Annotated in this window: 61 protein-coding genes (1 of these 61 cut by a window edge); 32 read left to right on the top strand and 29 right to left on the bottom strand. The window is 64.8% G+C overall.

From position 1 onward, the window contains the following. Together dacB and BMY90_RS00300 are read left to right on the top strand one after the other, a co-directional pair. A protein-coding gene (dacB, locus tag BMY90_RS00305) for a D-alanyl-D-alanine carboxypeptidase/D-alanyl-D-alanine endopeptidase (RefSeq protein WP_092700316.1) crosses the window boundary here: on the top strand, positions 1-25 show its 3' portion. It extends 1541 nt beyond the left edge of the window; the window shows 25 of its 1566 coding nt (coding positions 1542-1566); its start codon lies beyond the left edge, outside the window; it ends in the stop codon at positions 23-25. Positions 26-107: 82 nt separating this feature from the next. Continuing rightward, positions 108-1475 (top strand): hypothetical protein, encoded by a 1368-nt coding sequence (locus BMY90_RS00300; protein WP_175481460.1) that lies wholly within the window; start codon positions 108-110, stop codon positions 1473-1475. A 27-nt stretch (positions 1476-1502) separates the two neighbouring features. Here BMY90_RS00300 and BMY90_RS00295 read toward each other — a convergent pair whose 3' ends face one another. Then, positions 1503-1976 carry a glutathione peroxidase gene (locus BMY90_RS00295; RefSeq protein WP_092701019.1) on the bottom strand — a complete coding sequence of 158 codons (474 nt, stop codon included), beginning with the start codon at positions 1974-1976 and terminating at the stop codon, positions 1503-1505. Positions 1977-2081: 105 nt separating this feature from the next. Between BMY90_RS00295 and BMY90_RS00290 the strand changes: the two genes are divergently transcribed. The 3 genes from BMY90_RS00290 to BMY90_RS00280 all read left to right on the top strand — a co-directional run bounded on the left by BMY90_RS00290 (position 2082) and on the right by BMY90_RS00280 (position 4658). Next, a complete protein-coding gene (locus BMY90_RS00290; RefSeq protein WP_092700314.1) occupies positions 2082-3110 on the top strand; it encodes a methionine ABC transporter ATP-binding protein in 1029 nt (342 codons plus the stop codon). Continuing rightward, positions 3107-3793 (top strand): methionine ABC transporter permease, encoded by a 687-nt coding sequence (locus BMY90_RS00285; RefSeq protein WP_092700311.1) that lies wholly within the window; start codon positions 3107-3109, stop codon positions 3791-3793. The genes BMY90_RS00290 and BMY90_RS00285 overlap by 4 nt, the downstream gene beginning before the upstream one ends. Positions 3794-3857: 64 nt before the next feature. After that, positions 3858-4658, top strand: a complete 801-nt coding sequence (locus BMY90_RS00280; protein WP_092700308.1) for a MetQ/NlpA family ABC transporter substrate-binding protein — start codon at positions 3858-3860, stop codon at positions 4656-4658. A gap of 157 nt (positions 4659-4815) precedes the next feature. On the opposite strand, the gene pncB is transcribed toward BMY90_RS00280, so the two are convergent. Beyond that, on the bottom strand, positions 4816-6000 hold the full coding sequence (pncB, locus tag BMY90_RS00275; RefSeq protein ID WP_092700305.1) for a nicotinate phosphoribosyltransferase: 1185 nt from the start codon (positions 5998-6000) through the stop codon (positions 4816-4818). Between the two features lie 370 nt (positions 6001-6370). Here pncB and BMY90_RS00270 point away from each other — a divergent pair, with 370 nt between their 5' ends. Further along, the gene (locus BMY90_RS00270) at positions 6371-7183 is read left to right on the top strand and encodes a c-type cytochrome (RefSeq protein ID WP_092700302.1); all 813 of its coding nucleotides are present in this window, start codon (positions 6371-6373) and stop codon (positions 7181-7183) included. A 2-nt stretch (positions 7184-7185) separates the two neighbouring features. Here BMY90_RS00270 and BMY90_RS00265 read toward each other — a convergent pair whose 3' ends face one another. From BMY90_RS00265 to BMY90_RS00250, 4 genes are all read right to left on the bottom strand, one after another. After that, the gene (locus BMY90_RS00265; RefSeq protein ID WP_245734765.1) at positions 7186-8208 is read right to left on the bottom strand and encodes an aminopeptidase; all 1023 of its coding nucleotides are present in this window, start codon (positions 8206-8208) and stop codon (positions 7186-7188) included. Positions 8209-8350: 142 nt separating this feature from the next. Further along, positions 8351-8767 carry a hypothetical protein gene (locus BMY90_RS00260; RefSeq protein WP_139201656.1) on the bottom strand — a complete coding sequence of 139 codons (417 nt, stop codon included), beginning with the start codon at positions 8765-8767 and terminating at the stop codon, positions 8351-8353. Positions 8768-8912: 145 nt separating this feature from the next. Beyond that, on the bottom strand, positions 8913-9734 hold the full coding sequence (locus tag BMY90_RS00255) for a histone H1-like repetitive region-containing protein (protein WP_092700294.1): 822 nt from the start codon (positions 9732-9734) through the stop codon (positions 8913-8915). Positions 9735-9812: 78 nt separating this feature from the next. Then, complete coding sequence (locus BMY90_RS00250) at positions 9813-10421, bottom strand: rhomboid family intramembrane serine protease (protein ID WP_008209634.1); 609 nt, start codon at positions 10419-10421, stop codon at positions 9813-9815. Between the two features lie 110 nt (positions 10422-10531). Between BMY90_RS00250 and BMY90_RS00245 the strand changes: the two genes are divergently transcribed. Next, on the top strand, positions 10532-11437 hold the full coding sequence (locus BMY90_RS00245; protein WP_092700291.1) for a PhzF family phenazine biosynthesis protein: 906 nt from the start codon (positions 10532-10534) through the stop codon (positions 11435-11437). Beyond that, a complete protein-coding gene (locus BMY90_RS00240) occupies positions 11434-11904 on the top strand; it encodes a YaiI/YqxD family protein (protein WP_092700288.1) in 471 nt (156 codons plus the stop codon). The genes BMY90_RS00245 and BMY90_RS00240 overlap by 4 nt, the downstream gene beginning before the upstream one ends. 177 nt (positions 11905-12081) lie before the next feature. Here the strand turns inward: BMY90_RS00240 and BMY90_RS00235 are convergent, their stop codons facing one another. Then, positions 12082-13332 carry a BaiN/RdsA family NAD(P)/FAD-dependent oxidoreductase gene (locus BMY90_RS00235; protein WP_008209639.1) on the bottom strand — a complete coding sequence of 417 codons (1251 nt, stop codon included), beginning with the start codon at positions 13330-13332 and terminating at the stop codon, positions 12082-12084. A gap of 108 nt (positions 13333-13440) precedes the next feature. Between BMY90_RS00235 and BMY90_RS00230 the strand changes: the two genes are divergently transcribed. Beyond that, entirely contained in the window at positions 13441-13923 is a 483-nt protein-coding gene (locus tag BMY90_RS00230) for a YajQ family cyclic di-GMP-binding protein (RefSeq protein WP_008209641.1), read from the top strand. Between the two features lie 12 nt (positions 13924-13935). Here the strand turns inward: BMY90_RS00230 and BMY90_RS00225 are convergent, their stop codons facing one another. Next, positions 13936-14628, bottom strand: a complete 693-nt coding sequence (locus BMY90_RS00225) for a DUF1345 domain-containing protein (protein WP_092700285.1) — start codon at positions 14626-14628, stop codon at positions 13936-13938. Between the two features lie 43 nt (positions 14629-14671). Beyond that, positions 14672-14947 (bottom strand): GNAT family N-acetyltransferase, encoded by a 276-nt coding sequence (locus BMY90_RS00220; RefSeq protein WP_008209646.1) that lies wholly within the window; start codon positions 14945-14947, stop codon positions 14672-14674. A gap of 142 nt (positions 14948-15089) precedes the next feature. Between BMY90_RS00220 and BMY90_RS00215 the strand changes: the two genes are divergently transcribed. Continuing rightward, positions 15090-15518 (top strand): OsmC family protein, encoded by a 429-nt coding sequence (locus BMY90_RS00215; RefSeq protein WP_008209648.1) that lies wholly within the window; start codon positions 15090-15092, stop codon positions 15516-15518. A gap of 21 nt (positions 15519-15539) precedes the next feature. On the opposite strand, the gene BMY90_RS00210 is transcribed toward BMY90_RS00215, so the two are convergent. Then, positions 15540-16637 carry a 3-deoxy-7-phosphoheptulonate synthase gene (locus tag BMY90_RS00210; RefSeq protein WP_092700282.1) on the bottom strand — a complete coding sequence of 366 codons (1098 nt, stop codon included), beginning with the start codon at positions 16635-16637 and terminating at the stop codon, positions 15540-15542. A gap of 453 nt (positions 16638-17090) precedes the next feature. Between BMY90_RS00210 and BMY90_RS00205 the strand changes: the two genes are divergently transcribed. The 3 genes from BMY90_RS00205 to BMY90_RS00195 all read left to right on the top strand — a co-directional run bounded on the left by BMY90_RS00205 (position 17091) and on the right by BMY90_RS00195 (position 20327). Then, on the top strand, positions 17091-18965 hold the full coding sequence (locus tag BMY90_RS00205) for a 3'-5' exonuclease (RefSeq protein ID WP_092701016.1): 1875 nt from the start codon (positions 17091-17093) through the stop codon (positions 18963-18965). 92 nt (positions 18966-19057) lie between these two features. Beyond that, positions 19058-19780, top strand: a complete 723-nt coding sequence (locus BMY90_RS00200; RefSeq protein ID WP_175481459.1) for an SH3 domain-containing protein — start codon at positions 19058-19060, stop codon at positions 19778-19780. Between the two features lie 118 nt (positions 19781-19898). Next, complete coding sequence (locus tag BMY90_RS00195) at positions 19899-20327, top strand: FKBP-type peptidyl-prolyl cis-trans isomerase (RefSeq protein ID WP_092700276.1); 429 nt, start codon at positions 19899-19901, stop codon at positions 20325-20327. 34 nt (positions 20328-20361) lie between these two features. On the opposite strand, the gene BMY90_RS00190 is transcribed toward BMY90_RS00195, so the two are convergent. Continuing rightward, positions 20362-21924 (bottom strand): protein adenylyltransferase SelO, encoded by a 1563-nt coding sequence (locus BMY90_RS00190; protein WP_092700273.1) that lies wholly within the window; start codon positions 21922-21924, stop codon positions 20362-20364. Between the two features lie 91 nt (positions 21925-22015). Here BMY90_RS00190 and BMY90_RS00185 point away from each other — a divergent pair, with 91 nt between their 5' ends. Both BMY90_RS00185 and BMY90_RS00180 read left to right on the top strand, forming a co-directional pair. Beyond that, positions 22016-22603 (top strand): DUF1415 domain-containing protein, encoded by a 588-nt coding sequence (locus BMY90_RS00185; RefSeq protein WP_092700270.1) that lies wholly within the window; start codon positions 22016-22018, stop codon positions 22601-22603. Between the two features lie 53 nt (positions 22604-22656). Further along, complete coding sequence (locus BMY90_RS00180) at positions 22657-22986, top strand: YkgJ family cysteine cluster protein (protein WP_008209663.1); 330 nt, start codon at positions 22657-22659, stop codon at positions 22984-22986. 350 nt (positions 22987-23336) lie between these two features. On the opposite strand, the gene BMY90_RS00175 is transcribed toward BMY90_RS00180, so the two are convergent. From BMY90_RS00175 to BMY90_RS00155, 5 genes are read right to left on the bottom strand one after another with little or no spacing between them, the layout of a single operon-like run. Continuing rightward, positions 23337-24053 carry a pseudouridine synthase gene (locus tag BMY90_RS00175; RefSeq protein WP_092700267.1) on the bottom strand — a complete coding sequence of 239 codons (717 nt, stop codon included), beginning with the start codon at positions 24051-24053 and terminating at the stop codon, positions 23337-23339. After that, on the bottom strand, positions 24050-25117 hold the full coding sequence (locus BMY90_RS00170) for a class I SAM-dependent methyltransferase (protein ID WP_092700264.1): 1068 nt from the start codon (positions 25115-25117) through the stop codon (positions 24050-24052). Before BMY90_RS00170 ends, BMY90_RS00175 begins: the two co-directional genes overlap by 4 nt. A 55-nt stretch (positions 25118-25172) precedes the next feature. Further along, positions 25173-25553, bottom strand: coding sequence for a YajD family HNH nuclease (locus tag BMY90_RS00165; protein WP_008209670.1), 381 nt, complete (start codon positions 25551-25553; stop codon positions 25173-25175). Between the two features lie 30 nt (positions 25554-25583). Further along, complete coding sequence (locus tag BMY90_RS00160) at positions 25584-27602, bottom strand: OPT family oligopeptide transporter (RefSeq protein ID WP_092700261.1); 2019 nt, start codon at positions 27600-27602, stop codon at positions 25584-25586. Positions 27603-27630: 28 nt separating this feature from the next. Beyond that, entirely contained in the window at positions 27631-28473 is an 843-nt protein-coding gene (locus BMY90_RS00155) for a pseudouridine synthase (protein WP_245734809.1), read from the bottom strand. Between the two features lie 254 nt (positions 28474-28727). Between BMY90_RS00155 and BMY90_RS00150 the strand changes: the two genes are divergently transcribed. From BMY90_RS00150 to BMY90_RS00135, 4 genes are all read left to right on the top strand, one after another. After that, the gene (locus tag BMY90_RS00150) at positions 28728-30098 is read left to right on the top strand and encodes an NfeD family protein (RefSeq protein ID WP_092700256.1); all 1371 of its coding nucleotides are present in this window, start codon (positions 28728-28730) and stop codon (positions 30096-30098) included. A gap of 21 nt (positions 30099-30119) precedes the next feature. Further along, positions 30120-30875: a slipin family protein gene (locus tag BMY90_RS00145; protein ID WP_008217119.1), complete on the top strand. Its 756-nt coding sequence runs from the start codon at positions 30120-30122 to the stop codon at positions 30873-30875. Between the two features lie 242 nt (positions 30876-31117). Further along, positions 31118-31672 (top strand): YaeQ family protein, encoded by a 555-nt coding sequence (locus BMY90_RS00140; RefSeq protein ID WP_008209230.1) that lies wholly within the window; start codon positions 31118-31120, stop codon positions 31670-31672. A 31-nt stretch (positions 31673-31703) separates the two neighbouring features. Then, positions 31704-32150 (top strand): FKBP-type peptidyl-prolyl cis-trans isomerase, encoded by a 447-nt coding sequence (locus tag BMY90_RS00135; RefSeq protein ID WP_008209228.1) that lies wholly within the window; start codon positions 31704-31706, stop codon positions 32148-32150. A gap of 203 nt (positions 32151-32353) precedes the next feature. Here the strand turns inward: BMY90_RS00135 and BMY90_RS00130 are convergent, their stop codons facing one another. The 3 genes from BMY90_RS00130 to BMY90_RS17155 all read right to left on the bottom strand — a co-directional run bounded on the left by BMY90_RS00130 (position 32354) and on the right by BMY90_RS17155 (position 34896). Further along, a complete protein-coding gene (locus BMY90_RS00130) occupies positions 32354-33211 on the bottom strand; it encodes a PA4780 family RIO1-like protein kinase (protein ID WP_008209226.1) in 858 nt (285 codons plus the stop codon). A 37-nt stretch (positions 33212-33248) separates the two neighbouring features. Further along, positions 33249-34253 carry an LLM class flavin-dependent oxidoreductase gene (locus tag BMY90_RS00125; protein ID WP_092700253.1) on the bottom strand — a complete coding sequence of 335 codons (1005 nt, stop codon included), beginning with the start codon at positions 34251-34253 and terminating at the stop codon, positions 33249-33251. A gap of 109 nt (positions 34254-34362) precedes the next feature. Next, complete coding sequence (locus tag BMY90_RS17155) at positions 34363-34896, bottom strand: hypothetical protein (RefSeq protein WP_092700250.1); 534 nt, start codon at positions 34894-34896, stop codon at positions 34363-34365. Positions 34897-35096: 200 nt separating this feature from the next. Here BMY90_RS17155 and BMY90_RS00110 point away from each other — a divergent pair, with 200 nt between their 5' ends. After that, positions 35097-36605, top strand: a complete 1509-nt coding sequence (locus tag BMY90_RS00110) for a S10 family peptidase (protein WP_092700247.1) — start codon at positions 35097-35099, stop codon at positions 36603-36605. Between the two features lie 97 nt (positions 36606-36702). Here the strand turns inward: BMY90_RS00110 and BMY90_RS00105 are convergent, their stop codons facing one another. Together BMY90_RS00105 and BMY90_RS00100 are read right to left on the bottom strand one after the other, a co-directional pair. Next, entirely contained in the window at positions 36703-37326 is a 624-nt protein-coding gene (locus BMY90_RS00105; RefSeq protein WP_092700244.1) for a DUF998 domain-containing protein, read from the bottom strand. Beyond that, a complete protein-coding gene (locus BMY90_RS00100) occupies positions 37319-37525 on the bottom strand; it encodes an oxidoreductase-like domain-containing protein (RefSeq protein WP_092700241.1) in 207 nt (68 codons plus the stop codon). The genes BMY90_RS00105 and BMY90_RS00100 overlap by 8 nt, the downstream gene beginning before the upstream one ends. Before the next feature lie 143 nt (positions 37526-37668). Here BMY90_RS00100 and BMY90_RS00095 point away from each other — a divergent pair, with 143 nt between their 5' ends. Further along, on the top strand, positions 37669-38796 hold the full coding sequence (locus tag BMY90_RS00095; RefSeq protein WP_245734763.1) for a glycoside hydrolase family 18 protein: 1128 nt from the start codon (positions 37669-37671) through the stop codon (positions 38794-38796). Positions 38797-38956: 160 nt separating this feature from the next. On the opposite strand, the gene BMY90_RS00090 is transcribed toward BMY90_RS00095, so the two are convergent. Then, a complete protein-coding gene (locus BMY90_RS00090) occupies positions 38957-39748 on the bottom strand; it encodes a class I SAM-dependent methyltransferase (protein ID WP_092700235.1) in 792 nt (263 codons plus the stop codon). 214 nt (positions 39749-39962) lie between these two features. Here BMY90_RS00090 and BMY90_RS00085 point away from each other — a divergent pair, with 214 nt between their 5' ends. Continuing rightward, a complete protein-coding gene (locus BMY90_RS00085; protein ID WP_092700232.1) occupies positions 39963-41774 on the top strand; it encodes a chloride channel protein in 1812 nt (603 codons plus the stop codon). Positions 41775-41937: 163 nt separating this feature from the next. Further along, complete coding sequence (locus BMY90_RS00080; protein WP_008213100.1) at positions 41938-42438, top strand: DUF1269 domain-containing protein; 501 nt, start codon at positions 41938-41940, stop codon at positions 42436-42438. A gap of 40 nt (positions 42439-42478) precedes the next feature. Here the strand turns inward: BMY90_RS00080 and BMY90_RS00075 are convergent, their stop codons facing one another. The 3 genes from BMY90_RS00075 to BMY90_RS00065 all read right to left on the bottom strand — a co-directional run bounded on the left by BMY90_RS00075 (position 42479) and on the right by BMY90_RS00065 (position 45944). Next, complete coding sequence (locus tag BMY90_RS00075) at positions 42479-43306, bottom strand: DUF3014 domain-containing protein (RefSeq protein ID WP_092700229.1); 828 nt, start codon at positions 43304-43306, stop codon at positions 42479-42481. A 311-nt stretch (positions 43307-43617) separates the two neighbouring features. After that, positions 43618-44106: a PepSY domain-containing protein gene (locus BMY90_RS00070; RefSeq protein WP_008213103.1), complete on the bottom strand. Its 489-nt coding sequence runs from the start codon at positions 44104-44106 to the stop codon at positions 43618-43620. Between the two features lie 269 nt (positions 44107-44375). Further along, positions 44376-45944: a carbohydrate-binding protein gene (locus BMY90_RS00065; protein ID WP_092700226.1), complete on the bottom strand. Its 1569-nt coding sequence runs from the start codon at positions 45942-45944 to the stop codon at positions 44376-44378. A gap of 668 nt (positions 45945-46612) precedes the next feature. Here BMY90_RS00065 and BMY90_RS00060 point away from each other — a divergent pair. Together BMY90_RS00060 and BMY90_RS00055 are read left to right on the top strand one after the other, a co-directional pair. Further along, entirely contained in the window at positions 46613-47986 is a 1374-nt protein-coding gene (locus tag BMY90_RS00060) for a sensor domain-containing protein (protein WP_092700223.1), read from the top strand. 244 nt (positions 47987-48230) lie between these two features. Next, positions 48231-48917, top strand: coding sequence for a restriction endonuclease (locus BMY90_RS00055; RefSeq protein WP_175481457.1), 687 nt, complete (start codon positions 48231-48233; stop codon positions 48915-48917). 60 nt (positions 48918-48977) lie between these two features. Here the strand turns inward: BMY90_RS00055 and BMY90_RS00050 are convergent, their stop codons facing one another. Continuing rightward, positions 48978-49664, bottom strand: a complete 687-nt coding sequence (locus tag BMY90_RS00050; RefSeq protein ID WP_008213112.1) for an ion channel — start codon at positions 49662-49664, stop codon at positions 48978-48980. Between the two features lie 182 nt (positions 49665-49846). Between BMY90_RS00050 and BMY90_RS00045 the strand changes: the two genes are divergently transcribed. The 3 genes from BMY90_RS00045 to BMY90_RS00035 all read left to right on the top strand — a co-directional run bounded on the left by BMY90_RS00045 (position 49847) and on the right by BMY90_RS00035 (position 51468). Further along, the gene (locus tag BMY90_RS00045) at positions 49847-50509 is read left to right on the top strand and encodes a glutathione S-transferase family protein (RefSeq protein ID WP_092700218.1); all 663 of its coding nucleotides are present in this window, start codon (positions 49847-49849) and stop codon (positions 50507-50509) included. Positions 50510-50654: 145 nt separating this feature from the next. Further along, positions 50655-51119 carry an SRPBCC family protein gene (locus BMY90_RS00040; protein WP_092701013.1) on the top strand — a complete coding sequence of 155 codons (465 nt, stop codon included), beginning with the start codon at positions 50655-50657 and terminating at the stop codon, positions 51117-51119. Continuing rightward, entirely contained in the window at positions 51103-51468 is a 366-nt protein-coding gene (locus tag BMY90_RS00035) for an ArsR/SmtB family transcription factor (RefSeq protein ID WP_092700215.1), read from the top strand. The genes BMY90_RS00040 and BMY90_RS00035 overlap by 17 nt, the downstream gene beginning before the upstream one ends. 45 nt (positions 51469-51513) lie before the next feature. On the opposite strand, the gene msrA is transcribed toward BMY90_RS00035, so the two are convergent. The 3 genes from msrA to BMY90_RS00020 form a co-directional block, all read right to left on the bottom strand. After that, on the bottom strand, positions 51514-52023 hold the full coding sequence (msrA, locus tag BMY90_RS00030; RefSeq protein WP_092700213.1) for a peptide-methionine (S)-S-oxide reductase MsrA: 510 nt from the start codon (positions 52021-52023) through the stop codon (positions 51514-51516). Continuing rightward, positions 52020-52469 (bottom strand): peptide-methionine (R)-S-oxide reductase MsrB, encoded by a 450-nt coding sequence (gene msrB / locus BMY90_RS00025; RefSeq protein ID WP_092700210.1) that lies wholly within the window; start codon positions 52467-52469, stop codon positions 52020-52022. The genes msrA and msrB overlap by 4 nt, the downstream gene beginning before the upstream one ends. 144 nt (positions 52470-52613) lie before the next feature. Next, positions 52614-53021, bottom strand: coding sequence for a hypothetical protein (locus BMY90_RS00020; protein WP_008213123.1), 408 nt, complete (start codon positions 53019-53021; stop codon positions 52614-52616). Positions 53022-53367: 346 nt separating this feature from the next. On the opposite strand from BMY90_RS00020, the gene BMY90_RS17150 reads away from it, so the two are divergent. From BMY90_RS17150 to BMY90_RS00005, 4 genes are read left to right on the top strand one after another with little or no spacing between them, the layout of a single operon-like run. Next, a complete protein-coding gene (locus BMY90_RS17150) occupies positions 53368-53634 on the top strand; it encodes a hypothetical protein (RefSeq protein ID WP_175481456.1) in 267 nt (88 codons plus the stop codon). Further along, positions 53634-53966, top strand: a complete 333-nt coding sequence (locus BMY90_RS00015) for a hypothetical protein (RefSeq protein WP_092700204.1) — start codon at positions 53634-53636, stop codon at positions 53964-53966. The genes BMY90_RS17150 and BMY90_RS00015 overlap by 1 nt, the downstream gene beginning before the upstream one ends. After that, positions 53966-54793 carry a radical SAM protein gene (locus tag BMY90_RS00010; protein WP_217638539.1) on the top strand — a complete coding sequence of 276 codons (828 nt, stop codon included), beginning with the start codon at positions 53966-53968 and terminating at the stop codon, positions 54791-54793. Before BMY90_RS00015 ends, BMY90_RS00010 begins: the two co-directional genes overlap by 1 nt. Then, entirely contained in the window at positions 54759-55019 is a 261-nt protein-coding gene (locus BMY90_RS00005) for a transposase (RefSeq protein ID WP_425438635.1), read from the top strand. The genes BMY90_RS00010 and BMY90_RS00005 overlap by 35 nt, the downstream gene beginning before the upstream one ends. Positions 55020-55102: the final 83 nt, after the last annotated feature.

Raw genomic sequence — 55102 nt, 5'->3', positions numbered from 1 at the left:
GGCCGGGTTTCGCAACGAGCATTGAGCAGGCGCCTGACGCACTGCGTAAATACATGCGATCCGCGTTCATATAGCGTACGGGCACGTTCCTGACATGCGGATTTCCCATGCCGATTCGAACCGCCCTGGGCTTCGCCCTTTGCCTGTTGACACCCGGCATCCTCGCGAAAGCACCGGACATGTCACTGGACACTCTGTTCCGCACACTGGAGCCGATGACCAATGACCTGGCCCGCTACAACTATCTGAAACAGGCCATGCCCCGTCTTGCCCCGGCCGACCGCCCGATTGCCGTGCAATTGCTGGCGGGTGTCGAGGACGAGCTGGGCATGTACAAGCAAGCCATCCTCGATTTCCCACTGATACCCCGGCTACCCGGCAACCTGTCGATTCCGCAGGCGAGCGATTGGCGAGCCGCCAGGGCCGTCGATGTCGTCGCCGAACTGGCCAGGGACCGTCACATCGTCATGGTCAACGAGGCCCACCACGACGCACATACCCGCGAGCTGACCCTGGCGCTGCTGCCGCGCCTGCGCGCACTCGGCTTCACCCATTTCGCCGCGGAAGCGCTGGGCAATCGCGACCCCGCACTGATGAAGCGCGGCTATCCGGATGGCACCAGCGGATCCGAATATCTCCACGAGCCCCTCTACGGTGAAATCATCCGCACGGCGATCCGGCTCGGCTTCGTCATCGTTCCCTATGACGGCGATAGCACCGACACCGCGGCGCGCGAACGGGAACAGGCACGCAACCTGTACCAGCGCGTGTTTGCCGGCAATCCGGATGCCCGGCTGTTCGTGCATGCCGGCTACGCTCACATCGACAAAGGCAAGGGCCGGCTGGGCAAGGTCAAGCCCATGGCCATGCAATTGCAGGCGCTGACGGGCCTCACCCCGTTGTCGGTCGACCAGGTCAATTTCCGCGATGTGCACTCAGGGAATGAATTCGACCCATATCACCAGCTCGTCGCGTCCTTTCATCCGCAGTTGCCCACGGCCCTGGTCAATCGCGAAACCGGGAAGGCGTGGAGCGTCTCGCCGGGCACCTACGATGTCAGCGTGCTGCTCCCGCCCAGTCTGGCGCTGGCGCCGGGCGGCGACGAAGTGCACACGGCATGGCTCTCCTTCGGCATGAGCGGCATCGCGGTCAAACCGCCCTCCAGTGATCCGATCCGGCCGGCGTGGCTGCAGCTCGATGGCAAGCGACACGCCCATTTCGTGGATGGCAGCCTTTGCGGCAAGACGTTCCCGTGCGTCATCGAGGCCCATTATCCAGGCGAACCGGACAACGCCACTGCTGCCGATCGTTACCTTTTCACCAAGCCATCCATGCGTGAGCCGTTGTACCTGTTCCCGGGCCGCTATCGCCTGCGCGCGTTCGATCGCCACGGAAAAACACTGGCCGAGAACACCATTGCCGTGGCGGAAGCCGGCACGGCACCTGCCACGCCCGTCCTTCCCGGGCTCCAGTAGTAATTCCGCGCTCCCGGTGGCCCCGACTCAGCCAGCCAGGTCGCGGGCAATCTTCTCCGGCGTGTCGGTGGGGGCGTAGCGCTTGCGCACCTGGCCGTCGGGGCCGACCAGGAACTTGGTGAAGTTCCACTTGATCGCCTCGCTGCCGAGAATGCCCTTGCCTTCGCTCTTCAGCCACTTGTAGAGCGGGTGGGTGTTCGCGCCATTCACCTCGATCTTGGCGAACAACGGAAAGCTGACCTCGTAGCTGGTGCTGCAGAAGTTGCGGATTTCGGCCTCGTCGCCCGGCTCCTGGTGGCCGAACTGGTCGCAGGGAAAGCCCAACACCGCCACATCGCGGTCGCGATACTCGCGCCACAGTGCCTCAAGCCCCTTGTACTGCGGGGTGAACCCGCATTTCGAGGCCACGTTGACGATCAGCAGGGTCTTGCCCTGCCATTCGGCCAGCGAGCGTTCCTGGCCATCGATGTCGCGTGCGCTGAAATCGTAGATGCTGGTCATGTCGATGGATTCCACAAAGGGGAAAATGGCGGGATGGACGTATGGAAGTCTACGCCCAAGGCACACATCCCCTAGAATACCCGCCCGCCCCACCGCTGAACCGCCGTGATCCGCTTCCTCGATGTCCACAAATCCTACCGTGTCGACGGCCGGGACGTTCCCGCATTGCAACCGCTTGATCTGGAGATCGCCGACGGCGAAGTGTTCGGCATCATCGGCCATTCCGGCGCGGGCAAATCCACACTGGTGCGCCTGATCAACCTGCTTGAGCGCCCCAGTGGCGGCCGCGTGCTGATCGACGACATCGACATGACCTCGCTGGACGAGCCGGCGTTGCGCGCACAACGGCGGCGCATCGGCATGATCTTCCAGCACTTCAACCTGCTCGGCTCGCAGACCGTGGCGGACAACATCGCCTTTCCGCTGCGCCTGGCCGGCGAGCGCGATGCCAAGGCGATCCGCGCCCGCGTCGACGAACTGCTGGCGCGGGTGGGACTGCAAGCGCATGCCGACAAGTATCCGTCGCAGCTTTCCGGTGGCCAGAAGCAGCGCGTCGGCATTGCCCGCGCGCTGGCCAACCGGCCGTCCATCCTGCTTTGCGACGAGGCCACCAGCGCGCTCGACCCGCAGACCACCGGCGACGTGCTGGCACTCCTGGCCGAGATCAACCGCGAACTGAAGCTGACCATCGTGCTGATTACCCACGAGATGGACGTGGTGCGCCGTGTCTGCGACCGCGTGGCCGTACTGGATGCCGGACACGTCGTGGAAACGGGGGCGGTCGCCGACGTGTTCCTGCATCCGCGCCACCCCACCACGCGCCGCTTCGTGGAGGAGGCGCTGCCGGAAGAAGCCGCCAGTACAAGGCAGACGCCCTACGCCCACGTGCCAGGCCGCATCCTGCGCCTGTCCTTCCGCGGCGAGGCCACCTGGACCCCGACTCTGAGCCGGGTGATGCGCGACACCGGGGTCGACTTCAACATCCTCGCCGGCCGCATCGACCGCATCAAGGAATTGCCATACGGGCAACTCACGCTGGCGCTGGATGGCGCCAACGTGGACGCCGCGCTGGAAGCGCTCCGCACCGCCGGCATCGAGATCGAGGAAGTCGCTTCGCTGGAGAACCCGTCATGACCACCGTCCCGCTGCTGCACACCCTGTTTCCCAACATCGACGATTGGGGCGAACTGGGCCGCGCCTGCATCGATACCCTGCTGATGCTGGGCGGCTCGCTGGCGCTGACCGTGTTGATCGGCCTGCCACTGGGCGTATTGCTCTACCTCACCGGCAAGGGCCAGTTGCGCGCGATGCCGAAACTGTACGGTCTCACCGCGCTGGTGGTGAACGTGCTGCGCTCGGTGCCGTTCATCATCCTGATGATCGTGCTGATGCCGGTCACCTACTTCCTGGTCGGCACCAAGCTGGGGATCCGCGGCGCGATTCCGCCCCTGGTGATCGGTGCGGCCCCGTTCTTCGCCCGGCTGGTGGAAACCGCGCTGCGCGAAGTGCAGGACGGCGTGATCGAGGCGGCCCAGGCGATGGGCGCCAGCACCTGGCAGATCGTGCGCCACGTCCTGCTGCCCGAGGCTCGCGCCGGTATTGCCGCCGGTATCACGGTCACCGCCATCGCCCTGGTCGGCTATACCGCGATGGGTGGCGCGATCGGCTCCGGCGGTCTTGGCGATCTGGCCTATCGATATGGCTACCTGAGCTACGAATCGGACTACATGGTGGTCACGGTGGTGCTGCTGATCGTTCTGGTACAAGGGCTGCAGGTCATTGGCGACCGCGTGGTGGCACGCCTTTCACGCCACTGAAAGTCGTTTTGCATCTGGACGTATGGACGGCTATTCTTTTGCACCGCACAAGAGAATGCCTTCCATGAAACTGCTGATCCTCGCCATCGTCGCCACCCTGGGGCTGCTGTTGCTGGTCGGCTGCTCGTCGAACGACGAGGAAGACAGTCATATATTGACCGTAGCCGCCACCGCCATACCGCACGCGGAGATTCTCAAGCAGGTCAAGCCGATCCTGGCCAAGGAAGGCGTGGATCTGAAGATCAAGGTATTCGCCGACTACGTGCAGCCGAACATGCAGGTGGTCGAGAAGCATATCGACCTCAATTACTTCCAGACCAAGCCCTACCTGGATGCCTTCAACCGCCAGCACGGCACGCACCTGATCACCATCGTCGGCGTGCACATCGAGCCGTTCGGCGCGTACTCGCACCGCTACAAGAACATCAACCAGTTGCCCGACGGCGCTACCGTGGCCATCCCCAACGATCCCAGCAACAACAGCCGCGCCCTGCTTCTGCTGGCAAAGCACGGCCTGATCACGCTGAAGGACCCGTCCGATGCGCTGGCCACGCTCAAGGACATCACCACCAACCCCAGGCACCTGCAGTTCAAGGAGCTGGAAGCGGCGATGCTGCCGCGCACGCTGGACGAGGTCGACCTGGCGCTGATCAACACCAACTACGCGCTGGCCGCCGGCCTCGATCCGCAGAAAGACGCCCTGCTGATCGAGGACAAGGATTCACCCTATGTGAACTACCTGGTCGGCCGCCCCGACAACAAGGACGACCCGCGCGTGCAGAAGCTGGCCAAGGCACTGACCAGCCCGACGATCAAGGCGTTCATCGAGAAGAAGTACCACGGCGCGGTGCTGCCGGCGTTCTGACGCGCAGCCCTCAGAAACACTTCGAACAATCCGCTTTTGTAGGAGCGCACCCTGTGCGCGAATGCCTTTGACTCCGATCAAGCGCCAAAGCATTCGCGCACAAGGTGCGCTCCTACACGGCTTCGGTGAGGTTTTCGGGGCGCCCCGGCAGCTCGCCTCAGCCCTGTTCGGCCGGAATCTCGAACACCTGCCGAAGGTAGGCCACGTAAGCCTTGTCCTCGCACATGTTCTTGCCGGGCGAGTCGCTGAGCTTGGCCACTGGCTGGCCGTTGCAGCGGATCATCTTGATCACGATGTTGAGCGGCTCCGGGCCCACGTCGTTGCTGAGGTTGGTGCCCACGCCAAACGCCAGCAGGCAGCGGCCGCGGAAATGCTCGTACAACTGCATCACCTTGGGGATGTCCAGGCCGTCGCTGAAGACCAGCACCTTGGTACGCGGGTCGACGCGGTTGGCGCGGTAGTGCGCGATCATCCGCTCGCCCCAGTCAAACGGATCGCCCGAATCGTGGCGGGCGCCGTCGAAGAGCTTGCAGAAGTACATGTCGAAGTCGCGCAGGAACGCTTCCAGCCCGTAGACATCCGACAGGGCAATACCGAGATCACCCCGATATTCCATGGCCCAGGTTTCCAGCGCGGATACCTGTGAATCGCGCAGCCGCGGCCCCAGCGCCTGATGCGCCTGCAGGTATTCGTGCGCCAGCGTGCCCAGCGGAACCAGGCCGAGCCGCCGTGCAAACCACACATTGCTGGTGCCGGCCAGTTGCTTGTCGAGACCGTCGCGCAGGGTGGTGAGCACCTCTTCATGCCACACCCGCGAGAAACGCCGGCGGGTACCGTAATCGGCAATGCGGCAGTGCTCGTAATCCGGCGTCTCGTGCAGCAGGGCGATCTTGGCCTGCAAGCGGCGCCGCCCCTCGGCCAGATCCAGCCCCGGCTGCGTGTTGCGGAAGTACACCTCGTTGACGATCGCCAGCAACGGCACCTCGAACAGGATCGTGTGCAGCCACGGCCCGACGATGCGGATCTCGATCTCGCCGTTGCCGGCCTCGGCCGGCTCGATGGTCACGTACTTGGCATTGAGCTGGAACAAGCCCAGAAAATCGACGAAATCGCTCTTGATGAAGCGCATCTCGCGCAGGTAGTCCAGCTCGTCGGTGGTGAAGCGCAGGCTGCACAGCGCGGCCAGTTCGGCGCGGATCTCGTCGATGTACGGCACCAGCTCGATGCCCGGGTTGCGGCACTTGAAACGGTATTCAACGTGGGCAGCAGGGTAATGATGCAGCACCACCTGCATCATCGAGAACTTGTACAGGTCGGTGTCCAGCAACGATTCGATGATCATGGATCGTCCATGTGATGCGGGGATTCGCCAGCCCATGAGCCGGGCCCGGGGAACGGGAATCCCGATTATCCCCGTCACCGGCCGCATGATCCATTCGACGAACCGGCACCCGGGCATAAAAAAACCCCGCGCACCAGGGGAGGGGCACGCGGGGTCTGTCAGGTCGGCGTCCTTGGGGAGGATGGTGCCGGCCCCTCAGCGGCGCGATGTTCTGCCCCGCTTCTTGTCGCCGTCACGGCGATACGATGAATTAGTGTGGTCGCCGGGAGGAAAGTTCAAGGGCTGCGTTTATCCACCAGACAGGCACCGGACTCCCCGGCACCTGCCGGCCCGACCGCTACAATGCCGGGGTTTGTCGCCGGAGAACGCCATGTTGATGCGCTGGATGTGCGCACTCGCGCTATGCCTTGCCCTGCCAGCCCAGGCGGCCCAGTTGAAGATTGACCTGGGCCATGGCGTGACGATACTCACCACGGATCAGTTGCTCCACCGTGCCGATGCCCGCAGTGTGACGATTCCGGGTGACGTGGCCTACCAGCGCACCATGCATTACCGCGCCGTGCCCTTGCGCGCGCTGCTGCCCGGACTGGCCCCGGACGATCACCTCCGGTTCGCGGCATCCGACGGTTTCAGCGCGGAGATTCCCGCCTCCGCGATCCTGAATCGGAAGGGTTCGCAAGCCTGGCTCGCCGTGGAGGCCACCACGGCGCCATGGCCTGCCCTGCCCGGCAACACCCGCAGCGCCGGCCCGTTCTACGTGGTCTGGACTCACCCCCAGGCCGCCCATATCGGCTCGGAACAATGGCCTTACCAACTCGCCTCGATCCGGCGCATGAACGGCGTGGATGCACGCTTTCCGGCCATCGTGCCCGGCGCCTCGGTGCCCAAGGACAGCCCGGTACGACGCGGCTTCGCGGTGTTCAAGCGCACCTGCTTCGCCTGTCACACACTCAACGGTGAAGGCGATGCCACGCTGGGGCCGGATCTCAACCTGCCCTACAACCCCACCGAATATCTGCGTGCCGACCTGTTGCGCGCCTTCATCCGCAACCCGCAATCGCTGCACCGCTGGCCCGGAGCGAAGATGCACGGCTTTCCCACGCAGGCGTCGCTGTCGGATGCCGACCTGGATGCGGTGCTGGACTACCTGCGCTACATGGCGAAGCACAAGGCTGCGCACTGAGATCAGCCGGTCGGGACAGCCGCCACCATCGCCTGCAACGTTTCGTCACGCTGCGCTTTCGACTCATGCGCCAACGCGCGCACACGACCATAGAACGCGGGCCATTTCCGGTCGCTTTGGCGAAACAGCTCGGCGAAAGCCGGCGTCCATTGGTCGTACAGGCCGAACGGCAGCAGCCGCGCATTGTTGATCGGCTTGGCTACCCAGGCGTCGTAGCGATGATCGCCGGGCCAGTGCGCCTCGCGCCATGCGGCGTAGCGCTGGCGGAACGCGGCGATCTCGCGCTGCTTGCCCGCTTCCATGGCCTCGACATCCTCGCCGCTGGCGTAGAGTTTTTTGAGCCTGTCGCGCAGATCCAGCACCAGCCGGGTGAAGCCTTCATCCATCGCCTGCGCCTTGCCATCCGTCGGCGGCAAGCCACGCGACGCGCGCCATTCGCGCAGTCCCTCGCGCTGCACGAAGGTAGCGAAGGATTCATTGAAGGCGGTATCGCCCTTGGCGTAGATCAACTGGTGCGCCAGCTCATGGAAAATGGTGCTGGCCAGTTCGTCGTTGTCCCAGCGCAGCATGCTGGACAGGATCGGATCGGCGAACCAGCCCAGCGTGGAATACGCCGGCACGCCACCCACGTAGACATCATCGCCCCTGGCCCGCTGCCGTGCGGCATCGGCATCCGCGCGCGCCTCGCTGAACCAGCCCCGGTAGGCCACGCAACCGGCAAACGGAAAGCAGTGTGGCACCGCCTGCACGGAAAAGCGCGGCGTGGCGAACACGTTCCACACCACGAACGGGCGGTGCAGATCCACGTAATAGGTGTAACTGCGGTTGTCGGGCAGCCCGAGCGCCTGCGAGGCGAAGCGCCGGGCGCGCTGCGACAATTCCAGCCGGGCCGCCAGCGCCGGTGGCGTGGCCGGGTCGTGCAACACCTTGTCGATCGCCCGGCGATGCAGCAGCAACTCGCCTTCACCATGCGTGACGTGGACGTAGTAGCCAAGGTTGGTGCAGGCCGACAGCAACAGGCTCACCGCGCTGAATGCGATGAGCCTGATCGAAAATGATGGATACGGGGATTTGCCGCGGCGGGTCATGTTGTCATTGTGACGCAGCGGAACACCTCAGGACGACTCTCCGCGCCGCACAACCACGCCCGAACCGCTTGCCGGGCACTCAATGGCCGTCGTGGTGATGGCCGCCGTGTCCGCCATTCCAGTGTCCGCCACCATGACCATGCGAGGGCGCCGGACGACCGTGCCCTCCGTGGTAACCATGCCCGTAGTCGGAACGCCCACGATAACCGCCGCGATAGTAACGATGGCCGCCCCGGTAGTAACGGTGTCCGCTGTACCAGACGCCACCGACGGTGATGCCTGGCGCCCAGCAACAACCGTAGCCGCCGTAATACGGCGAGGCGTAATAGCTGTTGTCATAGGTCACGGACGGGCCGCTGCCGTAATAGGCACCACCCGTATAACCGTTGCCGCGCACATAGCTGTAATCGGGCGACACGTAGCAGCCGGACAGCAGTGCCGTGGCGCAAAGAATGGACAAGCCGGCAATCAGACGTTTCATGGGCAGACGTTTCATGGCGCTCCCTCCAGGAAGGCACGACACCACGCTGGCACCGCACGATTGAACCGATACTGAGCGAACGGCACCGGATGTCGCACTTCTGCACGACACCTGTATGACAACACTTGCCGCGACACGTTCCGTCGCCGCGGATTCCGGTTCAGCTTTTGCCGCGCTTCATGCCTTCGCCGCGCGCATGTGCCAGGCCGATGCCATGCGGCGCATCGCCAGATGCATTCGCATGCGAAGGCAGTTCGTCGTGCACGTCGGATTCGGGATGGTGTGCCTGCGCTTCCGCGCCCGGCCAGTTCGGCCCGTTCTGCACGCGTTCGCGCTTGGCTTCCAGCAAGGCCTGGATCTGCGCCACCGCCTCTTCCTGGGTGATGTGTGTCGGCGCCGCAGGCGGTGCCTTGCGCGTGGAAGCCGCCTTCTTCGCGACGACCTTGCGTACGGCCTTGCCTGCCGTCTTCGGAGCCACGGCCTTCTTGCTGGCGGTTTTCCTGACAGCGGCCTTTTTGGCCACGGACTTCTTCGCCACGGGCTTTTTCACCGGGGTCTTTCTTGCTGGGGCCTTCTTCGCGGCCACTTTCTTCGTACTGCGCTTCCCGACCGGCGATTTTGCCGACGCCGACTTCCGCACTGCGGCCTTCTTTGCGACTGTCTTCTTCGCGACAGTTTTCTTTGCAACAGCCTTCCTGGCTGTCGTCTTCTTCACCGCGGCTTTCCTTGTCGCGGTCTTTTTCGCCGCCACCTTGCGTGCCGGAGTCTTGCGCGTTGCGGCAGCCTTCTTTGCCGCCTTTCGCGGAGAGGACTTGCTGGCTGCCGTCTTGCGTGTCGCGGTGACTTTCTTCTTCGGTGCAACCTTCTTTGCCGAAGCCTTCTTTACGGCCTTTTTCGCGGCCGGTCGTGTCGTTGCGTGCTTGCCTGCGCTGGTCTTGCTGGCCGAGGATTTCTTCGCGGCCGACTTGCGTGTCGTTGCCATGCGTACCTACTCCTGCGGTGATGGGCAGCCCAGTATGGGCATTGCCATGATGACTCGAACGTGAGCGTACGTCCCGTGTCAAAAGTGGGGTTGTGACAATGCCGCCAGAAAATGCGGCAACACCCGCGGATTCATCACGATGGTGAATACCACGCCATAGGCTGCACCCCAGAGATGCGCACTGTGGTTGACGTGATCCTGTCCGCGTCGATCCATGTAGATCGAGTAGGCCGTGTACAACACCGCATAGATGATCGCCGGCATCGGAATCACCAGCACCAGGATCTGCGACCACGGCGCAAACAATATGTAGCCGAACAGCACGGCCGAGACGGCGCCCGAAGCGCCGAGGCTGTAGTAATTCGAGTTGTTGCGGTTCTTCAGATAGGTCGGCAGGATCGATACCAGCAAGCCGCCCAGGTAGAACAACCCGAAACCGAATATGCCCATCGACGCGTTGTAGACCGGTGCCATGGCCCGCCCGAAGAAGAACAGCGTGAGCATGTTGAAAAACAGATGGGTGCCATCGGCATGCACCAGGCCGTAGGTCAGCAGGCGGTAATACTCGCGCTTGCGGGCGACCGCCGGCGGCCACAGGATCAGGTCATCCATCACCTGGCGGTTCTTGAAGGCGATGAACGAAACGATGCACGTGACCGCGAGAATCAGGATCAGCACGAGCGACATAGGACAATTCCGAACATGGACATGAATCCGCCCATCTTCGCGTTCACGCCTGCGCTTGTCGACCGCTAGAATGCGCGCTCCCCCTGCGGCCACTGTCGCCAGCCATCGCCATGACCCCGATTCGTTACCTGCACCTGGACGTCTTCGCCGCCAGCCACGGCGGCGGCAACCACCTTGGCGTGGTCACCGACGCGCGTGGCTGGAACGACGCGCGGATGCAGCGCTTCGCGCGCTGGAACAACCTGGTGGAAACCACCTTCCTGCTGCCGCCTGACGACCCGAAAGCCAGCTACCGCGTGCGCATCTTCACGCCGCACAAGGAAATCCCGTTCGCCGGCCATCCCAGCATCGGCAGCGCGCATGCCGCGCTGGAATGCGGGCTGGCCGCACCGGTCGATGGCCTGCTGTGGCAGGAATGCGGCGCCGGCGTGTTGCCGATCCGCGTGGAAGGCAACGGCGCCGACTGCCGGCTACTGCTGCAATCGCCCGGCGAACGCGTGCTGGAAACCGGTCACGATGCGCACCCGCTGCTGGGTGCCGCGTTGGGCGGCATCGGCAGCGGCATCCTGCCGCCGGCACTGGTCGATGGCGGCCGACGCTGGTGGCTGGCCGAAGTGGAGAGCGAATCGGCACTGCGTGCGTGGCAACCCGACCACAGCGCCATCGGCGCCCTGGCCAAGGCCAGCGACAGCATGGGCTTGTGCGCCTTCGCGCGCGTCCAGGGGACGTCCCGTGTGGATGGCAATCAGCCCGACTACCAGTTGGTGGTACGCGCCTTCCCGGCCGGCGTGGGCATCGTCGAAGACCCGGCCTCCGGCGCGGCCAACGGCCTGATTGCCGCGTACATCGCCCAGGCCGAACCGCACGGCCCGCTGGCCGGCGGTTACACCGTCAGCCAGGGCCGCGAGATCGGGCACGACGCGTGCCTGATCGCACACATGGTGGACGGCGCGGTATGGATCGGCGGCCGCACCCACGTCATCGTCGACGGCCACCTGCACTGGGACGGCCGGTGAACGCGAACGCGCAGATCTGGGTGGATGCCGACGCCTGCCCGGTGGCGATCAAGGACATCCTGTTCCGCGCCGCCGAGCGCGAGCAGATCCCGGTAACCCTGGTCGCCAACCAGTATCTGCGCACGCCGCCCTCACGCTTCATCCGCGCCATGCAGGTACCGGGCGGATTCGACGTGGCCGACAACGAAATCGTGCTGCGCGTCGCCGCAGACGACCTGGTGGTGACCCAGGACATTCCGCTCGCCGCGCTGGTGATCGGGAAAGGCGCGCTGGCGATCGATCCGCGCGGCGAATTGCATACGCCCGAGACCATCGCGCAACGCCTCACCATGCGCAATTTCATGGACGAACTGCGCGGCAGCGGCGTCGACACCCGCGGTCACGCGCCTTTCCATGCCCGCGACAAGCAGGCCTTCGCCAACCAGCTCGATCGCTGGCTCACGCAGCGGCGTCAGGCGCGCCGTTGAGGCTGCCGCCAGACCCGAAAACCTCCGCAAGATATTCACAACCCTGCTCGCCACCTGTAGGAGCGCACCCTGTGCGCGAAAGGCTCCTGGTGGAAGTATCGCGAAAGCCCTTCGCGCACAGGGTGCGCTCCTACAGGTGGAAATGGTCGCATGGCCGCAGGAAGGCCAGACAGACGTTTACGCCACCTGCCCGGCCGCCTGCCCCGACGCCCATGCCCACTGGAAATTGTAGCCGCCCAGCCAGCCGGTGACGTCGACCACCTCGCCGATGAAGTACAGCCCGGGCACGAGTTTCGACTGCATGGTGCTCGACGAAAGGCCATCGGTATCCACGCCGCCCAGGGTGACCTCGGCGGTGCGGTAGCCTTCGGTGCCGCTGGCGACGATGGGCCAGTCGTGCAGTTGTCGGCCGATCTCATGCAGATCGGCTTCGCGGTACTGACGCATCGGACGGCTTTCGAACGCGGGGAGTGGCCATGGATGGCCACTGCTTTGAGGAGCGAGGAACCCGCGCTCGCACAGGCGTTGGGCCAGGCGTTTCGGCAGCACGTCGGCCAGCACGTTCTTCAGTTCGGCGGCGGGCCGGGCAACGCGCTGCTCGTTGAGCCAACCGCCGGCATCAAGATCGGGCAGCAGGTCGACGCGCAAGTCGTCGCCGGGCTGCCAGTACGAGGAAATCTGCAGGATCGCCGGGCCGCTGATGCCGCGGTGGGTGAACAGCATGCCAGCACGGAAGCGGCTTTTGCCGACCCGGCTTTCGACCATGGGAAGTGCCACGCCGGCCAGATCCTCATAACGCTCCTGATGCTTGCCGCTCAAGGTCAGCGGCACCAGGCCGGCGCGGACCGGCAACACCTCGTGGCCGAACTGGCGTGCCAGTTCGTAGCCGAAGCCGCTGGCGCCCATGCTGGGTATCGACAGTCCGCCGCAGGCGACCACCAGTGACTCGGCATGCACTTCGCCACGCGCCGTGCGCACGCTGAAACCCTCGTCATGGCGGCGCACGCGCTCGACCGCGCAACCGGTCTCCACGCGCACGCCCGCAGCGCTGCATTCGTCCAGCAACATGCGCACGATCTGCTTGGAGGAGTCGTCGCAGAACAGCTGGCCCAGTTCCTTCTCGTGGTAGGCGATGCCATGTTTTTCCACCAGCGCGATGAAATCCCAGGGCGTGTAGCGCGCCAGTGCCGATTTGGCGAAATGCGGGTTGGCCGACAGGTAATTGGCCGGCGTCACGCCCATGTTGGTGAAGTTGCAGCGCCCGCCGCCGGACATCAGGATTTTCTTGCCCGCCTTGTTGGCGTGATCGACCACCAGCACGCTGCGTCCACGCTGGCCAGCGGCGATGGCGCACATCAGGCCCGCGGCGCCCGCGCCGACGATCAATACATCCACTTTCAAGGGTTCACCATTTGCACTGTCGATCATCCGTTGGGCCTGGATTGCGCCTCGCCGGAATGACGGTGAGGGATACGCAGCATTATCGCTCAGCGGCATCGCTTACACTGTCAGCCTGTTTTCCCGGGAACCAATGCCATGCCTTCCTTCGACGTGATCTCCGAAGTCGACAAGCACGAACTCACCAATGCCGTGGACCAGGCCAACCGCGAGCTGGCCAGCCGCTTCGATTTCAAGGGCAGCGACGCGAAGTTCGAGCTGGACAAGTTCGAGATCACCCAGAGCGCACCCAGCGAATTCCAGCTGCAGCAGATGCTGGACATCCTGCGCGCCCGGCTGATCTCGCGGAAGATCGACGTTCGCGCGCTGGACGTGGCCGACCCGGAAACCAACCTGGCCGGCGCACGCCAGAAGATCACCGTGAAACAGGGCATCGAGCAGCCGGTCGCGAAGAAACTGGTAGCCGAACTGAAGGCCGCCAAGCTCAAGGTCGAAGCGCAGATCAACGGCGACAAGCTGCGCGTCACCGGCAAGAAGCGCGACGACCTGCAACTGGCCATGGCCCTGTTGCGCAAGTCCGAGGTGGAACTGCCGCTGCAGTTCGACAACTTTCGCGACTGAACCGGCGCAGGCTCAGCCCAGGCCGCCCACCACGCTGACGCTGATCGCCAGGATGAACACGTTGAAGAAAAACGCCACCACGCTGTGCATGAGCGTGAGGCGACGCATGTGCCGACCACTGACGGTCACGTCCGAGGTCTGGAAGCACATGCCGATGACGAACGAGAAATACACGAAATCCCAATAGTCGGGCTTGGGCGTGGAAGGAAATTCCAGACCGCCGGCCCGGCTGTCGTCCTCGCCGTAGAAGCTGTGCGCGTAATGCAGCGCGAACGTGGTGTTCATGAACAGCCATGACAGGATCACGCTGCCCGCCGCCACGCCAATCGCCGCCACGCCGCCCGCCTTGGCCGCATGCAATTCGGTCGCCAGCGCCACCAGCACCACCATCGACACCAGCACGGCGACCGCCAGCGTGGCGTGGCGCCCCGTGTCCTGCAATCGGGCCTGGCGTGCCAGGTGGCCATGGTTGGAGCGCGTGAACATGCGCGCCAGCGCGATCAGATAGAGCAACGCACCGACATCGAAAGCCAGCAGCATTGCCAGGGACGTTCGGGTTCCGCCCAAGGCCAACAACGTACCGACCACCACGAAAATCACGGTGGATGTCATCAACCTTGGTCGCACACGGATGTAGCGCAGCGGGTGCCAGCGGCGATGGGTGGCAGCGTCCTCCACGGGCGTCGACTCGGGTGGTTCGGTCACGGGCTTTCCTGCATTCGGATACGGCAACGGGCAACGGGTGGCTTCAGGCGAGCAGGTCGTCGTACTCCGGATGGCGCTGCACCCAGACGGAGGCGTAGCTGCACGCCGGCACCACCTTCCAGCCCTGCGCCCGCGCCGTTTCCATCGCTGCACGTACCAGCGCCCCGGCCAGCCCGCGCCCGCCGACCGCCTCGGGCACGCCGGTATGGGTAATGGTCATGACCCCGTGTTCCAGCGTGTAGTCCAGCTCGCACAGCGAGCCGTCGACGAGGATCTCGAAACGATGCGCGGAAGCGTCATGGCGGACGTCGGGCGTCATGCTGTTTTTCCTGAGTGGCACATAGCCGCGCAGCATACGCCCAGCCGGCGGAAAACGGGCGTGAAACCGGCATCTCGCGACGTTCGCGCGACTTGCACGCAAACCGGTCCATGCTGGCCTCCCTTGAACATGGGGCTTATCGATGATCACGCGATCCGCCACCGCCGTCTGGCAAGGCAATCTGAAGGGCGGCAAGGGCAACATTTCCACCCAGACCGGGGTGCTGCGCGACGCGCCCTACGGTTTTCGTTCCCGCTTCGAGAGCGGCCCGGGTACCAATCCGGAAGAGCTGCTGGGCGCCGCCCACGCCGGCTGCTACTCGATGGCGCTGGCACTCGGGTTGGAAAGCGCCGGGATCACGGCCGAACGGATCGAGACGCGTGCCGACGTCACACTGGAGCAGGAAACCAACGGTTTCAGCATTACCGCCATCCGCCTGACCTGCCGCGCCCGCATCCCGCGCATCGACATTGCCATGTTCGAGCAGATTGCCGAAGCGACCAAGCAGCACTGTCCGGTCTCCAAGGTATTGAACGCGCGCATCACGCTCGATGCGCGCCTCGACGGTTAGCAGAAGCGATCCGTTTTCGCCTCAACCCGCCGCCTGCAGTCGCACCGGTGCGAATCCATCCACGGCCAGCGCGCGGCGTCGGCGCACGGCTTGCGCCAACCGTTCCAGCACGCGTACGGACTCGTCCCAGCCAAGGCAGCCATCGGTGACGCTCTGGCCGTAAGCCAGCGGCTGGCCCGGCACCAGTTCCTGGCGACCGGCGTTGAGATGGCTTTCCACCATCACCCCGACGATGCGCCGCTCGCCCGCCTCGATCTGTCCGGCGATATCCGCTACCACGCGCGGCTGGTTCTCCGGCTTCTTGCTGCTGTTGGCGTGGCTGGCGTCGATCATCACATGCGGCTCCAGGCCGCTCTTGCCGATCGCGGCGCAGGCCGCATCCACGCTGGCCGCGTCGTAGTTCGGCGTCTTGCCGCCACGCAGGATCACATGGCAATCCTCGTTGCCGCTGGTGGCCGCGATGGCCGTGTGCCCGTCCTTGGTCACGGCCATGAAATGATGCGGTTGCGAGGCTGCCTGCACGGCATCCACCGCGATCTTCACGTTGCCGTCGGTGCCATTCTTGAAGCCCACCGGACAGGACAGCCCCGAGGCCAGCTCGCGATGCACCTGGCTTTCGGTGGTGCGCGCGCCGATGGCACCCCATGCCACCAGGTCGGCGATGTACTGCGGCGTGATCATGTCCAGGAACTCGCAGCCGGCCGGCAGTCCCAGTGCATTGATGTCGCACAGCAGGTTGCGCGCCAGCCGCAGACCCTTGTCGATGCGGCAACTGCCATCCAGCTCCGGATCGTTGATCAGCCCTTTCCAGCCCACCGTGGTGCGCGGCTTTTCGAAGTACACGCGCATCACGATCTCCAGTTCGCCGGCATGACGAACACGCTCGACGGCAAGGCGCGTGGCGTACTCGAATGCGGCGTGCGGATCGTGGATCGAGCATGGCCCGATGACCACGGCCAGGCGATCGTCGCGACCGTGCAGGATGTGGTGCAGCGCCTGGCGCGACTCGCTCACGGTGGCAAGCGCGTTCTCGTCGGGGGCATGCTCGCGCATCACTTGGGCGGGGGTGGGCAATTCCCTGATCTCGCGGATGCGCAGATCGTCGGTGTGGCTGGACACGGTGGACTCCTTGGGTGGTTTCCGGCGGCCAACAAAAAAGCCGCCAGGGTGACTGGCGGCTTTCTGTGGTTGTCTGTGCGATTTTCGGTTTACTGCAATCGCGCTCCACTCTCCGCCGCCGGCATCGGATAGCCATAAAACCAAAAGTAGTAGCGGGTGGAAGAGAGGATCATGTTTCTACAAATAGCACGATGCCGGGCGCGTGCAAAGTCTCGTTTGGCATGACGGCATGCAGGGATGCCCCTCCAGGCCTTACGCCCCTCTCCCGTCGGGAGAGGGGTTGGGGTGAGGGTACGGCTTCGCCGTAGCACCCCGCTCCGCCCGCACCCTCACCCGGCTTCCGCCACCCTCTCCCACAGGGAGTGGGATTCGCTCGCGAGACGATGCCGCATGATTGACAGCGCCACCGGTTCGGCTAACGTCCCGGAAGGGCATCCAGGGAAGCAATCCACGGTGGCAACACTCATTCCGACCCGCAACAGCTGCCTGCCGCGCATGACCGGCGGCGAGAAGCGTGTTTCCGAGCGACTGGAACAGAAGCTCGAGGACGACTACCTGCTGTGGTACGACGTACCGATCGGACTGAAGCAGCGTCGCCCGGACTTCGTGGTGTTCCACCCGCGCCGCGGCCTGCTGGTGCTGGAAGTGAAGGACTGGAAGGCCGAGACGATCCAGCAGGCTGACCGTACCCAGTTCACCCTGGTCACCGACCGCGGGCTGGCCAAGGAAACCAGTCCGCTGTTGCAGGCTCGCGCCTACGCGCTGGAAATCGGCGTGGTACTGGAACGCGACCCGGCCCTGCGCCACCCCGAAGGGCACCGTCATGCCGGCAAGCTGATCATGCCGTGGGCCTACGGCGTGATCCTGGCCAACATCACGCGCAAACAGTTCATCGACGGCGGGCTGGCGGCGGTGATTCCCGACCATCTGGCGATCTGCCGCGACGAGCTCTACGAGACGGCCGACGCCGAGGTATTCCAGGAACAGCTGTGGGCGATGTTCCCGCAGGTGTTTCCGGTGGCCCTGACCCTGCCGCAGATCGACCGCGTGCGCTGGCACCTGTTCCCGGAGCTGCGCGTGGAACCGGGCAGCGGCCAGTTCGGCCTGTTCGCGTCATCCGGCGAGAGCGCGTCGCGTACGCTGGCGATTCCCGACCTGGTCAAGGTGATGGACGCCCAGCAGGAACAACTGGCGCGTTCGCTGGGCGACGAGCACCGCATCATCCACGGCGTCGCCGGCTCGGGCAAGACGATGATCCTCGGCTTCCGCGCCATGCAACTGGCGCGTGCGCTGCACAAGCCGATCCTGGTGCTCTGCTACAACAAGACGCTGGCCGCGCGGCTGGAACAATTGATCGGCGAACGCGGCCTGAGCGAACGGGTGCAGGTGTACAACTTCCACAAGTGGTGCCGGAAAATGCTGGTGGCTTATCACGAGCCGCTGCCACCGGGCCACGGCAAGGCCTTCACCGACGCGTTGCCGCCGGCCGTCATCGCCGGCGTGGACAAGGGCCAGATTCCGCGCTTCCAGTACGGCGCCGTGCTGATCGACGAAGGCCACGATTTCGAGCCGGACTGGTACAAGCTGATCGTGCAGATGATCGACCCGTCCACCAACTCGCTGCTGGTGTTGTACGACGACGCGCAGAACATCTACGGCCAGGCCAGCCGCAAGAAAATCAGCTGGAAGAGCATGGGCGTGCAGGCGCAGGGGCGCACCACCATCCTCAAGCTCAACTACCGCAACACGCTGGAGATTCTTGCCGTGGCGCGTGGCTTCGCCAGCGAGCTGCTTGCCGAGCGCCCCGATGAGGACGACGGCATCCCGCTGATCGCGCCGGAAAGCGCCGGCCGGCGTGGCCCGCTGCCCGAACTGATCCGCACCGACACCGCGGCAGCCCAGCTCGACGCGCTGATCGCCCAATTGCGCGACGAACACGCGCACGGCCGTCCGTACTCCGACATGGCGGTGATCTTTCGCAACCAGTGGGAAGGCGAGAAGCTCCAGGAAGCCCTGCGCCGCGAGGACATCCCCAGCCGGCTCGCCGAGGGCAACGGCAAGAGCTCGCTGTTTGTGGTGGGCGACAGCGTGAAGCTGGTCACCATGCATTCCAGCAAGGGGCTGGAATTTCCGTTCGTCATCATTCCCGGCCTCGGCTCGCTGCCCAAGCCCGGCCAAGGCGAAGCCGATGAGGCGCGCCTGCTCTACGTGGCGATGACCCGCGCCACCGAACGGCTGGTGCTGATCCACCACGACGATTCGGTGTTCAGCAAGCGCATCCGCGATTCGATCAACGAGGTACAGGCACAGCTTGCGCCACCGGGTTGACACACCCGCCCGCCACCGTCATGGCCACGTTCAGCCATGCGGGTACAGGCTCACGCACAGGGCAACATGCCCTTGCCGCAGGAGAAGTTCCGATGAGACGACTTGCCTGGCTCGCCACGCTTCCGCTGCTGGTTCTCCCGCTCACCGTCTTGGCCGCGGATGGCTACACCACCGGCAACGTCAACCTTCGTGCCGGTCCGGATACCAGTTACCCCCGTCTGGATACCCTGCCCGCCGGCGCACCGGTGGATATCCAGGGCTGCACCAGCGGCTGGGAATGGTGCGACGTGGTTTTCCAGGGTGAACGCGGCTGGGTCGCCGGCAACTTCATCCAGTACCAGTACCAGAATCAGGACGTGCTGGTGCCGCAGTACGGTGCGCAGATCGGCATTCCCATCGTCACCTTCGTGATCCAGACCTACTGGGACAACTACTACCGCAACCGACCGTTCTACCGCGAGCGCCAGCGTTGGTACGGTCGACCGATGCCGCACCGCCCGCCGCCGCGCCCGATGTACCGGCCCGCGCCACCACACCACCACGGCATGCCTTATCGCCCGACACCGTCTGTACGCCCTTCGCGTCCATTGCCGGATCGCCACCCGCAACCCATGCCGCAACGCCCGCACGTGATGCCGCGTCCCAATCCCGGGCAGCTTGGCGGCAATTCGGGCTGGAACGGCCATGATGCAGGACGTCCGCAGGGCAACGCGCGCCCTGCGCCGACGGCCGGTCACGGCGCTCCGGGTTCGCATGGCAGGCCCACCGAGCGCGGCGAGTCCAGGCAGCACGACAAGGATCAGCACGACCACTGATTCGCAGCGTTCCCGGAGGCCGCGACCTCCGGGAACCTGCATTTCCCACCGGCGGCTCCGATCCTCCCGCGCAGGCCTGCGCTAGACTGCGCGACATTCGTCCCGGGGAAACCGCACCATGCGCCGCCTGCTCGCCCTTCTCGCCACCGCCCTGCTTGCCACGCTCATTGTCGTACCGCTGGCGGGTGCGGCCACTGACGCCCCGCAACTGGTGAAGATCGATCGCACGGTCGGCACCGGGCCGGTCGCCAATGACGGCGACGAGGTGCGCGTCAATTACACCGGCTGGCTGTACGACGCCAACGCCAAGGATCACCACGGCGCGAAGTTCGACAGCTCCTACGACAACGGCGCACCGATCAGCTTCACGCTGGGCGCGGGCCAGGTGATCGAAGGCTGGGACCAGGGCATTCGCGGCATGCATGTCGGTGGCAAGCGCACGCTGGTCATTCCGGCACGACTGGGCTACGGCAGCCGCGGTGCGGGCGACGACATCCCGCCCGGCGCCACGCTGGTGTTCGACGTGGAGCTGGTCGGCGTCGACTGAGCGCGCGTGCGCCAGGCCCCCCCTCCGGAAAGCCTTACGAGCTGCACGACAGCATCGAGCAGCCCGGTTTGTGGCGCGCCCAGTCGGGGCGCTTCTGCGCATAGGCTTCGCGCCCTGGCTGGTCGTCATACGGATGACGCATCACTTCCAGCAATTCGCTGATGCCGGCATGGTCGCCCTGGCTGGCGCGATCGATCGCCTGCTGCGCGAGGTAGTTGCGCAGCACGTAGCGAGGATTGGCGGCACGCATGCGATTACGTCGTTGACCGGAAGTGAGCGGATCGTCGGCAAGGCGCGCCGCATAGCGCTGCAGCCAGTCACCGAATGCCGCTTCGTTCGCGCGCAATTTCGCCTCGTCGTAGAACGCGTCGCGCAGCGCAGATGTCAGCATCGGCGCATTCGCGTCGAGATCGCCCAACGCGCGGAACCATAGCGTCATGTCCACCTCGGCCTGTTGCAGCAAACCATGCAGCGACTGCATCAGGGCCACGTCATCCTCGCGGCATTCGGCCAGACCCAGCTTGTCAGCCATGTTGGCGCGGTCCGCCTCGGCATAGACCGCGGCATAGCGATCCAGCCCCGCCTGCAACGGTGCGATATCGCCAAACAGCGGCGCCAACGCACCGGCGAGGCGTGACAGGTTCCACCACGCCACATCCGGCTGCTGGCCGTAGCGGTAGCGACGACGCTGCGCATCGGTGGTGTTCGGCGTCCAGTCCGGGTCGAAGTTGTCGACCCAGCCGTAGGGGCCGTAGTCGAGCGTGAGACCGGTGATCGACATGTTGTCGGTGTTCATCACGCCATGCACGAAGCCCACGCGCATCCATTGCGCCACCAGTTGCGCGGTGCGCGCGCAGACCTCGCCGAACCAGTCGGCATGCAGCGATTCGCCCTGCCCGGTCAGATGCGGAAAATCGCGACGGAGGGTGAACTCCACCAGCGAACGCAGCAACGGGACGTCGTTGCGCGAAGCAGGCAACTCGAAATGCCCGAAACGGATGAACGACGGCGCGGCGCGACAGACGATGGCGCCGGGCTCGTCCTGTACGTGGCCGTCGTAGAACATGTCGCGCAACACCGGTTCACCGGTCCCCACCAGGCACAGCGCGCGCGTGGTGGGAATGCCCAGGTGATGCATCGCCTCGCTGCACAGGAATTCGCGGATCGACGAGCGCAACACCGCGCGGCCGTCCGCGCCGCGCGAATACGGCGTGGCGCCGGCGCCCTTGAGCTGCAGCTCCCAACGTTCGCCGGCGGCACTGATGGTTTCGCCCAGCGAGATCGCCCGACCATCACCAAGCTGCCCCGCCCACACGCCGAACTGATGGCCGCCGTAATTCGCCGCCCAGGGCTGCATGCCGTCGAGCAAGGCATTGCCGCCGAACACCTGCGCGAACGTCTCGCTGGCGACATCCGCCTCACTGAATCCAAGCGCGGAGGCCATTTCCGCCGAATGCGCAAGCACCCGTGGCGCCGCCACCGGCGTCGGTTCCACCCGCGAATACAGCGCACCTGCCACCTGGCGCAGGCGCGGCCCGGTTTCCGGATCGCCGGGCAGCTCGCGAAGGTAAGCGTTGTCGAAACGAAGCGTATGCATGCTGGCAAGTTTGAGGCACGCCGCCCCACATGCAAGCGCAGCGGATGCAAGCTGCCGCTATAGTCTCAGCCCCCATCCCGGCCACATGCCCATGAACAGCCCCAGCGACGCCATCACCGCCGGCCTGACCCCGGCCGACGCACCCTACATCGAGGCGACCCGCCGCTGGGTGGAACGCGCGGTACTCGGCCTCAACCTGTGCCCGTTCGCGCATGCGCCGTTTGCCCAGCAGAAAATCCGTTACGCGGTCAGCCATGCGCGCGACAGCGACGGCCTGCTCGATGACCTGTGCGGCGAACTGCAAAGCCTGGCCGCGGCCGACCCCAACGACTGCGAAACCACCTTGCTGGTCCATCCGCACGTATTCGGCGATTTCTTCGAGTACAACGACTTCCTCGACGTGGCCGATGCCGCCGTGCAGACCTTGTCGCTGGAAGGCGTGCTGCAGGTGGCCAGCTTCCATCCGGACTACCAGTTTGCCGACAGCGCGCCGGACGACATCGAGAACTTCAGCAATCGCGCCCCTTATCCCACCCTGCACCTGCTGCGCGAAGCCAGCGTGGAACGTGCCGTGGACGCGATGAGCGACCCCGATGCGATCTATCGACACAACATCGATACCTTGCGCAAGCTCGGTCGCGAAGGCTGGGAAAAACTCTGGAGCGATGCCCCGAAGTGAACCGCGGCCCGCGTGGTTCAGGGTTCGCACGACGATAGCTGTCATGCTGTCGCGTGGACATCTCCCCCGACCCTTACGCCGAAAGCATCGATCCCGGCGTGCAATGCTCGAATTGCGAAGCCGTCTGCTGCCGCCTCACCGTGGTGCTGATGCCGGAAGACCATGTCCCCGACTGGCTGGTCGAGCATGACATTCGCGGCCTGGAAACACTGGCCAAGGGCGACGATGGCTGGTGCGCCGCACTGGACCCGAACACGTTCCGCTGCACCATCTACGACGAGCGACCGGCCATTTGTCGCAAATACGCCATGGGCAGCCCCAGTTGCCGCGACGAGCGGCGCAAATGGCGCCAGGTTCCCACGCCGATCATGCTGACCTCGTAGTCATTCTTGCCACTCTTTTTTCAAGGCAAAGTCAACTAGGAAAAATGATTACTTGATCACACCCCGGGGTGATTTGCTACAGTCCAGCCACGGCGGCACAGGGGCTGCCCGGAGCAACTCACATGCATACGCTTCATGCCCGTTCTCCGCTCGCGCGGGGGATGCACATGGTGGCAGGGATGCTCTCCTTCTTCACGGCCCGGAAAGCCTTGGTACACACATCAGTCCGGCCGCCCAGGCACGACTTCCAGCTGGTTTCCTGGTCCTCTGGCGCGCATTCGCGTCGCGAGGATGAGCTGGCCCGAAGTCGCCTGCTTCGACCCGACCAGGAGTCGCTCCGGGGCGTGCGCTCAGCTTCCGGCTGACGCAGCGGCAAAGATCCGCTCAATCTCGGTTGGTACCAGCGCCCGCCACATGCCGGCAGGCATGTCGTCCATGGCCAGACCACCCACCGATACGCGGCACAAGGTTTCCACCCGGTTGCCGGTGGCGGCGAACATGCGCCGCACCTGGTGATAACGACCTTCGGTGACGCTGAGACGCACCTGTCGCGGCGCCAGCACCTCCAGGCGGGCCGGTGCCAGCGGCGTGGTTTCCGACTCCAGCATCAGCGTGCCGCTGGCGAACAGCTCACCCTCGTCGCCGCGCAAGTCCTCGGCCAGCGTTGCCTCGTAGACCTTGCTGACCTGCGCCTTCGGCGAAATGATCCGGTGCAACAACGCGCCATCGTCGGTGAACAGCAACAGGCCCGAGGTGTCGCGGTCCAGCCGGCCCACCGTGGACAAGGCCGGATCACGCTGGCGATAGCGTAGCGGCAACAAGTCGTAGACCACGCGCCCCTGGTCCTTGCGCGAACAGGTCACGCCCAGCGGCTTGTGCATCATCAGCACCAGTCCCGTCGGCGGGTCCAGTGGCTCGCCGTCGACGAGGATGCGCTCGTGCGGCAGTTTGTCGTCGGCATACAGCACCTCGCCGTCGACATCGGTGACGCGACCTTCGCGAAACATCCAGGCCACGTCCCTGCGGCTGCCATAGCCGAGATTGGCGAGCAGTCTGACCAGCTTCATGTACGCACTCCACTCGCTTCGATGATCTTGAATCCCGCCTGCACCGTCACTGCACGCACGATGCCGAAGCGTTCGGCCAGCGTCGCTTCGTACGGCAGGTGCCGGTTCGCCACCAGCCACAGCCGGCCGTGCGGCAGCAAGGCATCCGCCGCCGCGCCGATGAAAGCGCGGCCAAGATCGGGCAAATCCGCGCGCCCCTGGTGGAATGGCGGGTTGCTGACAATGGCGTCGTAGCGCTGTGGCAGGCCACGCGTGACATCGTGCCAGTGCGTTGCCACGGCGATCTCGCGGCCGCAATCGGCAACCGCCTTCGCCAAGTTCATCCGCGCCGGTTCCAGCGCCCGTGCCTCGGCCTCGTACAGGTCAAGCGCCGTCACCCGGGGGCAACGCGCCACCACTTGCGTGGACAGGTAACCGTAACCGGCACCGAGATCGGCGACGCGACCGTGCAAGTCATCCGGCAGGTGTTCGGCCAGCAGGGCGGACGCGGCATCGATGCGATTCCATGCGAACAGGCCCGGCCTGCTGACCAGCCCGGGCGCAATCTCGCGCGGCGCGTCCAGTGCCAGCCATTCGTCCCGCACGGCCACGTCGACCGGTGCGCCCGGCTTCGTCCAGAACACCCGGCACTTGTGCTTGGATACGCTGCGCAGCGGCCCGGCCAGTCGCATCAGGTCGCCCTCGGCCGATTTCGCTCCCTCGGCGTTCGGTACGCAGGCCAGCACCACACCGCCCGGCGCTACATGCTGCAGCGCTTGCGCGAACAGTGCACGCATCTCGTCGCGCTGGCGCGGCGGCAGCACCAGCACCAGCGGAAAGCGTTCATCGGTAGCCACCTCGCCCACGTTCAAGCCACTGCGTTGCAAGGCCTCGGCAAATGGCTTGAAACCCTGCACGCACAGCCAACCCGGCCGCGCCAGCTCGCGCAAGCGAAAGCCGTCGCGCGCACGCAGGAAGAGCACGCGACCATCCTCTGGCCAGCGCAGCTCGCCGGAGGCGAAGGGCACGAACAAGGCATCCAGGGCCACATCGGGCGCGGGCGCGGAAAAACCGGCAGGGATCACGGCGAGGTTCGAATGGAAAACGGGCCGTTATTGTACGTGCCCACGCTCCTGGCGTTCAGCGCTTGCCCTTGGCGTCCAGCATCGCCTTCAGGTCCGCGAACGGATTGCCGGTGGCGGGCGCGGGCGTCGCGTCCTCGTAACCGGCACCACGCACGTGGTCGATGTAGCGCGAATGCTCGTTGTCATGGCAGTACACGCACAGCAGTTCCCAGTTGCTGCCATCAGCCGGGTTGTCATCGTGGTTATGGTTGCGGTGGTGCACGGTCAATTCCTGCACGTTCGCGCGGGTGAACTCCCGCGCACAGCGGCCGCATATCCACGGGTACATCTTCAGCGCGCGCTCGCGATAGCCCAGCTCACGCTGTTCGGCGGCGCGACGCGCCTCGGCCACGATGCGGTCGAGGCGGTCGTTGTCCAGCTTGCCTGGCGTGGCCATGGCTTTATCTCGGCAATTCGATGGCGGCGATTATGCCGCGCCACGCCCCATCCGGGCGATCCAGCGATACAGGATCACCACGGTAGCCACGAACGCGATGCCGCCGATCCAGATCCCCGCGGTGTGGAAGCTTTCGCCGACCAGCGCCAGCGGCGCGTCGTGGTTGCTGAAGCCGAGCTTGTCGGAGAACGCCACCAGCGCCGCCACGATCACGCCGAGCAGGCTCTCGCCCACGATCAGGCCCGAAGCCAGCAGCACGCCGAGTTGTTTGGTCGGCTCGGGATTCGGGCCACGCTCGGCACGCTTGTCGAACCACGCGCCGACCAGCGCACCGACCACCACCATCAGCGTGGTCGAGGTTGGCAGGTAGATGCCCAAGCCCACGGCCAGCGGCGGCAGTCGCACCGTCTTGCCGGCCAGGCCAAGCAGTTCGTCCACCACGATGATCGCCACCCCGATGGCGGCGCCGATGCCGATCAGGCTCCAGTCGATGTTGCCGGTGATCACGCCCTGCGCCAGCGCCGAAATCAGGCCGGCCTGCGGTGCCGGCAAGGCACGTGCCGGATCCACGCCTGGCGCACCGAGGAAGCCATAGGCCTGGTTCAGCAGGTCGAGCACCGGCGGAATCACGATCGCACCGGCGATCACGCCGATCACCAGCGCCCACTGCTGCAGTGACGGCGTGGCGTCGACCAGCTGGCCGGTCTTGAGGTCCTGCAGGTTGTTGTTGGCGATCGAGGCGACTGCGAACACGATCGAGGTGATGAACAGCGCGAACGCCACCAGCGCCTTGCCCGCATCGGCCGGCATCAGCGACTTCACCCCCAGCACCAGCAACAGTGCGGCGATGATGACGACCAGAATGCCCACGCCCGACAGCGGACTGTTGGACGAACCGATCAGGCCGGCCATGTAGCCGCACACGGCCGAAACCAGGAAGCTGAGGATCACCACGAAGATGATGCCGCCGGTGACCAGCAACGCCGTGTGCGAACCCAGCCCGCTGACGTTGCTGAAATGCCCGAGCAGCCAGCCCACCGGAATCAGGCACAACAGGGTGATCAGGCCGACCATGCCAATCGGCATGTCATGTTCGGTACGCGGCAAGGTATGCAACTGGCCGCTCTTGCGCGCACGCGAGGCGCGCATCGCGCCGGTGAGGCCGCTGATCACCGGCTTCACCAGCTTGGCCAGCGTCCAGATGGCCGCCACGCCGATGGTGCCGGCGCCGACGAAGCGCACGTAGTGGCTCCACGCGCCCTGCGCCACTTCCGAGGCCAGCCCGCTGGCCGGATGCAGCAGCAGAAAGTGCGGCACCGCCCAGCCCCAGCCGATCAACGCCCCCACCAGCATAGCCACGCCCACCCACAGGCCAACCAGATGGCCTACGGCGAACAGCGCGAACGAAAGGCTGAAATCAAAACCGGTGGCTGCGCTCTTGTCGCTGCCCACATGGAAATAGTCCGACACCGCCGTGGCGAACACCCGGGTCTGCACGATCACGTAGAACACCGCCGAAACCACCGCGCCGGCGATCACCGCCTTCAGCCCGGAACCGCCGGACTCCACCGATTCGGCGGCCTCCTGCGAACTGCTCGAACCGACTTTCAGCACCTCCGCGCAGGCCACACCTTCGGGATACGGCAGGTCCGAATCGGTGACCAGCGCACGACGCAGCGGAATCGTGTACATCACACCCAGGATGCCGCCGGTGGCGCAGATGCCGAACGAGATCCAGAACGGGAAGCCGTTCCACCAGCCGATGATGATCAGGCCCGGCAGCACGAAGATGATCGACGACAACGTGCCGGCGGCCGAGGCCACCGTCTGCACGATGTTGTTCTCCTGCATGGTGGAGTTCTTCATCGACCGCAGGATCGCCATCGAGATCACCGCCGCCGGGATCGAGGTGGCGAAGGTGAGGCCGGCCTTGAGGCCGAAGAACACGTTGGCCGCGGTGAACACCACGGTGATCACGATGCCGATGACCAGCCCACGGATGGTCAGCTCGGAGCGCGATTCCGCGCCGGGTTGGAGAGGTGTGTTCACGGACGAAGCTCCCTGGCAGATTCGGGCGTCAAGATACCGTGGAATGGGGTGTCGGTGGTGATCCCAGCGCCTGCGCGCTCTCGAAGCGCCGCTGGCCGCCTGTCAGCGGATCGTCGAATGCCAGCGCCTGCGCCAGCAATTGCAACGGGCGCGCATGATCGTCGGGCGCTTCCTCCCGCAAGACCGGATACAGCGGATCGTGCCGGATCGGCGCCCCCAGCGCCGCCATCTGCACCCGTAGCTGGTGCTTGCGACCGCTGTGCGGATACAGCGCGTAACGCCAGTCGCCCTCACCCCGCGCCAGCACCTCGATGCGCGTCTCGCTGTTGGCCGGGCCATCGCTCTCGCGCATGCGAAAGAACGGCTCGCCCGCGACGATGCACGAGCGCCGAACCAGCGGAAACGCCTGCCCGGGCAACGGGGGTGCCAGCGCCTCGTAGCGCTTTTCGATCGCCCGCTCGCGGAACAGCGCCTGGTACGCCGCCCGGCTATCCGGACGCGTGGAAAACAGCACCAGCCCCGCAGTAAGCCGATCGATGCGATGCAATGGCACCAGGTCCGCGTTGCCGGTGCACTTCACCAATCGCGCCAGCAAGGTCTCCTCCACGAAACGCCCCGCCGGAGTCACCGGCAGGAAATGCGGCTTGTCGGCTACCAGCAGGTGCTGGTCGAGATACAGGATGGTTTCCGCGAACGGGATCGGCTCTTCGTCCGCTACCTCGCGCCAATAGCGAATGCACAGGCCGGCGCGATACGGCGTGGCAGGCGTGATCGGCTGGCCCGCATCGTCCAGCACGCATCCGCGCGCCATGCGGTCCAGCCATTGCACGCGGCCGACCGTCGCGAAATGCGCGCACAGGCAATCGAGCACGCTCTCCCACGTACCGGGAGGCAAGTGAACGGTACTGGCGGCGATATCCGGCACGACAACCCTCGGCTGCACAAGCTTCGAATTCTAGCCGCACACGCCCATGGCCAGCGTTGCATGACTTCCCGGCCGGAAAGACGGTGGCGTCCGAGAACCTGCTAGACATCCACGCAACACGCCCCGGTGCATACTGCGCGGGTGCTGTCGTAAGGGAGGCATGCGCGATGTCACGAGGATCATGGACTTCTTGCAGTGCCATGGCTTGCCTGCTGCTGGCGTTGACGGCTTTCGCCGCCGATACCCCGACACTTGCGCAACCGGCCCCGGCCTTTGCCGCGCGGATCGATCTTCGCGGTCCGATCGGACCGGCCGCCACGGAATACGTGGATGGCACGATCCAGCGCGCCACGACGGATGGTGCCAGTGCCATCGTGCTGCAGATGGACACGCCCGGCGGCCTGTCGGCATCGATGCGGCAGATCATTGCCGGCATCCTGGCCGCGCGAGTGCCGATTCTCTGCTATGTCGCCCCGCCCGGTGCCCGCGCCGCCTCGGCCGGCACCTACATTCTGTACGCCTGCCCCATCGCGGCGATGGCCCCGGCCACGCACCTCGGCGCCGCCACGCCGGTCAGCCTCGGCGGCGGCACGCGCATGCCCGCGCTTCCGGCCAGGGCCGCATCGACCCCGGCCGGCGCATCGACTACCGGGCCCGCAGCCGTCAAACCAGCACAGCAACCGCGCGACGCCGAATCCGACAAAGTGCTCAACGACGCGATTGCCTATATCCGCTCGCTGGCGCAGTTGCGCGGACGCAATGCCACGTGGGCCGAACAGGCCGTGCGCGGCGCGGCCACCTTGACCGCCAGTGAGGCCGCCCACCAGCACGTGATCGATTTCGTCGCTGCCGACATCCCGTCGCTGCTGGCCCAGGCGAACGGGCGCCGCGTGCAGGTCGGCGACCAGCTCGTGACGCTGAAGCTGCACGACTTGGCACTGCGCGATTACCCACCCGACGGGCGCGCCCGCTTCCTTGCCATCATCACCAATCCCACCATTGCCTACGTCCTGCTGCTGGCCGGCATCTACGGGCTGATCCTGGAAGCCTTCCACCCCGGCACGTTGCTGCCGGGTATCGCGGGTGGCATCTGCCTGCTCATCGGTTTGTACGCACTGCAATTGTTGCCGGTGAACTACGCCGGGCTCGCGCTGATGACCCTCGGCATCGCCTTGCTGCTGGCCGAGGTCTTCGTGCCGACGGCGGGCGTACTCGGCATCGGCGGCGTCATCGCGTTCGTGCTGGGGTCGGTCATGCTGTTCCGCAGCGGCGTACCGGGCTATGGCGTGAATCTCGGCGTGATCGCCGGCATCGCATTCTGCGCCGTCGTGTTGCTGGCGCTGCTGCTGCGGCTGGTGATGCGGGCGCGACGCGTCCGCCCATCCAGCGGCATCGATGCCATGCTGCAAGCCACCGGTGAACTGCTGCAGCCGGTATCGGCAGGCGGTGAAAGCTGGGTACTCATTGCCGGCGAACGCTGGCGGGTGCAATGCGAGGCGGCGCTTCCCGCCGGTGCGCGCGTGCGCGTGGTCAGCCGTCACAACCTGCTGTTGCAGGTGACACCGGCGTAACTCAAGCCAGGGAGAAGATTCATGGTCGGTTTTTCTGGAGTCATCGTGATCATCGTGATCGCGCTGTTGTTCCTGTCCATCAAGGTATTGCCGGAGTACCAGCGTGGCGTGGTGCTGACGCTGGGCCGCTACACCGGCACCAAGGGACCGGGACTGGTGCTGCTGGTGCCGATCGTGCAGCACATGATCCGGGTGGATCTGCGCGTGACCGTGATGGACGTGCCGCCGCAGGACGTGATCTCGCGCGACAACGTCTCGGTGCGGGTCAACGCGGTGGTGTATTTCCACGTGGTGGATCCGGACAAGTCGGTGCTGCAGGTCGAGAATTTCCTGCAGGCCACCAGCCAGCTCGCGCAGACACGATTGCGCTCGGTGCTGGGCCAGCACGAACTGGACGAGATCCTGGCGCAGCGCGACTCGATCAACCACACCTTGCAGACGATTCTGGACGAGGCCACCGATCCCTGGGGCATCAAGGTCACCAATGTCGAGATCAAGGACGTGGACCTCAACGAGACCATGATCCGTGCGATCGCCCGCCAGGCCGAGGCCGAGCGCGAACGCCGCGCCAAGGTCATCCACGCCGAGGGTGAAATGCAGGCCGCGGAAAAGCTGCGCGATGCCGCCGCCATGCTGTCGCAGCAGCCCCAGGCGTTGCAGTTGCGCTACCTGCAGACGCTGGCCGACATGTCCAGCAACGGCAAATCCTCGACCATTGTGTTCCCGCTGCCGCTGGATTTGATCAAGCCGCTGATGGACGTGCTGCCCAAGCCATGAACAAGGAGCGTGGGCGGTAGAAACTTTCGAGGCGAAAAAGTGGCTGCGTGAGGACAGATTTTCGACGATTTGCCGGCCCATAGTGGTTCTATGGGCCAAGAAGCGACGGAAATATGGACCACGCAGACACTTTTGCAGCCCGGAAGATTTCTGCCGCCCACGCTCCTAGGCGCCACATGGCCCCCGCGGGCTTGAGCCCGGCCAGGGAGTAGAATGGGGAGTTATTTTTCCCAGGCACCTCCATGGCTCTCAGCGCCACCATCTACAAGGCCGAACTGTCGATCAGCGACATGGACCGGCACTATTACGCCACCCATGCACTGACCCTGGCGCGGCATCCGTCGGAAACCGAGGAGCGCCTGATGACGCGCCTGCTGGCCTTCGCGCTGTACGCCGACGAGCGGCTGGAGTTCGGCAAGGGTCTCAGCGACACCGACGAACCGGCGTTGTGGCGCAAGGCCTATACCGACGAGATCGAGTTGTGGATCGACGTCGGCCTGCCCGATGAAACACGCCTGCGCAAGGCCTGCAACCAGTCGCGGCAAGTGGTGGTGCTGGCCTATGGTGGCCATGCCACCGACGTGTGGTGGAGCAAGATCGCCAACACGCTCACCCGCCACGACAACCTCAGCGTGCTCGCCATCGACGATGCCGACATGCAGAAGCTCGTCGCGTTGTGCGCGCGCACCATGCGCCTGCAATGCCTGATCCAGGACGGCGAATTGCAACTGATCGCCGGAGACGCCACGCTGGCCATCCGTCCCGACATCCGCATGGGCGACTACGCCGTCGCCTGACCACTGACCCATCGATCCAACGAGGCTATCCATGCGCTGGCTACTTCCCCTGCTCGTTCTGTCCACTCTGTTCGTCCTCGCCGCCTGCAACCGCTCGGCGCCGCAGCCCTACCAGGGCGGCAGCGTCGCCACGCTGACCAAGACCGACCTGAAGATCGGCACCGGTCCCGAGGCCAAACCCGGCATGACCGTCGAGGTGAACTACACCGGCTGGCTTTACGACGAACACGCCAAGGACAAGCGCGGCAAGAAGTTCGACAGTTCGCTCGACCACGGCCAGCCGTTCTCCTTCACGCTGGGCCAGGGCATGGTCATCAAGGGCTGGGACGAAGGCGTGGCCGGCATGCACGTAGGCGGCAAGCGCCTGCTGCTGATCCCGGCGGCGCTGGGTTACGGCGCGCGCGGTGCCGGCGGCGTGATTCCGCCGAATGCCTCGCTGGTGTTCGAGGTGGACTTGCTGGGCGTGACGCCGAAATAAAGCCGCCCGGCACAGCCCAAAGCTGTCACCATGTCGATGCGGCGAATCCACGCTCGCAGGAGCACCCCATGAAAGGCATGGTCCAGAAAAAGGGCGACAAGAAGAAGGCCCTGAAGACGCCCAAGGAAAAGAAAGCCGAAAAGGTCGCCAAGAAGGCCGCCAAGAGCTGATTCGGCGCCCTCGCGCCGCGGCCAGCTCCCGCCTCAGTCTTCCGCCTGCGCCGCCTCGCGTCCCTGCTGGCGGATGATGGCTTCCTCGCGCGCGTCGATGATCGACTGCATCACGCTGTCGACGTCCACCGCGCCGTCCTCGAACGTGAAGTGGCCGGTCAGCTCGCTGTCCGGCCGCAGTTCGCCCTGCTCGAACAACGCCCACATTTCCTCGGCGTAATGGGTATCGAGCAGTTCCGGCGCGAAGCGCGACAGGCTGATCGTGATGTTGCCCACGTCCCGCCGCAACATGGTGCGCGCGGCATTATTGCCCGCCGCGCTGACCACCTGCGGCAGGTCGATGATCACCGGACCATCGGCGGCCACCAGCACGTTGTATTCGGACAGGTCGCCGTGGATCAGCCCCTCGCACAACATGCATGCGATCTGGCGCACCAGGAAGCGGTGGTAATCGCGTGCCGTTTGCGCCGACAGCTCCACCTCACCCAGCCGCGGCGCGGAAAAACCGTCGGCATCGGTGACCAATTCCATCACCAGCACGCCACCGAAATAACCGTATGGCTGCGGCACGCGCACGCCCGCGCCCACCAGCTGGTAGAGCGCATCCACCTCGGCACTTTTCCAGGCGGCCTCGGCCTCCTTGCGACCAAACTTGCTGGCCTTGCCCATCGCACGCGCCTGGCGGCTGCCGCGCACCTTGCGGCCTTCCTGGTACTGCACGCGCTGCTGGAAACTGCGCTGGGCCATGTCCTTGTAGACCTTGGCGCAACGCACGTCGTCGCCTGAGCGCACGACATAGACCGACGCTTCCTTGCCGCTTTTCAGCGGGCGCAGAACCTCGTCGATCACACCGTCGTCAATCAGCGCCTGCAGGCCGGCGGGGGTTTTCATGCGGAAATGGGCTCAAAAGCTGGAGGATGACCTGCCATTATGACTGACTGGCCGCCGCCAGGCGGTCGCGCACGGCGGCAATCCGTTCGAACGAGCGCAACCGTGCCGCGTGCTCGAACACGTTGGCGGTGATGATCAGCTCGTCGGGCCGGTGCCGCGCGATGAAAGCAGCCAAGCCCTGCTCGACGGTGTCCGGGGCGCCGACCACGGCGCAAGCCAGCGCATGGTCCACGTTGTGCCGCTCGTGCGGCGCGCCATGATTGGCGATGTCGTCGATCGGCGGCGGCAGCAAGCCCGGCATGCCCCGGCGCAGGTTGATGAAAGCCTGCTGCTGGCTGGTGAACAAGCGCCGCGCCTCGGTGTCGCTGTCGGCCACGACCACGTTGATGCCGAGTATCGCGTACGGCTGCGACAAGCGCGCGGACGGTTGGAACTCGCGGCGATAGACCTCCAGCGCCGCATCCATCGCATCCGGCGCGAAGTGCGAGGCGAACGCATACGGCAGGCCCAGCCTGGCCGCCAGCCGCGCACCGAACAGGCTGGAACCGAGCAGCCACACCGGCACGTCCACGCCCGCCCCCGGCACCGCACGCACGGCCTGGCCGGGTTGGGCCGGTTCGAAGTAGTGCAGCAATTCCAGCACGTCGTCGGGGAAGCTGTCGGCGGCATCCGCATAGCGGCGCAATGCACGCATCGTCGGCTGATCGGTACCGGGCGCGCGACCCAGACCCAGGTCGATGCGCCCGGGATACAGCGAAGCCAGCGTGCCGAACTGCTCGGCCACCTGCAGCGGCGCATGATTCGGCAGCATGATGCCGCCCGCGCCGACACGAATGCGCGACGTGCCGCCCGCGACATGGCCGATCAGCACTGCCGTGGCGGCGCTGGCGATACCGGGCATGTTGTGGTGTTCGGCCAGCCAGTAGCGCGTGTAACCGAGCCGGTCGCCCAGTTGCGCCAGCTCCAGCGTGTTGCGGAATGAACGGGTGACGTCGGCGCCTTCGGCAACCGGCGCAAGGTCGAGGATGGAAAACGGAATCATGGGCAGCCTCCGGGGGATGCCCCGACATCTGGGGGCATCTCACCCGGATTGCCAGCCGGATGCGCGAATGCGCCCGCCCGATCCGTCGCGGCGCGGGCGCAAGCCGGCGTCAGTGGTGCGGATTGCCCTTGTTCGCCGCAATGTCGGCGTGAAGGTGCCCGGCGATATCCTTCGCGGCGGCATCCAGCAGCACCGGCAGCGCGCGGGCGTAGGCACCGGACCCCGCATTCGCGGCGACATCGGTAACCGGCGCGGCCGAATAGGCTCCATGCGTGACGAAGCCGCGCTCGTTGATCGTGCAACGAAGCGACAGGTCCATCGCCACCTTGCCCGGCGCATCCTCCTGGTCGACCTTCATGCGGGCGTCGAGTGAATCGCAGCTCACGGTCAGGTCAGTGAAATAATCGGGCTGCAACGACTTGCCAAGCGCGGACTGCAAGGCCGTGGCCAATGCCGGCGCCGGCGTCAGCACCAGCTTCTGCTCCAGCCCCTTCACCTCGATCTGCTCCGGCCCCTGCGACACCTGCAGCCACGGCGCCGTACCCGGCGTAACCATGTTGCCAAGCGGCACCGCCAGACGCACATCGTGGCTGCACGCGGCAACAAGCATGCAGGCCCCCATGGCCCATGCAATACGTTTCATGGATGATCCCCCATCTTAAGCATAAGCTCGGAAATGTAGCCGACGCGGCACGTGCGGGCAATGTCGGACGTCTCATTTCCATGCAAATGGCCGTCCATATCGCACGCCGGCAAGACCGCGACCCATGCCTTTGGGCACACGTCATGCCGGATCCTGGCCACTAGGCTTGGAAGGTTTTCTTCCATCGTCGAGGTTTCATCGTGCACAAGCCCCTGCAAGCCGCCCTGCTGGCTGCCCTGATCATCGCCGGACTGCAGACGCCTTCCGTGCTGGCCGCCGACAACCATCACCCCGCTGCCACGCAGGATGCCGGCAGCGCCAACGGCTTCAACCTGCCGGCCTTCCCTGCCGATGCGCACGTGACGCAGAGCACCCGGGTCGATGGCCGCACGCTGAAGTACACGGTGACGGTGGGCTCGCTGCCGGTGCGCGACGAGAAGGGCAAGATCATCGCCCAGGTCGTGTTCACCGCCTACACCATGCCCGGCAAGCACCGCCCGGTGACCTTCGCGGTCAACGGCGGCCCCGGCGCCTCGTCGGTGTATCTCAACCTTGGCGCGATCGGCCCGAAGAAGGTGGACTTCGGCGTGGCCGGCGACACCCCGTCCGAACCTGCCACGCTGCACGACAACCCGGGCACCTGGCTCGGCTTCACCGACCTGGTGTTCATCGACCCGGTTGGCACCGGCTACAGCCGCGCGCTGGTGGACGACAAGCAGGCCACCAAGGATTTCTACAGCACCGACACCGACATCAAGTACCTGTCGCGCATCGTCTACGACTGGCTGGTGAAGAACGGCCGCATGGAGTCGCCCAAGTACCTCGTCGGCGAAAGCTATGGTGGCTTCCGCGGTCCGCGTATCACCGATTACCTGCAAACCCAGCTCGGCGTGGCGATGAAGGGCGTGGTGCTGCTGTCGCCGTATCTGGACCCGGGTGCGTCGGACGACGAGAACGTCTCGCCGCTGCCGTGGATGCTCACCCTGCCCTCGATCGCCGCCGCGCACCTGGAGCGCGAGGGCAAGCTCACCGACGCGGCGATGCAGCCGATCATCGACTACACCCGCACCACCTATGCCAGCACGCTGATGCAGGGTCGCTCCAACCCGGCCGCCACCGCCGCGATGATCCAGAAGGTCACTGAGCTGACCGGCCTGGACCCCACCTTCGTGAAGCGCTCCGGCGGTCGCATCGAAACCCAGGCCTATCTGCGCGAGGTGTACCGCGCCGAAGGCAAGCTGGGCAGCCGCTACGATTCCAACGTCACCGCATGGGACCCGTTCCCGTATGCGCCGCACCAGCGCACCGGCGACCCGATCCTCAACGGCATCATCGCGCCGACCACCACCGCGATGGTCAATTTCGTCACCCAGACCGTGGGCTGGAAGTTCGACGGCCGCTACAACGCACTCAGCTACAAGGTGAACCGGCTGTGGCACGAAGACGATGACGCCCGCGACGGCTCGGTGTCGCAACTGCGCGAATCGGTGGCCAACGATCCGAACCTGCGCGTGCTGATCGGCCACGGCTGGGACGACCTGTCCTGCCCGTTCATGGCCTCGCTGCTGATCGTCGACCAGATGCCGGCAATGGGCGACCCGAATCGCGTGCAGGTGAAGGAGTACCCGGGCGGCCACATGTTCTACGCGCGCAAGGACAGCCAGGCGCTGCTGGTGAAGGACGTCAAGAAACTCTACGGCGTGAACTAATCGAGGGCTGCCACTTACCCCCTCCCCTGCCGGCCCCAAGGGACTTCCTTCGGTCGCAGGGGAGGGCCGGGGTGGGGTCAGGCAATCTAGCCGTACCTCACCTGTTCGCTCCCGGCCCATTCTTCGCGCGCCACAGCCACCACGCCGCGCACAACAGCCACCATACGATCAGCGCGATCAGCAACTTCTGCTCCAATCCGCGTGGCATGCCCTTCCATATTGCATCTACCCACAGTCCGACGAAGCACACCAGCGCAAGCGCGAAGGCAAAACGGAAACGCGATCGCCAGCGCGCATCGTCGCGTAATCGCCACGACTGCAACAACATCGCCACCGTGGCACCCAGGAAGGCCGCCTGCGCCGCAACACCATGCACCAAACCTTGCAGCGTCGGCGCGTGTCCCGGCAGATTGCTGTGCGCCAGCGCCGTGACCACCAATGCGGACGCAGCGTACGTAAACAGCGACCATGGCGCCAAGCTGCGTGCCTCGCGCCGCAAGGCGCCATAAAAGCCGCCGCCCAGGCAGACCAAGGCGCAAGCAAGCACGACATAAGCCGCCTGCAGCACATGCCCGTACCCGCCCAGCAGGTAGAAACTCAGCGGTGCGTCCAGCCAATCCAGGTCAGGGCGCAACCATTGCACGACTACTGCCACGGCAACGAACACCAGCGTCCCGACAAGCGCCGCTCCGCCACACCGGCGTACCGTGGACTCACGCATCGGGATCGACGCCCGGATGCCGCTCGCGCCATGCCGCCAGCGCGTCGCGGTAGCGTTCCAGTGCCGCGTCGTAACGGTCGAACACGCACGGCACGCAGCCTTCGCCACAGCAGTCGGCAGGATCGGGCTCGACCGGTCGGCGCGGCGGCGGATCGTCTACGAATGACTTGGCGGGAACATCGTTCGGTGGCGTACTCATGGGGCGAGGTATACCCGATCGACCGCCCACTCCGTCAAGCGTGCCGTGCCACCGTGATGCGTTTGGCCATCCATCCACGCATCCACGCTTGGCTGTCGCTGCCGTGGCTGCCAAGATCGGACATCCCGCCAGGAACCGAACCGATGCGCCAGCTCCGACCGCTTCGCCACATGTTCACCGCCCTGCTTGTCGCCGCCGTGCTGTTCGGCGCAGGGGCGCAGGCCACGGCTCCGCACTACCGCATCGTCGGCTACGCCAGCCGCTGGAATCCGGTGCAGGACAAGGACATCGGCAAGATCGACACGCTGATCTTCGCATTCGCGCAACTGAAGGATGGCCGGGTGGTGCTCGACCATGCCAGCGCCGAGCGTTTGCACCAGCTCACCGCGCTGAAAGCGCCCCACCCGTCATTGCAGGTGGATATCTCGGTGGGCGGCTGGAGCGTGGGCGGTTTTTCCGAAGCGGCCAGCACCGCCGCCGGTCGCCAGGCGTTCGCGGACAGCGCCGCGCAACTGGTGGCCACGCACGATGCCGATGGCCTCGACGTGGACTGGGAATATCCGGAACACCACGAGTCCGGCATCCATTCCAGTCCGCAGGATCGCGCCCATTTCACCCTGCTGCTGAAAGCGATCCGCGCCAGCCTGGACCGGCTCGGTGCCGCGCAAGGCCGCACTGGCACGAAGCACTACACGCTGAGCATTGCCGCAGCCGACGGCCCGTTCGTCAATGGCATCGACCTTGCTGCGGTGGCGCCGACGCTGGACTGGTTCAACCTGATGACTTACGACTTCGTCAACGCGATGACGCCTACCACCGGTCACCACACCGGATTGCACGCCTCCGCACTTATCGCTGGTGACGGCCGCACCACCGACCGCGCCGTCGAACAATTCCTCGCAGCTGGCGTACCGGCACGCAAACTGGTGATCGGCGCAGCGTTCTACGGCCGCGAATTCGCCGGCGTGCAGCCGGCACACCACGGCCTGTACCAGCGCTACGACCACTTCCAGGGCATGCTGCCGTGGCCGAAACTCAAGGCCGACTACATCGGCAAGCACGGCTATGTGCGCTACTGGGATGGCGCCGCGCAGGCGCCGTGGCTGTGGAACGCCAAAACGCGCCGTTTCATCACCTACGATGATCCGCAGTCCATCGCCGCCAAGGCTGCCTTCGTCAAGGCACACCATCTGGGCGGCATCATGTACTGGGAGCAAAGCCTGGACCCGAGCGACGAGCTGCTCGACGCGATGTGGCGCGGACTGCATTAACTCCCGTCGCACGAACTACGGCCAGGCAATACTTCGCCTGACCGCGTAGGAGCGCAACCTGTGCGCGAGGCTTTGGTCACAAACCCCAAGGAGAGCATTCGCGCACAGGGTGCGCTCCTACAATCAGTGGCTCGGGCGATTACAGCCAGCGTCGTGCCGCTTATTGCGCCGGCTTGCGGAAGCGGTAGATGAACTGGTCGGTATGACCGCGTATCGACTTGTCGAACACCTTGACGGTGAGCGGATCGGCGGGGTTGTGCAGCGCCTTGCTGGAACCGTCGAAGACGAAACCGGCCGACTCCGCTTCCTGCTTCACCACGGCTGGATCGATGCGGTGCAGCGTATTGGTGTCGCTGATGCCGGAACCGGCCGGCGCCACGTGGTCGATCACCACGAACAGGCCGCCGGGCTTGAGCGCATCGAACACTTCCTTGTCGAACTTCATCATGTCCACCGGGCCCATGAACGGATCGTGGTAGTCGTGGTAGTTCTGCGAGGTGAAGACCAGGTCGACCTTTGCCGGCACGCTGAGCATCGCCGCCGGCTGCTCCAGCACGCTGACGTTGGCGTAATGGGGCGTGGCCGACAGCTTGCGCCAGTTGTCCAGGCTCTTGGTCGAGAACTTCGCCATCTCGCTCGGCCACACCGTGTAGACGTGGCCCGTCGGACCCACGATGGCGCTGAACACGCGCGTCCAGTAGCCACTGCCGGGGACCAGCTCCAGCACCTTTTCGCCCGGCTTCACCTCAGCAAAGGTCATCACGGCAGCCATCTTGCGGCGCGCGTCGTTGGACGCATCGGCCTGGCGTGCCGGGTCGTGCATGGCGGCGGTGACATAGGCCGGCACCGCGCCGCTGGCGTGGTGATGGGCATGGGTATGGACAGGCGCGGCGGCCATCGCCGCGGCAGGAAGGGTTAACGCAACCAGCACAGCAAGCACAGTGGGACGCATGACGTACTCCGGCAACGAGTGTGGGGTTCGTCATTGTGGACCCAAACCCGCCATCGGGTGACATGTCTTTCGGCATGGATCCCCACCCTGTCCAGGCCGGCATCAAACCACCTGATGCCGGCGCACGAATCCGCTACCCTGATTTGGCCGCCTTGCCTTTCACCGGGACGGCTGTTCGAAAATCGTGAACAGGCTTTGTCATACGGGACACCCCATGACCGGCATCACGCACCGCTTTCGACGCATCTACGAGAAGTGGAAGCAGGACACGCTCAGCCAGAGCGATTTTCGCCCCAGCGTGAGCATCCTCAAGCTTTCCTTCATGGCGATCTTCGTCGGCATCGCCGCCGCCCTGGTCGCATGGCTGCTGTATCGCATGATCGGTCTGGTGACCCACCTCGCCTTCGCCGGACAATGGTCGTTCGATTTCACCGCGCCGTCCGCGTTCGGCGCGCCGGCATGGGTGATTGTGCTGGCACCGATCGTCGGCGGCCTGATCATCGGCCTGATGGCCCGCTTCGGCACCGAACGCATCCGCGGCCACGGCATTCCCGAAGCGCTGGAAGCCATCCTGTTCCGACAAAGCAAGATGCTGCTCAAGGTGGCGATACTGAAACCGTTGTCGGCCGCCATTGCCATCGGCACCGGTGGTCCGTTCGGCGCGGAAGGGCCGATCATCATGACCGGCGGCGCGGTCGGCTCGCTGTTCGGCCAGACCTTCTACCTCACCTCGATCGAGCGCCGCACGCTGCTGGTGGCCGGCGCCTGCGCCGGCATGGCGGCGACCTTTGCCACGCCGATTTCGGCCACCCTGCTGGCGGTGGAATTGCTGCTGTTCGAACTGCGTCCGCGCAGCACCATTCCGGTAGCAATCGCCTGCTTCGTCGCCGCCGCGTTGCGGCCGCTCCTGATCGGCCCCGGCCCGCTGTTTCCGCTGGCCGTGCAGTTCCATCCGCAACTGGGCGAGCTGGGCATGGCCGCCGTCTGCGGCGTGCTGGCGGGCCTGTTCGCCACGCTGCTGTCGGCGATGATCTACAAGACCGAAGACCTGTTCCACAAACTGCCGGTCCACTGGATGTGGTGGCCGGCCATCGGCGCGCTGGCGGTCGGCATTGGCGGCCTGCTGGAACCGAAGGCGCTGGGTGTCGGCTACGGCGTGATCGACGAACTGCTGACCGGCAAGATCATCGGCATGGCGATCGTGGTGTTCATGATCGCCAAATCGCTGATGTGGATCATCTACCTCGCCTCGGGAACCTCCGGTGGCATCCTGGCGCCGCTGCTGGCGCTGGGCGCAGGCCTGGGCGGCCTGGAAGCGCTGTTTTTTCCCGGTGCCGATCCCCTGCTGTGGCCGCTGCTGGGCATGAGCGCACTGATGGCCGGCGTCATGCGCATGCCGTTCATGCCGATCCTGTTCGCGCTGGAACTCACCCACAACGCCAGCGCACTGCCCGCATTGCTGGTGGCGTGCACCGCCGCCTACGGCGTCAGCGTGTTCCTGATGAAACGCTCGATCCTCACCGAGAAGATCGCCCGGCGCGGCTTCGACATCTTCCGCGAATACTCGGTGGATCGGCTGGAGCACATGGCGGTGAAAGACGTGATGACCACCGAGATGCTGACCATTCCCGGCGACACCCTGGTACGTGAAGCCGCACGCAGCCACTTCGGCACCGACCAGAAATACCGTGCCTACCCGGTCACCGATGCGGACGGCCATTTGCTCAACATGCTCGATCGCAACGAAATGGCGCGCATGCTGCAGGCCGACGAAGCCGGCACTGCCTGCCTGGCCGACCTGCTGGGCAAGGACCCGGTGGTCGCCTTCCCCGGTGAAAGTTGCAAGAGCGTGGCCATCCGCGCCGCGGTGGAAAAGCTCGACCGCATCCCGGTCGTCGATGCCGATGGCCGCCGCCTGCTCGGCATGGTCACCCGTTACGACCTGCTCAAGCCGTACACCCATTACCACCGGGAAGAACGCGTACGCGAACGTTTCTTCCGCAACGGCAACCACAACGACAAATAACCGAAAGCCGTGCACGCGGCCGCAGTCGCGCAAGCTTGATGCCACTGTCACGCGCCGCTTACCCCGTGCAGCGAAGGATGGGACTCGACCATTCCGGCGCGCTCCATCCGCGCTGCACGACCGGCCCGTGACATGCCGCCGGTCCCATCGAAGGGAGGGCCCCATGAAGAATCGCTGCGTATTTCGCACCAACGACTTGCCCACCGCTCGCGCGGCCATGCAGGCGGCCCACCAGGCCGGCATCGATGACGACGACATCGGCCTGCTGGCTCGCAAGGACATCCAGAAGCTCAGCCGCCCCGGGCAACGGCTGCATAACCGCAATGATTTCTACCCGGCGCTTTGGCGTGGCGCGCTGTGGGGCGGCATTGGCGGCTTGGTGCTGGGCCTGATTGCCGGACTGTTGATCCCTGCCTCGGGATTTCCACTCGAAGGCGCGATAGCCACCTGCGTGATCGGCGCGATCGCCGGCGGCTGCATGAGCGCGGTGGCCGGTGCCGGAATCGCCGACCCGGTGGATCGCCGCTTCAAGAGCGAGATCGACAGTGGCCATATTCTGGTGGTGGTCGACGTTCCGGAGGATCAGCTCACCCGGGTCGAGGCTTCCGTCACCCACGTCGGCGCCGTGCGCCTGCCGTTCGAAACCCCGACCGTCGCCACCTGACGATTGCACGCGCCACGCTCCAAGGCGTGGCGCGTGCATTTCACTTCACCGCGGGCAAGGTCTTCCCGGTCAGCTGCGCGCGTACGTCACGCAACTTGGCCTTGATCGCGGCCTCGTCGGCCGGCCCCGCACGCAACAGCATCTTCTGCCCGACCGACAGCGATTCCAGCGCAGGGTTGGCGTATTCGTAATGGCCGTTCACCGGCGTCAATGCCGGTGCCTGGGCCAGGTCCGGCGTGGCTAGCAGGTTGTCGATCACCGTCACCAGGCGATCATTGAAGTAACCCTTCGGATAACCCAGCTGGCGATAAGCCTGCTGGAACAACGGATATGCGTGGACATACCAATCGACCAGCGCCTTGCTGTCCATGCCTTTCAGCAACTGCATATAGGGCGCGTAGCGCTCGGCATTGCGTGCATCCATCACGGTGGCACCCTGCGCCTGGGTGACCGCGAACGTTCCCTTCGGCGCATGCACCGGCAGGACGGAACGACCCAGCGCGTGACGCGGCAATGCATCGACAGTGGCCACGATGCGCTCGACGATCTGGCCATGGATCAGCAACGAATCCAGGTCCTGGCCACCGGCCAGACCCTGCAATGCAGACAACACGCTGGCATCGCTGTCATCCAGTGCGGGGAGTGGCGCGGTCGAGGCGCTGGCCGGAGCCGACGCCTGTGAAATGGGGTGCTGGATCGGCTCGGCAGCGGGCGTTGTCGCCGCACTGGCCGACGTTGCCGGCATGGCCTCGGACGCCGGCGCTGCCGGATGCATGGCGCGATACGCCATGTAACCACCTGCCGCAATCACGATGACCACCACGATCACGGCCACCACCCAACTACCTGCCGAACTCTGTTTGCTCACTGTATTGCCCCGCGTTGCGTCGATACCTCAGGAAACTCCGGAAAACTGTCATTTCACTGGCTTTTCGCGTCAGCCCATCGGGCAAGTTCCCTGCACCATTCGCCCGGCTGGCACGGGGTGCCGGCCGCGACGCAGCGTCCATGGCTTGCGCAGGCACTGCGCTGCTTTTTCCACTTGCCCAGTTGTTATGACTTGCCTGCCGTCGAATCGTTCATCCCGGCGGCGTAATCCGCCCGGGCGAACCGTCAGTCGCGATGCCGACGCGAGGCATGCGCGCTCGATATTTGCCGGGCCAGCCCGCGAATCCGGAATCAGAACAGCGCCAGCAACACCGGCACCACCACGCCCGCCACCAGCACGCCGCTGACCAGCCGCTGGTTGCGGGTATAGCGATACGCCATGTAGAGCCCGGTCAGCGTGGAAAGAAACAAGGCCAGCGCCACCAGTCCCACGAAGATCTTCAGTGGCAACGCATGGCGCGTCCGTATCGTCGGACGCGGTGCCTCGGCGCCGGCTCGGGCGACAGCCGCCGCACCACGCTCGTCGGCGCCGGCAATCGGCATCGTCGGCGCCGGACGCTTCCGACGCACCGGCACGACCATGGTCTGCTTCTTGTGCAATTGCGCCATCGTCACCAGCCACGCTGGCGGCGTGTAGTCGCTGCCGCGCTGCGTCTCGTGCAGGCTGAACGTCTGCAGGCCACCGGTGAACGCGAAGAACAACAACGCCGGCGCGGTGAAGACGCCCAGATAGAGGTGGAACTGGCGCACGAACTTGAGGACATTGTGACGGATGGACATGAGAATCTTTCGCATTTGAAGCCGCGAACTCTAATGGCAAGTCGCACCACCCCACAAGCGCATCAGCGAAGGTCGCGCGAAAAGCATCGCGAAATTCCGTGGTCACGACCGCTCCGGGCCGTACGCACGGAAAGACCCGGATGAGTCACCCGCAACACGGCATGCGCCGAACGGGACACTTCGGGAAACCTCCGCCTGCCGGTTCTCGAAGCCCGCAAAAAAGCCGGCCGGGCACATGGCCCGGCCGACTCTTCCCCTTTACTTTGCCCTCAGCGTCCCAGGTCGTGCAGGAAGCGGTTGGTGTACTGCAGCGGCGGACCGCTGATCCCGTCACCGGTAGCCCCCGGGCCCGACGAGTTGTCGCGATCCAGCGACCAGAAGTGCAGGCCCGCCAGACCGTTGGCCTTGGCGTAATTGACGATCGTATCCACGTTGGACAGCGTGAAAACCTCGCTGGACGTGTCGTTGATGCCGAGGTCCGGAGTCAGCTCGATCTTGCTGGCCGGAACGCCATAGGTGTGTTCCAGGTTCGTCACTGCCTGGATCGCCGATTGCCCCATGTCGCAGCTGCCGCCAACCACCACGCACAGGCCCGGGCCCGTGCTGCCGTAATCCATCACCATCAGGTTGATGGTGTAGTTCTGCAGATTGGCAGCCTTGATCGCCTGCATCACCGAATTGCCCAGCGTGTTCAGGCCGCCGTAGCTGCCATCCGACGCTGCCAGCGTCTGCAAGGTGAAGGAATAGCGCAGGTTCGGATACAGCGTTTCCGCATACGCTACCGAGGCCACCAGGTTGGTGATCGTCGCTGCCGACTGGCCGCCTTCGATGTCGAAGTCCACGCCGACCATGTGCGGCGACATGTAGCGCGACAGGAACTGCGCCATGCCCGACTCGCTGGAGCAGGAGAACACGCCTGCCTGACCACCGGTGGAAACGACATAGTCCACACCTGCACTGTCCAGTGCCGGGATATTGGCGCTGGCAAAACCCGCGGCCGGAATGCCGCCCCAGTTCTCGCTACCACATTCGCCGGTGGCAAAGGCCAGCGTGATCGCTCCCAGGTTCGGCTCCACCGTGGACACCAGGCTGCCGCTACCGACAACGGGCATCACGGTGCCGGTGACGGCCGTCTGCATGCCGTCGGTGTTCCAGTTGGCATTGATGGTGACGTCCTTGTAGGGACTGAACAGCAAACCGCTCGGCGACGGGGTGGGCGTCGGTGTCGGTGTCGGTGTCGGTGTCGGCGTGGGGGTTGGAGTAGGCGTCGGCGTGGGGGTCGGGCTGGGCGAACCGCCACTGCACGAACCGATCGGCGTCCACGGCTGGCCACTGCCGCTGGCACCGCTGCTGGTGGCCGGATCGTTGCCTTGCGTCCACCAGTTGGCCTTGTAGTTCTCACCATTCTCGCTGACGGTGGCACCACCGTTGTAAGCCGTCGTCGCGTTCCACGCGGCGTCGCAACTACCCGAAGGCGACGGCGTGGGCGTCGGGGTAGGCGTTGGTGTGGGCGTCGGGCTGGGCGAACCGCCACCGCAGGCCCCTTGTGACGTCCACGGCTGGCCACTGCCGCTGGCACCGTTGCTGGTGGCCGGATCGTTGCCCTGGGTCCACCAGTTGGCGCGGTAATTGACACCGTTTTCGCTGGCGGTGGCACCGCCGCTGTAAGCGGTGGTCGAGTTCCAGCTGGCCGCACAGGCCTGCTCTGCGGCAACCCCTGCGTGTGCCGTCTGCACTGGCGCCATGGCCAGCAAACTTACCGACAAGGCCGTGCCGATGGCGCCGCTCAGGGTGCCGAGGGCAAGGCGCGACCATTTTTCCGATCGTTTGGCATGCATTGAACTGTCTCCGGTTGGGATACATCGCTACGAATGCGTTACCAAGGCGAACGACAGCCATCGATCCTGATGGCCGCTTGGGGACAGCCGCCTCGCCGCGTCCTTGCCTCTACTGCGTGTCGTGGGTCAAGCCTGGCCATTACTAGACCGCAATGACAACGTTGTCTAGTGAATTGCAGGCATAACCGCCCTGTGCGACGTCGTAGCGCGATGCACGTCGCACAAATGCCCGCCACCTTTAACCGGCAAATAAGATTCCGCCTGACGACAGCGTCACCCAGACGCAAGTGTCCGTTCATCATTCAAGGCAAAGCAGGTCTGCCGCAGCCGCCGGAATTTGAGCAGGCACGCAAGTGACCACGCCCCCGACAACCCGATGAGCCGACCTTCTTCACAGGCCGGCATGCCCACTTCGCGCAGCGTCTCTTCACACTAGGTGAGGCAGCGTCACATGACGCGGAGGGCTTGCGGGTCATGCACGGATGACAACGATATCCTCATCGCGCAAATCCACTGGCCACGCACGCGCACGGCACCCGATACAGCCCGCCGATGCGCGGAACGGACGCACCTGCCGGAAACGTCCATTCGATCCGGTTTTTCACGCTAAAGTGGAAACCATCGCCGCGTCCGGAATGCCGGCAGGGCCTGTCCCATGCCATCGCCCCATGGAAAAATCCGCCCCCACCTCGCTGGCCAACATCACCGACCTGCTGCTCGATGCCGTCTGCGTGGTGGATACCGAGGGCCGTTACCTTCACGCCAGCGCCGCCTTCGAACGCATCTTTGGCTACACGCCCGCGGAAATCATCGGCAAGCCGATGATCGACCTGGTTCATCCGGATGATCGCAAGCGCACGTTGCTGGCGGCCGGAGACGTCATGCGCGGCAAACCCCTGCTGAACTTCCAGAACCGCTATGTGCGCAAGGACGGGCAAATCGTCCACATCATGTGGTCGGCGTGCTGGTCCGAAGCAGATCAGGCACGCATAGCGGTGGCGCGCGACATCACCGAACTGAAGCGCGCCGAAACCATCCAGGCCGCGCTGTATGCCGTCTCGGAAGCCGCCTTCACCACCCGCGATCTGATGGCGCTGTTCCAGCAGATCCACCGCATTGTCGGCGACCTGCTGCCGGCCCGGAATTTCTTCGTCGCCCTGCGCGACGAGCAACACGACCGGCTCGACTACCCCTACTTCGTCGACGAGCACGATGGCGTACCGGAATCGCAGCCCATGGACTCGGACGCACTCAGCGTCGAAGTGGTGCGCACCGGCAAGGCCATGCTGCTCACGTCCGACCAGTGCCAGGCGCTTCGCGCAGGCGGTCGGTGCCTGACCGGCCACCAGGCGCTGGACTGGCTCGGCGTGCCGCTGCGCGCACGGCGCGGTGTCATCGGCGCGCTGGTGGTGCAAACCTATGCCGGCGACGTGCGCTACACCGAACACGACAAGACCCTGCTGCAATTCGTCTCCATCCAGGTCGCCTCCGCCATCGAACGCAAGCAGGCCGAGGCACGCCTGCAACACGTGGCGCAACACGACCCGCTCACCGACCTGCCCAACCGCGAACTGTTCCACGACCGACTCGATGTCGCGATGGCCCGCGCCCGCCGCGAAGGCGAACCCCTGGCCTTGCTCTATATCGACCTTGATCGCTTCAAGCGGGTGAACGACAACTACGGTCACGACGCCGGCGACATGCTGTTGCGCGAGGTTGCCGCCCGGCTTCGGCAATGCGTGCGCGAGTCGGACACCATCGGCCGGTTCGGCGGAGATGAATTCGTCGTGTTGCTCGGCCATCTTCGCCTGCCCGGGGATGCAACCACCGTCGCCACCAAGATCCGTCTGGCGCTGCATCATCCCTATGCGATCGGCCACCATCGCCTGGAAGTGGCGGCGAGCATCGGCATCGCGTTCTTTCCTTCGCACGGCGAGAGTCGCGAGCAGTTGATTCGCAGTGCCGATGAAGCGATGTACCGCGCCAAGCGGCAAGGTGGCAATCGCCTGCACACCGGAACGCTGGTCGACCTGTCGCGCTGAAGAGCACAGGCCGATGTCGGGCCGGGCAACCCTTTGTTTCGCGCCATGCGGCAACCGTGTCGGACAGATGCAGCCATCCGCAGCCGCTCGCTTAGTGCGGCGCACCAATCAAGCCCGGCGATTGCCTGCGAGCCCTTGCTACGCGGGGCCTCTCGCCTCATGCGACCTTATGTCGCAGCGCACGCTGCCATTCGGGCGACCACGCGCTATCGTCATTCCACATGCCCATGGCTCGGAGGAGTTGATGGCAAAGCAGGCAATGCACGGCGTCGAAATGATGGTCCTGATGCGCTGGCCGGTCGGTGTCCTGATCGGTCTGGTTGTTTGCCTCGCCACGCATTACGGCTCGGGTAGCCACGCGGCACTGATGCCGGTCGGTGGCCACGAGCATGACCTGCTTGCCTGGACATGGCTGGGCGCCTGCTGGCTCGTCGCGGCGTTTACCGCTCCCGGCTACCGTCAGCGCCGGCACCGCCTGGATATCCGCCATCAGCTCGATCGACTGGCCGCCCTACCCCAAGCCACCTTCGAGGAAAACATCATCGAGGCCTTCCACCGTCGCGGCTACGTGGTGGAAGACAGCTTGCGCGACGAGGCCGGATTGGCGGAACTGCTGCTCTATCGCAACGGTGCCACCGTGCTGGTGCAGTGCCGCGGCTGGCGCCAGCGCTCGCTCGATGTCGACGCGGTCCACGACGTGCACGCGCATATGCTGATCCAGCATGCGGGCTCCGCGCGCATCCTCGCCATCGGCGATTACACCGAGCCGGCATGGAAGCTCGTCGTCGGCAAGCCGGTCGAACTGATTTACGGCGAAACCTTGCTCAACCTGTTGCAGGAAGCACAACAGCCGCCGGTGCCGAACGTGCGCACGCTGAGCCGCCCATCCACGCGACACTCGCGCCATCAAGCGCTGCGCCTGGTCCGTTGACGTCGGCTTGATGCCGGGTGACTCGACCTTTGAGTCGCCCGGTATTCCACAGAACAAACTTCAGCGCTTGTCCTGTGCCACCGACAGGCCGATCAGCCGCGACACCACCAGCGCCACGTACATCACGCCGGTGAACATCTCCAGATCGCTCACCGCCTTGGCCATGCCACCGACCGGCACCACGTCGCCGATGCCGGTGCAGGACAGCATGACGAAGCTGAGGAACATCAGGTCGCTCCAGTTGGCCGGCGATGCCGTGCCTGTAGAAACGGACGCTGGCTGCAAGGCCACGCACAACACCAGCAGATACGCGAAGGCCCATACCAGCAGGGTGAAAGTGGCGCCGGCCGCAAACAGTTCGTCGGAGGTCGCCCGGCGGTCGGCCAGCATGTACGCGATCAGGCGACTGGCTGCGTAGAAGTAGAACAGCGCCTCCAGCCCCGCATGCCACGCGCGCAGCTCGTCATGGCCGCCGCCGAGGTAAAAGCCGCTCGCCAGCACCGCCAGCACGGCAAGGCATACCCCTGGCCAGATGCGCGCAGAGGTGTAGCGGATCATGCGCAACGCCAGCAGCAGGATCACCACGCCGAAGATGCCCAGCAGCATGCGTGCCGCGTGCATGTCTTCCACCAAGGGATACAACGGAATGCATAGCAGCTGCGCCAGCAGCAGCAAGGCCGAAGGATGCCTGCGAAACTGTATCAGCCAGTGATCGCGGGGCACTCGTTGCGAAATCGTCTCGGTCATCGAAGAACATCCTGTCTCGTGGTCACCACGCCATGAAAGCACAGCCGGCGGCATTTGCGCGACGAAGATCCGCCCGGTGACGGCGGCACCGCACGCCATCCCAGTCGGCGATCCGCGCAGCGGGATGTCGATTTCCTCCTCGCCGGATCGTCGCCATGACAAACCCGCCAACGGATACGTCAATGACACCCGCCCTGCCCCGACTCTATGCCCACCCGTTCTCCTCCTACAGCCAGAAGGCGCTGGTGGCGCTGTACGAAAACGACACACGCTTCGACTATCGTTCGCTGGAAGATGCCGACGCCCAGGCCGAGCTGGCTGCCGCGTGGCCCATCAAACGCTTCCCGATTCTGGTCGATGGCGGGCACGTCATACTCGAAGCCAACTGTGTCGTCGAATACCTGGATTTGCACTATCCGGGCCCGACACGCCTGATTCCCGCGGACGCGGAAACCGCGCTGGACGTGCGCATGCTGGATCGCTTCTTCGACAACTACATCTCGACGCCTATACAAAAGGTGGTGGACGACAGCCTGCGGCAAGAGGATCAACGTGACCCGACCGGTGTGACCCGGGCAAAAGCCACCCTCGACACCGCCTATGCCTGGCTCGACCGTCGCATGGCAGGTCGCACATGGGCCGTCGGCGACACCTTCAGCCTGGCCGATTGCGGTGCGGCACCGTTCCTGTTCTATGCCGACTGGACGCACCGCATCGGCGCCCACTTCCGCCATGTGCATGCCTATCGCCAGCGCCTGCTGGCGCGCCCTTCATTTGCCCGCGCGGTGGACGAGGCCCGACCGTATCGTCATTACTTCCCGCTCGGCGCGCCCGATCGCGACTGAGACGAGGAATCCGCTGGCGGGAGGCGCCCGCCTCGACATCCGGCGTGGATTTTCATGCAACAGGAAAGTTGCCCTTTTGAATCATTCGGCGCAACATGCAACTTGAATGTTGCATGTAATCCTGATTACCCGCACGGGCCATCCCATGAACCCATCGACCACCGATCGCATCGAACGCCAGGTCTTCCTGAAAGCGCCCCGCTCCCGGGTCTGGCGAGCACTGGCCGAGGCCGAGTCATTCGGCGAATGGTTCCGCGTGGACCTCAGGGGCAAGCACTTCGCGGAGGGCCAGCGCGTGGAAGGCCACATCACCTGGCCGGGCTCCGAGCACATGGTGTGGAGCGTCGTGATCGAGCGCATCGAGCCCGAGCGGCGCCTGGCTTTCCGCTGGCATCCCTATGCGATCGACCCGGCCGTGGACTATTCGCACGAGCCCACTACGCTGGTGGAATTCACCCTTGAAGACGCACCCGGCGGAACCCTGCTGCGGCTCGTGGAATCCGGCTTCGACCGCATCCCGCCGGAGCGGCGCAACGAGGCATTCCGCATGAACAGCCACGGCTGGGACGTGCAGATGGGGAACATCGAGGCCTATGTCGTCACGCACTGAACCCGCCCCTGCAACACGGTCCAGGCGAACGCCCGTACTGCAGCAGCACGCCGCCGTCTTCGCGGCACTGGGCGACCCCACCCGCTTGCGGCTGGTCGCCGCGCTGTGCACAGGGGGCGCGTTGTCCATCGCCCAGCTCACGGCCGGCACCGCCATCACTCGCCAGGCCGTCACCCGCCACCTGCAAGTACTGGCCGATGTCGGGCTGGTGCAGGACGCGCGAATGGGGCGCGAGCGTCGCTGGGCATTCGAGCCTGCGCCGCTGGAGGCTGCACGACGCTCGCTCGAACAGGTCAGCCGGCAATGGGACCAGGCCCTGGAACGACTACGGGCCCGCGTGGAGGCTTGAATGGCCGTGGGCATGCGCAATCCATGCCCACGGATAACGCGCCCGTTACGCCATGCCCTGTCGGCGCGGCAACGTCCAGCCCGGCCGCACGAAGTGGCAGGTATAGCCATCCGGAAAATGCTGCAGGTAATCCTGATGCTCCGGCTCGGCTTCCCAGAAGTCGCCCGCGGGTACCAGTTCGGTCACCACCTTGCCCGGCCACAGGCCCGAGGCATCCACGTCGGCGATGGTGTCCTCCGCGATGCGCTTCTGCGCCTCGCTGGTGTAGAGGATCATCGAGCGGTACGAACTGCCGCGATCATTGCCCTGCCGGTTCGATGTGCTCGGGTCGTGGATCTGGAAGAAGAACTCCAGCAGCGTGCGATAGTCCGTGCGCGCCGGATCGAACAGGATCTCGACCGCCTCGGCATGCGTGCCGTGATGGCGGTAGGTCGCATTCGCGACGTCACCGCCGGCGTAACCCACGCGCGTGGAAACCACGCCGGGCTGTTGGCGGATCAGTTCCTGCATGCCCCAGAAACACCCCCCCGCGAATACCGCGCGCTCGGTGCTCATGACGCGTCCTCCACCTGGTCCAGATACGCACCGTAGCCCTCGGCCGCCATCGCTTCGCGCGGCACGAAGCGCAGCGACGCCGAGTTGATGCAATAACGCAGGCCACCGCGGTCGACCGGACCATCCGGGAAGACATGGCCGAGGTGGCTATCGCCATGGGCCGAGCGTACTTCAGTGCGAATCATGCCGTGCGTGCGGTCATGCAATTCGCTCACGTTGGCCGGCACGATCGGCTTGGTGAAGCTGGGCCAACCGCAATGCGAGTCGAACTTGTCGGACGAAGCAAACAGCGGCTCGCCCGACACCACGTCGACATAGATGCCGGGGGCCTTGTTGTGCAGGTACTCGCCGGTACCGGGACGTTCGGTGGCGCTCTCCTGGGTCACCCGATATTGCTCGGGCGTCAGGCGCGACAGGGCTTCAGGTGTCTTGCGATAGTCGGACATGGCTTACCTCCTGCGTACATTTCGCTACGGCAGAGATGGTGGTTACATCACCGCAGCAAAAGGGCAGGCATGCCTGCCTGCCCTTTTCCACAATCGGCACACCCCACGTGACGCCAACGGTCCCATCGCGCCAACAAGCCGTGCCTACTTGGCCTGCAGGGTGGCGAAGGCTTTCTTGGCATCCGCGTGCGCGCCATCCAGGGTGGTGGCCTTCAGGCCTTGCCGTGCCTGGCTCAGCGCCGTATGCAAGGTGGCTTCGGCAGCGGCATCGCCCTTGGCGTCGACGATGGCGCCCTGCCCCATGCCCTTGCACGGATCGCCGGCCTTGGCATCGAACCCCTTGCCGTCCGGCCCCACCAGGCAATTGACGACGTGGTGCAGGTGCGTGTGCGTCATCTTCAGACTGGTCGCACCCAGGGCCATGCCGGCATGGGCATCCGCCGTGGCCATCTGCTTGGATACCGCACTACTTGCATCCGCCGCCGATGCGCCCATCGGCAAGGCCACCGCAAGCAGGAAAACCGGCAGACAACATGTGAATGGCTTCCTCATGACACGACTCCGGGGTAACGCGGCAACGCCGCAGTCTCCCGAGCATAGGCCTGTGCGGGTGAGCAAAAAAGAAAAGAGGCAGGCAAAACCCGCAACGGATGCCGCCTGAAGCCAGCACGTGCGCCGCGAAACACACGCGGGACCTGCCGGATACGCATTCCGGCCAGCGCAATCACCCGTTCCAGTCACATGTGATCAGGGCACTCCGAATGCTCACCGCTGAGGGCTCGCCGTTCGGGCTGGGCTGGAATCGGCCAGAAGCAGCCGTTCCGCGGAGCCGCCCGCAGTCTGCTTGACCACGGTAATAACTCGGCATATCTTCGACCCCGGTATTAGGGGGATTGTCATGAAAACTCGTCTTTTTCTTAGCAGTACCGCCGCTCTTGCGGCCGCACTGCTCGCTGCTCCAGCGTTGGCCACGAATCTTCCCACCCAGAATCATCAGGTGGCTGCCGTGGTTGCAGGTAGCTTACCTGCCAACCCGACCACCTTGGTTCCCGACTTGACCATTGCTCCAGCCGATCAACAGGTCGCTTTTGCAAGTCATGAAAGTCACTCGTCTCATGCATCCCACTCCAGCCATTCCAGCCACACGTCCAGCAGTTTTGTCTGATGACGGGCATCCGTATCCCCGCCCGATTGGTGGGTGATAGCGTAGAGATTGAGTTCGACGAGTCGGTCTACTCACTGGATACTCTCCAGAGGGCATCTTTGAAGTATTCAGATCTGGCATCTATAGCGATAAGCCGAAGTGCCTCGGGTTCTCTTTGCGCGAAAGCTACACTTTTTGAAGATGCCAGCATCACTGCCGATGAGCTCGGAAAGGTCCTTGTGAATGAAGTGATGGATCAGTCACTGCGCGAGCGCATCGCCCAACAAACGTCCACGGAACGCAACCTGATCCTCTCATACACGTTCTCGCGGTCGAAGTTGATCAGTGGCTAATGCTGAGTAGAAAGTTCAAGGATCTCTCGCACTTTCGCCAGACGGAAGAGCGTGGTTATCGGCTGCTGCCGCTTCGCTTCACCGCCCTCAACAGTGAACGCTATGTTGTCAGCAACATGGTCGGCGAATACTTGGTGCTCGGCCGCAACCTCATCGAGGATCTTGTTGAACATAGACTGGTGTCAGGTACATCACTCTACGACGATCTGAAGTCCAAGCACTTCATCTATGACGAGGACAGCCAAGCGGCATTGCCTCTTCTCGGGCTGAAGTATCGAACCAAGCTCACACAGGCTTCTCACTTCACGGGCCTGCACATCTTTGTTGTCACGCTGCGCTGCGACTATTCATGCCCTTACTGCCAGGTATCGCGCCAGACTGACGACAAAATGGCTTTTGACATGAGCAAAGAGACAGCCGACCGTGCTGTTGATATGGTCTTTCTGAGCCCGAACCCCTCGATCAAAATCGAATTTCAAGGTGGTGAGCCGCTTCTTAATTTCCCTCTCATCCAATACATCGTTGGAAGAGCGGAAAGTCTAAACGAGACGTTTAAACGCGACCTTCGCTTCGTGATTGCAACGAACCTCAGCTTTCTTACGGATGAGGTTATCGAATTCTGCTCGACTCACGGCGTTGATCTGAGCACCAGTCTCGATGGACCCGCTTCGCTCCACAATAAGAACCGGCCTCGTCCGGGGAAAAATGGCCATCAGTTGGTCGTCGAAAATATTAAGCGAATTCAGCGGCGACTTGGCAAACATCGAGTGTCAGCACTGATGACGACAACACTTGAGAGCCTTTCTCAAGTTCGAGTGCCGGCGTAGCGCCATCGATGCGCGCAAGGCGCGCGGCAAGGGGTACGCGATGAGTCTTCAGGTACGCAAGCGCATCGAGCAGGGTTTTGGCTGGATCAAGACTGTTGGCGGGCTGGACAAGTTGCCGCTGGTATCGCTGCCCAAGGTGCGTGGTTGGGTGACGTGGACGTTTGCGGCATACAACCTGATCCGACTCGGCGGCATTGGCGAGTGGTGGAATCCATCGCCAACGTGAGCCGCGACGGGAGGCGTGCGCCCGGAACCTGGAAAAGGGTCTTCACCCAAACGGACATGCACCTGCTGCGATAGAAAAACTCT

It is taken from the genome of Rhodanobacter glycinis, from assembly GCF_900114325.1.
Lineage (GTDB): Bacteria > Pseudomonadota > Gammaproteobacteria > Xanthomonadales > Rhodanobacteraceae > Rhodanobacter_A > Rhodanobacter_A glycinis.
Note: the sequence above shows the minus strand (reverse complement) of the source record. Positions and strands in the feature narration are given on the sequence as shown.

Excerpts from the sequence above, each read along its gene's own strand:
- BMY90_RS00300 (WP_175481460.1), top strand. The coding sequence starts at position 108 with ATGCCGATTCGAACCGCCCTGGGCTTCGCCCTTTGCCTGTTGACACCC.
- BMY90_RS00295 (WP_092701019.1), bottom strand. The coding sequence starts at position 1,976 with ATGACCAGCATCTACGATTTCAGCGCACGCGACATCGATGGCCAGGAA.
- BMY90_RS00285 (WP_092700311.1), top strand. The coding sequence starts at position 3,107 with ATGACCACCGTCCCGCTGCTGCACACCCTGTTTCCCAACATCGACGAT.
- BMY90_RS00280 (WP_092700308.1), top strand. The coding sequence starts at position 3,858 with ATGAAACTGCTGATCCTCGCCATCGTCGCCACCCTGGGGCTGCTGTTG.
- pncB (WP_092700305.1), bottom strand. The coding sequence starts at position 6,000 with ATGATCATCGAATCGTTGCTGGACACCGACCTGTACAAGTTCTCGATG.
- BMY90_RS00270 (WP_092700302.1), top strand. The coding sequence starts at position 6,371 with ATGTTGATGCGCTGGATGTGCGCACTCGCGCTATGCCTTGCCCTGCCA.
- BMY90_RS00260 (WP_139201656.1), bottom strand. The coding sequence starts at position 8,767 with ATGAAACGTCTGCCCATGAAACGTCTGATTGCCGGCTTGTCCATTCTT.
- BMY90_RS00255 (WP_092700294.1), bottom strand. The coding sequence starts at position 9,734 with ATGGCAACGACACGCAAGTCGGCCGCGAAGAAATCCTCGGCCAGCAAG.
- BMY90_RS00250 (WP_008209634.1), bottom strand. The coding sequence starts at position 10,421 with ATGTCGCTCGTGCTGATCCTGATTCTCGCGGTCACGTGCATCGTTTCG.
- BMY90_RS00245 (WP_092700291.1), top strand. The coding sequence starts at position 10,532 with ATGACCCCGATTCGTTACCTGCACCTGGACGTCTTCGCCGCCAGCCAC.
- BMY90_RS00235 (WP_008209639.1), bottom strand. The coding sequence starts at position 13,332 with ATGATCGACAGTGCAAATGGTGAACCCTTGAAAGTGGATGTATTGATC.
- BMY90_RS00230 (WP_008209641.1), top strand. The coding sequence starts at position 13,441 with ATGCCTTCCTTCGACGTGATCTCCGAAGTCGACAAGCACGAACTCACC.
- BMY90_RS00220 (WP_008209646.1), bottom strand. The coding sequence starts at position 14,947 with ATGACGCCCGACGTCCGCCATGACGCTTCCGCGCATCGTTTCGAGATC.
- BMY90_RS00215 (WP_008209648.1), top strand. The coding sequence starts at position 15,090 with ATGATCACGCGATCCGCCACCGCCGTCTGGCAAGGCAATCTGAAGGGC.
- BMY90_RS00200 (WP_175481459.1), top strand. The coding sequence starts at position 19,058 with ATGAGACGACTTGCCTGGCTCGCCACGCTTCCGCTGCTGGTTCTCCCG.
- BMY90_RS00195 (WP_092700276.1), top strand. The coding sequence starts at position 19,899 with ATGCGCCGCCTGCTCGCCCTTCTCGCCACCGCCCTGCTTGCCACGCTC.
- BMY90_RS00190 (WP_092700273.1), bottom strand. The coding sequence starts at position 21,924 with ATGCATACGCTTCGTTTCGACAACGCTTACCTTCGCGAGCTGCCCGGC.
- BMY90_RS00185 (WP_092700270.1), top strand. The coding sequence starts at position 22,016 with ATGAACAGCCCCAGCGACGCCATCACCGCCGGCCTGACCCCGGCCGAC.
- BMY90_RS00175 (WP_092700267.1), bottom strand. The coding sequence starts at position 24,053 with ATGAAGCTGGTCAGACTGCTCGCCAATCTCGGCTATGGCAGCCGCAGG.
- BMY90_RS00165 (WP_008209670.1), bottom strand. The coding sequence starts at position 25,553 with ATGGCCACGCCAGGCAAGCTGGACAACGACCGCCTCGACCGCATCGTG.
- BMY90_RS00150 (WP_092700256.1), top strand. The coding sequence starts at position 28,728 with ATGGCTTGCCTGCTGCTGGCGTTGACGGCTTTCGCCGCCGATACCCCG.
- BMY90_RS00145 (WP_008217119.1), top strand. The coding sequence starts at position 30,120 with ATGGTCGGTTTTTCTGGAGTCATCGTGATCATCGTGATCGCGCTGTTG.
- BMY90_RS00140 (WP_008209230.1), top strand. The coding sequence starts at position 31,118 with ATGGCTCTCAGCGCCACCATCTACAAGGCCGAACTGTCGATCAGCGAC.
- BMY90_RS00135 (WP_008209228.1), top strand. The coding sequence starts at position 31,704 with ATGCGCTGGCTACTTCCCCTGCTCGTTCTGTCCACTCTGTTCGTCCTC.
- BMY90_RS00130 (WP_008209226.1), bottom strand. The coding sequence starts at position 33,211 with ATGAAAACCCCCGCCGGCCTGCAGGCGCTGATTGACGACGGTGTGATC.
- BMY90_RS00125 (WP_092700253.1), bottom strand. The coding sequence starts at position 34,253 with ATGATTCCGTTTTCCATCCTCGACCTTGCGCCGGTTGCCGAAGGCGCC.
- BMY90_RS17155 (WP_092700250.1), bottom strand. The coding sequence starts at position 34,896 with ATGAAACGTATTGCATGGGCCATGGGGGCCTGCATGCTTGTTGCCGCG.
- BMY90_RS00105 (WP_092700244.1), bottom strand. The coding sequence starts at position 37,326 with ATGCGTGAGTCCACGGTACGCCGGTGTGGCGGAGCGGCGCTTGTCGGG.
- BMY90_RS00100 (WP_092700241.1), bottom strand. The coding sequence starts at position 37,525 with ATGAGTACGCCACCGAACGATGTTCCCGCCAAGTCATTCGTAGACGAT.
- BMY90_RS00095 (WP_245734763.1), top strand. The coding sequence starts at position 37,669 with ATGCGCCAGCTCCGACCGCTTCGCCACATGTTCACCGCCCTGCTTGTC.
- BMY90_RS00090 (WP_092700235.1), bottom strand. The coding sequence starts at position 39,748 with ATGCGTCCCACTGTGCTTGCTGTGCTGGTTGCGTTAACCCTTCCTGCC.
- BMY90_RS00085 (WP_092700232.1), top strand. The coding sequence starts at position 39,963 with ATGACCGGCATCACGCACCGCTTTCGACGCATCTACGAGAAGTGGAAG.
- BMY90_RS00080 (WP_008213100.1), top strand. The coding sequence starts at position 41,938 with ATGAAGAATCGCTGCGTATTTCGCACCAACGACTTGCCCACCGCTCGC.
- BMY90_RS00070 (WP_008213103.1), bottom strand. The coding sequence starts at position 44,106 with ATGTCCATCCGTCACAATGTCCTCAAGTTCGTGCGCCAGTTCCACCTC.
- BMY90_RS00065 (WP_092700226.1), bottom strand. The coding sequence starts at position 45,944 with ATGCATGCCAAACGATCGGAAAAATGGTCGCGCCTTGCCCTCGGCACC.
- BMY90_RS00060 (WP_092700223.1), top strand. The coding sequence starts at position 46,613 with ATGGAAAAATCCGCCCCCACCTCGCTGGCCAACATCACCGACCTGCTG.
- BMY90_RS00055 (WP_175481457.1), top strand. The coding sequence starts at position 48,231 with ATGGCAAAGCAGGCAATGCACGGCGTCGAAATGATGGTCCTGATGCGC.
- BMY90_RS00050 (WP_008213112.1), bottom strand. The coding sequence starts at position 49,664 with ATGACCGAGACGATTTCGCAACGAGTGCCCCGCGATCACTGGCTGATA.
- BMY90_RS00045 (WP_092700218.1), top strand. The coding sequence starts at position 49,847 with ATGACACCCGCCCTGCCCCGACTCTATGCCCACCCGTTCTCCTCCTAC.
- BMY90_RS00040 (WP_092701013.1), top strand. The coding sequence starts at position 50,655 with ATGAACCCATCGACCACCGATCGCATCGAACGCCAGGTCTTCCTGAAA.
- BMY90_RS00035 (WP_092700215.1), top strand. The coding sequence starts at position 51,103 with ATGTCGTCACGCACTGAACCCGCCCCTGCAACACGGTCCAGGCGAACG.
- msrA (WP_092700213.1), bottom strand. The coding sequence starts at position 52,023 with ATGAGCACCGAGCGCGCGGTATTCGCGGGGGGGTGTTTCTGGGGCATG.
- msrB (WP_092700210.1), bottom strand. The coding sequence starts at position 52,469 with ATGTCCGACTATCGCAAGACACCTGAAGCCCTGTCGCGCCTGACGCCC.
- BMY90_RS00020 (WP_008213123.1), bottom strand. The coding sequence starts at position 53,021 with ATGAGGAAGCCATTCACATGTTGTCTGCCGGTTTTCCTGCTTGCGGTG.
- BMY90_RS17150 (WP_175481456.1), top strand. The coding sequence starts at position 53,368 with ATGAAAACTCGTCTTTTTCTTAGCAGTACCGCCGCTCTTGCGGCCGCA.
- BMY90_RS00015 (WP_092700204.1), top strand. The coding sequence starts at position 53,634 with ATGACGGGCATCCGTATCCCCGCCCGATTGGTGGGTGATAGCGTAGAG.
- BMY90_RS00010 (WP_217638539.1), top strand. The coding sequence starts at position 53,966 with ATGCTGAGTAGAAAGTTCAAGGATCTCTCGCACTTTCGCCAGACGGAA.